Origin of the sequence: Acidocella sp. (genome assembly GCF_050253495.1) — a bacterium.
In the GTDB taxonomy this organism is placed as follows: domain Bacteria; phylum Pseudomonadota; class Alphaproteobacteria; order Acetobacterales; family Acetobacteraceae; genus Acidocella.
This window is the reverse complement of record NZ_JBFWIX010000020.1, coordinates 1-54,046: the sequence shown is the minus strand read 5'-3', so window position 1 is coordinate 54,046 and position 54,046 is coordinate 1. Positions and strand designations below refer to the sequence as shown.

General features: G+C 60.4%; 66 protein-coding genes, 1 pseudogene and 1 riboswitch (1 of these 68 cut by a window edge). Of the genes and pseudogenes, 23 read left to right on the top strand and 44 right to left on the bottom strand.

What is annotated here, in order from left to right; genetic code table 11:
• Positions 1–57, bottom strand: the beginning of a protein-coding gene (locus AB7D48_RS13820) for an FkbM family methyltransferase (protein ID WP_427980177.1). Its footprint begins 288 nt before the window's first position; only the first 57 of its 345 coding nucleotides appear in the window; the start codon lies at positions 55–57; its stop codon lies beyond the left edge, outside the window.
• Positions 58–286: 229 nt separating this feature from the next.
• On the opposite strand from AB7D48_RS13820, the gene AB7D48_RS13815 reads away from it, so the two are divergent.
• Together AB7D48_RS13815 and AB7D48_RS13810 are read left to right on the top strand one after the other, a co-directional pair.
• On the top strand, positions 287–1,213 hold the full coding sequence (locus AB7D48_RS13815; protein ID WP_427980175.1) for a PDR/VanB family oxidoreductase: 927 nt from the start codon (positions 287–289) through the stop codon (positions 1,211–1,213).
• 80 nt (positions 1,214–1,293) lie between these two features.
• A complete protein-coding gene (locus AB7D48_RS13810; protein WP_427980172.1) occupies positions 1,294–2,340 on the top strand; it encodes a Rieske 2Fe-2S domain-containing protein in 1,047 nt (348 codons plus the stop codon).
• A 30-nt stretch (positions 2,341–2,370) separates the two neighbouring features.
• Here AB7D48_RS13810 and AB7D48_RS13805 read toward each other — a convergent pair whose 3' ends face one another.
• The 4 genes from AB7D48_RS13805 to AB7D48_RS13790 all read right to left on the bottom strand — a co-directional run bounded on the left by AB7D48_RS13805 (position 2,371) and on the right by AB7D48_RS13790 (position 9,297).
• Entirely contained in the window at positions 2,371–4,080 is a 1,710-nt protein-coding gene (locus AB7D48_RS13805) for a sigma 54-interacting transcriptional regulator (RefSeq protein WP_427980170.1), read from the bottom strand.
• Between the two features lie 306 nt (positions 4,081–4,386).
• Entirely contained in the window at positions 4,387–4,629 is a 243-nt protein-coding gene (locus tag AB7D48_RS13800; protein WP_427980168.1) for a hypothetical protein, read from the bottom strand.
• Between the two features lie 1,076 nt (positions 4,630–5,705).
• Positions 5,706–7,862: an NAD(P)-binding protein gene (locus AB7D48_RS13795; RefSeq protein ID WP_427980166.1), complete on the bottom strand. Its 2,157-nt coding sequence runs from the start codon at positions 7,860–7,862 to the stop codon at positions 5,706–5,708.
• Positions 7,825–9,297 (bottom strand): amidohydrolase, encoded by a 1,473-nt coding sequence (locus AB7D48_RS13790; RefSeq protein WP_427980196.1) that lies wholly within the window; start codon positions 9,295–9,297, stop codon positions 7,825–7,827. The genes AB7D48_RS13795 and AB7D48_RS13790 overlap by 38 nt, the downstream gene beginning before the upstream one ends.
• Between AB7D48_RS13790 and AB7D48_RS13785 the strand changes: the two genes are divergently transcribed.
• From AB7D48_RS13785 to AB7D48_RS13775, 3 genes are all read left to right on the top strand, one after another.
• Positions 9,268–9,492 (top strand): hypothetical protein, encoded by a 225-nt coding sequence (locus AB7D48_RS13785; protein ID WP_427980199.1) that lies wholly within the window; start codon positions 9,268–9,270, stop codon positions 9,490–9,492. The genes AB7D48_RS13790 and AB7D48_RS13785 overlap by 30 nt on opposite strands.
• A gap of 312 nt (positions 9,493–9,804) precedes the next feature.
• Complete coding sequence (locus AB7D48_RS13780; RefSeq protein ID WP_427980164.1) at positions 9,805–10,575, top strand: helix-turn-helix transcriptional regulator; 771 nt, start codon at positions 9,805–9,807, stop codon at positions 10,573–10,575.
• A 143-nt stretch (positions 10,576–10,718) separates the two neighbouring features.
• Positions 10,719–10,900: riboswitch (cobalamin riboswitch) on the top strand.
• A 90-nt stretch (positions 10,901–10,990) separates the two neighbouring features.
• Positions 10,991–12,061 (top strand): HoxN/HupN/NixA family nickel/cobalt transporter, encoded by a 1,071-nt coding sequence (locus AB7D48_RS13775; RefSeq protein ID WP_427980162.1) that lies wholly within the window; start codon positions 10,991–10,993, stop codon positions 12,059–12,061.
• Positions 12,062–12,244: 183 nt separating this feature from the next.
• Here the strand turns inward: AB7D48_RS13775 and AB7D48_RS13770 are convergent, their stop codons facing one another.
• Entirely contained in the window at positions 12,245–13,486 is a 1,242-nt protein-coding gene (locus tag AB7D48_RS13770; protein ID WP_427980193.1) for an MFS transporter, read from the bottom strand.
• 493 nt (positions 13,487–13,979) lie between these two features.
• Here AB7D48_RS13770 and AB7D48_RS13765 point away from each other — a divergent pair, with 493 nt between their 5' ends.
• Complete coding sequence (locus AB7D48_RS13765) at positions 13,980–14,624, top strand: TetR/AcrR family transcriptional regulator (RefSeq protein ID WP_427980160.1); 645 nt, start codon at positions 13,980–13,982, stop codon at positions 14,622–14,624.
• 509 nt (positions 14,625–15,133) lie between these two features.
• Here the strand turns inward: AB7D48_RS13765 and AB7D48_RS13760 are convergent.
• The 3 genes from AB7D48_RS13760 to AB7D48_RS13750 form a co-directional block, all read right to left on the bottom strand.
• Positions 15,134–15,799 (bottom strand): 3-oxoacid CoA-transferase subunit B, encoded by a 666-nt coding sequence (locus AB7D48_RS13760; protein WP_427980158.1) that lies wholly within the window; start codon positions 15,797–15,799, stop codon positions 15,134–15,136.
• Positions 15,800–16,495: a CoA transferase subunit A gene (locus tag AB7D48_RS13755; RefSeq protein ID WP_427980156.1), complete on the bottom strand. Its 696-nt coding sequence runs from the start codon at positions 16,493–16,495 to the stop codon at positions 15,800–15,802.
• 115 nt (positions 16,496–16,610) lie between these two features.
• Positions 16,611–17,789 (bottom strand): acetyl-CoA C-acetyltransferase, encoded by a 1,179-nt coding sequence (locus AB7D48_RS13750; RefSeq protein WP_427980155.1) that lies wholly within the window; start codon positions 17,787–17,789, stop codon positions 16,611–16,613.
• Positions 17,790–18,268: 479 nt separating this feature from the next.
• On the opposite strand from AB7D48_RS13750, the gene AB7D48_RS13745 reads away from it, so the two are divergent.
• The 4 genes from AB7D48_RS13745 to AB7D48_RS13730 all read left to right on the top strand — a co-directional run bounded on the left by AB7D48_RS13745 (position 18,269) and on the right by AB7D48_RS13730 (position 22,096).
• On the top strand, positions 18,269–19,489 hold the full coding sequence (locus tag AB7D48_RS13745; RefSeq protein WP_427980153.1) for a thiolase family protein: 1,221 nt from the start codon (positions 18,269–18,271) through the stop codon (positions 19,487–19,489).
• Between the two features lies 1 nt (position 19,490).
• Entirely contained in the window at positions 19,491–19,904 is a 414-nt protein-coding gene (locus AB7D48_RS13740; protein WP_427980151.1) for a Zn-ribbon domain-containing OB-fold protein, read from the top strand.
• 26 nt (positions 19,905–19,930) lie between these two features.
• The gene (locus AB7D48_RS13735; protein ID WP_427980149.1) at positions 19,931–20,410 is read left to right on the top strand and encodes a MaoC family dehydratase; all 480 of its coding nucleotides are present in this window, start codon (positions 19,931–19,933) and stop codon (positions 20,408–20,410) included.
• Between the two features lie 339 nt (positions 20,411–20,749).
• Entirely contained in the window at positions 20,750–22,096 is a 1,347-nt protein-coding gene (locus AB7D48_RS13730) for a short-chain fatty acid transporter (protein WP_427980147.1), read from the top strand.
• Positions 22,097–22,107: 11 nt separating this feature from the next.
• Here AB7D48_RS13730 and AB7D48_RS13725 read toward each other — a convergent pair whose 3' ends face one another.
• Entirely contained in the window at positions 22,108–22,941 is an 834-nt protein-coding gene (locus AB7D48_RS13725) for a hypothetical protein (RefSeq protein WP_427980144.1), read from the bottom strand.
• 228 nt (positions 22,942–23,169) lie between these two features.
• On the opposite strand from AB7D48_RS13725, the pseudogene AB7D48_RS13720 reads away from it, so the two are divergent.
• Positions 23,170–24,331: pseudogene (locus AB7D48_RS13720) on the top strand (IS5 family transposase).
• A 115-nt stretch (positions 24,332–24,446) separates the two neighbouring features.
• On the opposite strand, the gene scpB reads toward AB7D48_RS13720, so the two are convergent.
• Positions 24,447–25,244, bottom strand: a complete 798-nt coding sequence (gene scpB, locus AB7D48_RS13715; RefSeq protein ID WP_427980142.1) for a methylmalonyl-CoA decarboxylase — start codon at positions 25,242–25,244, stop codon at positions 24,447–24,449.
• Between the two features lie 183 nt (positions 25,245–25,427).
• Positions 25,428–26,336, bottom strand: a complete 909-nt coding sequence (locus tag AB7D48_RS13710; RefSeq protein WP_427980139.1) for a LysR family transcriptional regulator — start codon at positions 26,334–26,336, stop codon at positions 25,428–25,430.
• A 108-nt stretch (positions 26,337–26,444) separates the two neighbouring features.
• On the opposite strand from AB7D48_RS13710, the gene AB7D48_RS13705 reads away from it, so the two are divergent.
• From AB7D48_RS13705 to hypE, 7 genes are all read left to right on the top strand, one after another.
• The gene (locus AB7D48_RS13705; RefSeq protein WP_427980137.1) at positions 26,445–27,143 is read left to right on the top strand and encodes a pirin family protein; all 699 of its coding nucleotides are present in this window, start codon (positions 26,445–26,447) and stop codon (positions 27,141–27,143) included.
• A 24-nt stretch (positions 27,144–27,167) separates the two neighbouring features.
• Positions 27,168–27,593 (top strand): DoxX family protein, encoded by a 426-nt coding sequence (locus tag AB7D48_RS13700; protein WP_427980134.1) that lies wholly within the window; start codon positions 27,168–27,170, stop codon positions 27,591–27,593.
• Positions 27,594–27,642: 49 nt separating this feature from the next.
• Entirely contained in the window at positions 27,643–28,821 is a 1,179-nt protein-coding gene (locus tag AB7D48_RS13695) for an acyltransferase family protein (RefSeq protein WP_427980133.1), read from the top strand.
• A 63-nt stretch (positions 28,822–28,884) separates the two neighbouring features.
• On the top strand, positions 28,885–29,139 hold the full coding sequence (locus AB7D48_RS13690; protein WP_427980131.1) for a HypC/HybG/HupF family hydrogenase formation chaperone: 255 nt from the start codon (positions 28,885–28,887) through the stop codon (positions 29,137–29,139).
• Positions 29,136–30,236 carry a hydrogenase formation protein HypD gene (gene hypD / locus AB7D48_RS13685; protein WP_427980128.1) on the top strand — a complete coding sequence of 367 codons (1,101 nt, stop codon included), beginning with the start codon at positions 29,136–29,138 and terminating at the stop codon, positions 30,234–30,236. The genes AB7D48_RS13690 and hypD overlap by 4 nt, the downstream gene beginning before the upstream one ends.
• 3 nt (positions 30,237–30,239) lie before the next feature.
• Complete coding sequence (gene hypF, locus AB7D48_RS13680) at positions 30,240–32,459, top strand: carbamoyltransferase HypF (RefSeq protein ID WP_427980126.1); 2,220 nt, start codon at positions 30,240–30,242, stop codon at positions 32,457–32,459.
• Positions 32,452–33,447, top strand: coding sequence for a hydrogenase expression/formation protein HypE (gene hypE, locus AB7D48_RS13675; RefSeq protein WP_427980124.1), 996 nt, complete (start codon positions 32,452–32,454; stop codon positions 33,445–33,447). Before hypF ends, hypE begins: the two co-directional genes overlap by 8 nt.
• 46 nt (positions 33,448–33,493) lie before the next feature.
• Here hypE and AB7D48_RS13670 read toward each other — a convergent pair whose 3' ends face one another.
• Positions 33,494–33,922 carry a MarR family winged helix-turn-helix transcriptional regulator gene (locus AB7D48_RS13670; protein ID WP_427980122.1) on the bottom strand — a complete coding sequence of 143 codons (429 nt, stop codon included), beginning with the start codon at positions 33,920–33,922 and terminating at the stop codon, positions 33,494–33,496.
• 68 nt (positions 33,923–33,990) lie between these two features.
• Here AB7D48_RS13670 and AB7D48_RS13665 point away from each other — a divergent pair, with 68 nt between their 5' ends.
• Entirely contained in the window at positions 33,991–34,353 is a 363-nt protein-coding gene (locus AB7D48_RS13665) for a VOC family protein (RefSeq protein ID WP_427980120.1), read from the top strand.
• A gap of 197 nt (positions 34,354–34,550) precedes the next feature.
• Here the strand turns inward: AB7D48_RS13665 and AB7D48_RS13660 are convergent, their stop codons facing one another.
• Positions 34,551–34,886 (bottom strand): DUF1491 family protein, encoded by a 336-nt coding sequence (locus AB7D48_RS13660; protein WP_427980118.1) that lies wholly within the window; start codon positions 34,884–34,886, stop codon positions 34,551–34,553.
• A 90-nt stretch (positions 34,887–34,976) separates the two neighbouring features.
• Here AB7D48_RS13660 and AB7D48_RS13655 point away from each other — a divergent pair, with 90 nt between their 5' ends.
• The 4 genes from AB7D48_RS13655 to AB7D48_RS13640 are packed head-to-tail and all read left to right on the top strand — an operon-like array spanning position 34,977 to position 37,748.
• The gene (locus AB7D48_RS13655; protein ID WP_427980116.1) at positions 34,977–35,972 is read left to right on the top strand and encodes an ABC transporter substrate-binding protein; all 996 of its coding nucleotides are present in this window, start codon (positions 34,977–34,979) and stop codon (positions 35,970–35,972) included.
• On the top strand, positions 35,972–36,712 hold the full coding sequence (locus AB7D48_RS13650; RefSeq protein WP_427980113.1) for an ABC transporter ATP-binding protein: 741 nt from the start codon (positions 35,972–35,974) through the stop codon (positions 36,710–36,712). The genes AB7D48_RS13655 and AB7D48_RS13650 overlap by 1 nt, the downstream gene beginning before the upstream one ends.
• On the top strand, positions 36,709–37,470 hold the full coding sequence (locus tag AB7D48_RS13645; protein ID WP_427980110.1) for an ABC transporter permease: 762 nt from the start codon (positions 36,709–36,711) through the stop codon (positions 37,468–37,470). The genes AB7D48_RS13650 and AB7D48_RS13645 overlap by 4 nt, the downstream gene beginning before the upstream one ends.
• Positions 37,471–37,529: 59 nt before the next feature.
• Entirely contained in the window at positions 37,530–37,748 is a 219-nt protein-coding gene (locus AB7D48_RS13640) for a hypothetical protein (RefSeq protein ID WP_427980107.1), read from the top strand.
• Between the two features lie 112 nt (positions 37,749–37,860).
• Here the strand turns inward: AB7D48_RS13640 and rplQ are convergent, their stop codons facing one another.
• The 30 genes from rplQ to rpsL all read right to left on the bottom strand — a co-directional run bounded on the left by rplQ (position 37,861) and on the right by rpsL (position 54,023).
• Positions 37,861–38,286, bottom strand: a complete 426-nt coding sequence (rplQ, locus tag AB7D48_RS13635) for a 50S ribosomal protein L17 (RefSeq protein ID WP_427980104.1) — start codon at positions 38,284–38,286, stop codon at positions 37,861–37,863.
• A gap of 27 nt (positions 38,287–38,313) precedes the next feature.
• Positions 38,314–39,333, bottom strand: coding sequence for a DNA-directed RNA polymerase subunit alpha (locus AB7D48_RS13630; RefSeq protein ID WP_427980191.1), 1,020 nt, complete (start codon positions 39,331–39,333; stop codon positions 38,314–38,316).
• A gap of 88 nt (positions 39,334–39,421) precedes the next feature.
• On the bottom strand, positions 39,422–39,814 hold the full coding sequence (rpsK, locus tag AB7D48_RS13625; protein WP_427980101.1) for a 30S ribosomal protein S11: 393 nt from the start codon (positions 39,812–39,814) through the stop codon (positions 39,422–39,424).
• Positions 39,815–39,844: 30 nt separating this feature from the next.
• Complete coding sequence (gene rpsM, locus AB7D48_RS13620) at positions 39,845–40,222, bottom strand: 30S ribosomal protein S13 (RefSeq protein ID WP_427980098.1); 378 nt, start codon at positions 40,220–40,222, stop codon at positions 39,845–39,847.
• 187 nt (positions 40,223–40,409) lie between these two features.
• The gene (locus AB7D48_RS13615) at positions 40,410–41,075 is read right to left on the bottom strand and encodes an adenylate kinase (protein WP_427980095.1); all 666 of its coding nucleotides are present in this window, start codon (positions 41,073–41,075) and stop codon (positions 40,410–40,412) included.
• 11 nt (positions 41,076–41,086) lie between these two features.
• Complete coding sequence (gene secY / locus AB7D48_RS13610) at positions 41,087–42,424, bottom strand: preprotein translocase subunit SecY (protein WP_427980092.1); 1,338 nt, start codon at positions 42,422–42,424, stop codon at positions 41,087–41,089.
• 111 nt (positions 42,425–42,535) lie between these two features.
• Complete coding sequence (gene rplO / locus AB7D48_RS13605) at positions 42,536–43,021, bottom strand: 50S ribosomal protein L15 (protein WP_427980089.1); 486 nt, start codon at positions 43,019–43,021, stop codon at positions 42,536–42,538.
• Positions 43,022–43,041: 20 nt separating this feature from the next.
• Complete coding sequence (gene rpmD / locus AB7D48_RS13600; protein ID WP_427980086.1) at positions 43,042–43,230, bottom strand: 50S ribosomal protein L30; 189 nt, start codon at positions 43,228–43,230, stop codon at positions 43,042–43,044.
• Complete coding sequence (rpsE, locus tag AB7D48_RS13595) at positions 43,223–43,807, bottom strand: 30S ribosomal protein S5 (RefSeq protein ID WP_427980084.1); 585 nt, start codon at positions 43,805–43,807, stop codon at positions 43,223–43,225. The genes rpmD and rpsE overlap by 8 nt, the downstream gene beginning before the upstream one ends.
• A gap of 12 nt (positions 43,808–43,819) precedes the next feature.
• Positions 43,820–44,182 (bottom strand): 50S ribosomal protein L18, encoded by a 363-nt coding sequence (gene rplR, locus AB7D48_RS13590; RefSeq protein WP_427980081.1) that lies wholly within the window; start codon positions 44,180–44,182, stop codon positions 43,820–43,822.
• Positions 44,182–44,715 carry a 50S ribosomal protein L6 gene (gene rplF / locus AB7D48_RS13585; RefSeq protein WP_427980078.1) on the bottom strand — a complete coding sequence of 178 codons (534 nt, stop codon included), beginning with the start codon at positions 44,713–44,715 and terminating at the stop codon, positions 44,182–44,184. The genes rplR and rplF overlap by 1 nt, the downstream gene beginning before the upstream one ends.
• Before the next feature lie 13 nt (positions 44,716–44,728).
• Positions 44,729–45,127 (bottom strand): 30S ribosomal protein S8, encoded by a 399-nt coding sequence (gene rpsH, locus AB7D48_RS13580; protein WP_427980075.1) that lies wholly within the window; start codon positions 45,125–45,127, stop codon positions 44,729–44,731.
• A 17-nt stretch (positions 45,128–45,144) separates the two neighbouring features.
• Positions 45,145–45,450 (bottom strand): 30S ribosomal protein S14, encoded by a 306-nt coding sequence (gene rpsN / locus AB7D48_RS13575; RefSeq protein ID WP_427980072.1) that lies wholly within the window; start codon positions 45,448–45,450, stop codon positions 45,145–45,147.
• Positions 45,451–45,519: 69 nt separating this feature from the next.
• Positions 45,520–46,080, bottom strand: coding sequence for a 50S ribosomal protein L5 (gene rplE, locus AB7D48_RS13570; protein WP_427980069.1), 561 nt, complete (start codon positions 46,078–46,080; stop codon positions 45,520–45,522).
• 11 nt (positions 46,081–46,091) lie between these two features.
• The gene (gene rplX / locus AB7D48_RS13565) at positions 46,092–46,412 is read right to left on the bottom strand and encodes a 50S ribosomal protein L24 (protein WP_427980066.1); all 321 of its coding nucleotides are present in this window, start codon (positions 46,410–46,412) and stop codon (positions 46,092–46,094) included.
• A 1-nt stretch (position 46,413) separates the two neighbouring features.
• Entirely contained in the window at positions 46,414–46,782 is a 369-nt protein-coding gene (gene rplN / locus AB7D48_RS13560; RefSeq protein ID WP_008494552.1) for a 50S ribosomal protein L14, read from the bottom strand.
• 13 nt (positions 46,783–46,795) lie between these two features.
• Positions 46,796–47,062, bottom strand: a complete 267-nt coding sequence (rpsQ, locus tag AB7D48_RS13555; RefSeq protein WP_427980063.1) for a 30S ribosomal protein S17 — start codon at positions 47,060–47,062, stop codon at positions 46,796–46,798.
• A gap of 9 nt (positions 47,063–47,071) precedes the next feature.
• Positions 47,072–47,278 (bottom strand): 50S ribosomal protein L29, encoded by a 207-nt coding sequence (gene rpmC / locus AB7D48_RS13550; protein WP_427980061.1) that lies wholly within the window; start codon positions 47,276–47,278, stop codon positions 47,072–47,074.
• A gap of 5 nt (positions 47,279–47,283) precedes the next feature.
• Positions 47,284–47,700 carry a 50S ribosomal protein L16 gene (gene rplP, locus AB7D48_RS13545; protein ID WP_427980059.1) on the bottom strand — a complete coding sequence of 139 codons (417 nt, stop codon included), beginning with the start codon at positions 47,698–47,700 and terminating at the stop codon, positions 47,284–47,286.
• Between the two features lie 12 nt (positions 47,701–47,712).
• Entirely contained in the window at positions 47,713–48,390 is a 678-nt protein-coding gene (gene rpsC, locus AB7D48_RS13540; RefSeq protein WP_427980057.1) for a 30S ribosomal protein S3, read from the bottom strand.
• Between the two features lies 1 nt (position 48,391).
• On the bottom strand, positions 48,392–48,835 hold the full coding sequence (gene rplV, locus AB7D48_RS13535) for a 50S ribosomal protein L22 (protein WP_427980055.1): 444 nt from the start codon (positions 48,833–48,835) through the stop codon (positions 48,392–48,394).
• A gap of 2 nt (positions 48,836–48,837) precedes the next feature.
• Complete coding sequence (gene rpsS, locus AB7D48_RS13530; protein WP_048878628.1) at positions 48,838–49,116, bottom strand: 30S ribosomal protein S19; 279 nt, start codon at positions 49,114–49,116, stop codon at positions 48,838–48,840.
• Positions 49,117–49,119: 3 nt separating this feature from the next.
• A complete protein-coding gene (rplB, locus tag AB7D48_RS13525) occupies positions 49,120–49,953 on the bottom strand; it encodes a 50S ribosomal protein L2 (protein WP_427980052.1) in 834 nt (277 codons plus the stop codon).
• A gap of 11 nt (positions 49,954–49,964) precedes the next feature.
• Complete coding sequence (locus AB7D48_RS13520) at positions 49,965–50,261, bottom strand: 50S ribosomal protein L23 (protein ID WP_427980188.1); 297 nt, start codon at positions 50,259–50,261, stop codon at positions 49,965–49,967.
• Between the two features lie 14 nt (positions 50,262–50,275).
• Positions 50,276–50,890 (bottom strand): 50S ribosomal protein L4, encoded by a 615-nt coding sequence (rplD, locus tag AB7D48_RS13515; protein ID WP_427980050.1) that lies wholly within the window; start codon positions 50,888–50,890, stop codon positions 50,276–50,278.
• Between the two features lie 5 nt (positions 50,891–50,895).
• Positions 50,896–51,570 (bottom strand): 50S ribosomal protein L3, encoded by a 675-nt coding sequence (gene rplC, locus AB7D48_RS13510; protein ID WP_427980048.1) that lies wholly within the window; start codon positions 51,568–51,570, stop codon positions 50,896–50,898.
• Between the two features lie 14 nt (positions 51,571–51,584).
• A complete protein-coding gene (gene rpsJ / locus AB7D48_RS13505) occupies positions 51,585–51,893 on the bottom strand; it encodes a 30S ribosomal protein S10 (protein WP_048878633.1) in 309 nt (102 codons plus the stop codon).
• 36 nt (positions 51,894–51,929) lie between these two features.
• The gene (gene tuf, locus AB7D48_RS13500) at positions 51,930–53,117 is read right to left on the bottom strand and encodes an elongation factor Tu (RefSeq protein ID WP_427980046.1); all 1,188 of its coding nucleotides are present in this window, start codon (positions 53,115–53,117) and stop codon (positions 51,930–51,932) included.
• A gap of 45 nt (positions 53,118–53,162) precedes the next feature.
• Positions 53,163–53,639 carry a 30S ribosomal protein S7 gene (gene rpsG / locus AB7D48_RS13495; protein WP_427980044.1) on the bottom strand — a complete coding sequence of 159 codons (477 nt, stop codon included), beginning with the start codon at positions 53,637–53,639 and terminating at the stop codon, positions 53,163–53,165.
• Positions 53,640–53,651: 12 nt separating this feature from the next.
• Positions 53,652–54,023, bottom strand: coding sequence for a 30S ribosomal protein S12 (gene rpsL / locus AB7D48_RS13490; protein WP_048878636.1), 372 nt, complete (start codon positions 54,021–54,023; stop codon positions 53,652–53,654).
• Positions 54,024–54,046: the final 23 nt, after the last annotated feature.

Genomic DNA, 54,046 nt, shown 5'->3' with positions numbered 1-54,046 from the left:
CGCTTCGGCCTCTTCAAGAATGCGAGCCCCTGTGTCTTGACCCGCCGCAAACCGCATTCCCGCTTATAGTCTATGTGTATGATTTGTACGCGACCAGCATAGGTGGAGTCATGATATTTTTCTTCATATCCTGACGGTTTCCCCTACTGCTTGAACTTTTTTCTGCATTTGACGAAAATTGGAGGCCGAGAAGGGACGGATTTGCCCCTTTTGATTTGGCATGAGCCTTGCTGAAGCTCTCCATAAAACCAGAATTGGGGAGAAAAAAGTGCTTACTGTTCAAGTCATGCGGCGCCGTATGGTGGCAGATAATATTGTCGCACTCGAATTGCATGCGCTCGACGGCGCGGCACTCCCCGCTTTCAGCGCGGGGGGCCATATCGATGTGAGGTTGCCCAATGGTCTGATGCGGCAATATTCGTTACTGAATGATCCGGTTGAAACGCATCGATATGAAATCGCCATTCTACGCGACCCCAACAGCCGGGGCGGTTCGCACAGTGCGCATGCGGATATACGCGAAGGGATGGCCTTGACGATCGGTACACCGCGCAACCTCTTCCCATTGGAGGACGAGGGAAGCGTATTGTTGTTTGCGGGGGGGATTGGGGTAACGCCGTTGCTTGCCATGGCACATGTGCTGCATCGGCAAGATAGGGAATTCGCCTTGCATTATTGCGCCCGGACCGAATCCGCCATCGCCTTTCGCGACGACCTCCGCACCGGCCCGCTAGGTGGTTCGGTACAGTTTCACATGGATGATGGTCCAAACAACCAGAAACTTGATGCCACAGCCGTGCTTGCCGCTGCTCCGGCCGGCACGCACGCATATGTCTGCGGCCCAAGCGGGTTCATCGCGCATATCTATGCCAGCGCGCGCGCTGCGGCGTGGGCGCAAGAGCGGCTGCATTCGGAATCCTTCGCGGCTGCGCCCGTGGCTCCGGGCGGTGCGTTCAACCTGCGTTTGGCCAAGCAGGGCATGGTTGTGCCGGTGGCGGCGGAGCAATCGGCTTTGGAGGCACTGCTCGCGGTTGGGGTTGATCTGCCCGTCTCCTGTGAGCAGGGCATTTGCGGCACCTGCGTCACCCGTGTGCTGGCGGGTGAGCCCGAACACCGCGACAGCTTCCTCACCCAGGCCGAGCGCGCCCGCAACAACTGCTTCACCCCCTGCGTCTCACGCGCCCGCACGCCAGAGTTGGTGCTCGATCTCTGAGTTTTGCGGCGGCTGAAGGCGCGGCCGCCGAGCCACCAATCCATTAAGCGCCATTGAATATAAAATGCGAGGATTCAAGAATGCTACAAAAATCCCCTGGTATCTTCCTGGAGAATGCCTGGTACGTTGCCGCGCTTTCCACCGATCTCAACGAGACCGATCTCCTTCCACGCACTCTACTGAACCGCAATGTGCTGATGTACCGCACCCAAAACGGCGAAGCCGTGGCGATAAGGGACCGCTGCCCACACCGTTTTGTGCCGCTGCATCTGGGCAAGCGCGAGGGCGATGAGGTGGTGTGCCCCTATCATGGTCTACGCTTCAATGGCTCTGGCACCTGCACACATAATCCGCATGGCAACAAGCTTATTCCCAAGGCCGCCAAGGTGCGGAGCTATCCGGTGCTGGAGCGCTACGGTTTCGTTTGGATCTGGCTGGGCGATGGCGAGGCGGATGAAAGCTTGTTGCCAGATTATTCGCCGCTGGACATCGGCCATGAGAACGCTGTGGCCTACACCTACATGCATACCGCCGCGAATTATGAACTGATCGTCGACAACGTGATGGATCTCAGCCATATCGATCATCTTCATGGTGAGATTATTTCCACTCGCGGCAAACTCTCGCCCATCACTCCCGTGCTACGTGAGACAGATACGCGTGTTTCCGCCCGCTGGGAGTGGGAACAGACCCCGGCCATGCTGATCTTCAATCAGTTTCTGCCGAAGCCTGAAGACGAGGCCCGGCATTTCTTTGACATCACCTGGGCCCCTCCCGCCAATATTCAGCTCTCGGTGGGGGCAACGCAGACCAACGGCGCGCTCGATCTGGAGAACTGCATCGCCCAGTACGACTTGCATACCGTCACACCCGAGACGGAGACGACCACTCATTACTGGTTCGCGACCAGGCGCAATCATCTTGTCGAAGACGCGAACTTCAACAAGATTAAAATCGATGCAATGCATGATGCCTTTGCCAACGAGGATCTGCCGTTGCTGGAGGCCGTGGAGAAGGAGATGGATGGCGATGAGTTTTTCTCACTCTCGCCGGTGTTGATGAGCAATGACATCGCCCCCGTGAAGGTGCGCCGTTTACTGCGTCAACTCATCGAGCAACAGAGCTGAAAATTTCTTCCACCGTGTGCTGGCCCGGCATCATTCATGGTGCCGGGTTTTTTTTAACCGATATTCCAATTGCCCACGCCGCAACTTCAGAAGCCGCGCCGCGGCTGATATGTTGCCATTGCTGTTTTTCAGTGCGTACTCAAAAAGTTGGGTTTCCAGGTTCTCCAGACCTCCAGCTTGTTCTAGGAGCGCGCCGAGGTCATCCAGTTCGGAAGGGCCAGGGGGAATGCCGGAGTCAAGATGACCATCATCAGCCAAATGCAGCATGCGTGGGGTCAAGGCCTCCTCGCCTGAGAACAAATGCCATACATCTAGCGTACCGCCTTCATCGGCCAGTATGACGGCACGCTCGATCATGTTTTCCAACTCGCGTACATTACCTGGCCAGTTATACGCCCATAGCGCCTGGGTGGCGCGTTGAGTAAGGCCGCTGATCACCTTGCCCAGACGCTCGGTCGCGTGTTTGACGAATACATTGACCAGCAGGGGAATATCCTCGCGCCTCTCGCGCAGGGGCGGGATTTCAATGGGAAACACGTTGAGCCGGAAGAATAGATCCTCGCGGAAGCGTCCCACCGTCACCTCGGTGCGCAGATCACGGTTGGCCGCCGCCACCACGCGTACATCCACCCGGCGCACGCGTGTATCGCCCACACGCTCCACTTCTCGTTCCTGCAACACGCGCAGTAGCTTGCCTTGGGCGGATAACGGCAGGCTGCTGATTTCATCGAGAAAGATGGTGCCCCCCTCGGCACGCTCGAACCGGCCGGGGCGGGCGGCGGTAGCGCCTGTGTAAGCGCCCTTCTCCACGCCGAACAGCTCGGCCTCGACCAGCTCCGCCGGGATGGCGGCGCAGTTGAGCGATATGAGCGGCCCCGCCGCGCGACGGCTGATGGTGTGCAACGTTTTGGTGAATCGCTCCTTGCCCACGCCGCTCTCCCCCAGGAACAGCACCGTGGCGTCGGTGGCCGCTACCCGCTTGATCTTGTGTACCACGGCGTTGAACGGGGCGGACGCACCGACGAGATCGGGTAGCATGTCGGCGGGTAAAGGCGGCGCCGGTGGTGTTGTGGAGCGTGTGCGCACCGGGCGCGGCGGAGAGACAAAATCCTCAATCTGCAGGAAGCGCAAATCCTCTTCAGCGTTCTCCCATTCCTCTAGCGGTCGCCCCACCACCCGGCAGCGCGCATGGCCCATGGCCACGCACTCCACCTCGCGCCACAGGATCGGCCGGCCCATGAGCGAGGTGGTGAAGCCGCAGGCATAGCCGACCATCATCCAGCAGGCAGGCTCCCCGCACACACCGAACTGCTTCAGATGCGCCTCGGCCTCCCATGAGGCTTGCCAATAATAATCGGCCCAGAACTCACCGGTACTGGTATTGAATTGCATGCGGTCGATAGCCTGGTTGCGCACGAATCCCTCGATTTCACGCAGGCGGGGGCCGAGCGCCATCACGCGGCTCAGGTCCTCTCCCTCATGCATGCGCAATTGCAAGGCGTCGGCCATACCCTGCTGGTAGCCCAGGCGGGTGAAGATTTCCCTGGCTTTTTCCTGGCCTAACCGCTCGACGATCTCGTGCCGCAATGCGGCGACAGAGAAACCATGCATCAATAGCATTCTTTGCTCGAAGAGCTGAATATAGCCGGTGTCAGGCGCGAAATGCAGATGGCTAGCCAGCGCCCGGTCGTCTGTTGACGCGGCGATGAGGGTCATGGGCCGCTTGGACGCGGATGACATTGATGGCGTTCCTCTAAATTCTTTTTATCTGAGCATATAGCACGGGAAGTATTTGTGCTACGATATTTGGCTCAGTTAAGCCGGAAGAGAGGTTTACGGCTTGGTTTCAGCCTCGCTTGTCCCCCCTTGCGTTTCGGTGCCTGGGGGCAGGCGCATAGTCGCGGGCCTCCTGGCCCTAAGCCGCCGCGCATGCCCACCCTCCAATGATATTGTCTGGTTAAACGCCGACTATTACCTTTAAGGGGAGCTGGGCACCGGCGTCATTGTGGAACCGCGATGTGCTGCGACACCCCGATTGGAGCAGCCTTAATCATGCGGGTCGAGAAACTCCAAGCCGATGGCATTACCATGTGCCCAACAGCGCCTGGCGCGGCGCGCGGGAGCGTCTCCAATTTGTATCTTGAAGAGTTCCGGCACTTGCGTCATCTCCGGCGTTTCCACACGTGCCCCATTGGCGGTAAGGTCGATGACCAAACAGTCTACAACCGTCGGGCTGAAAGCACCGAAATACAACTTGCCACCCTTGAGAATACGACGGCGCGGTTCCATGCGATGGTCTGTGGGTTTCAGAGAATCTAGCGATGGTAATGATGTCATGCTGGTCAGGGCTATGAAAGTTTAGATTAAATTATACTTTCATTGCTAGATTCGACAAGAGTTTTGATCGTGTGAAATTGTATCGGAGGTCTATGCTTAAATTTCAGCCGCATATCTCCACCTTCATCTGTTCTAGTCTGGAAAGCGGTTACATGAAGGTAATCTTGCGACGAAAGCTGGTGTAACCGGTTCGGCAAATGGTATCCGACGAATGAGGGCTGAATGGAATTCGACTGACCGCCATTTAGAATTACGGACAATTTAGATGTTTAAATGAAATAGTTTCCAATCCTTTTCAAACGAATTAGCTTTTTGCTGTTGGAACAAGGGGTTTCGATGGAGGCAAGACCCATTCTGGATACAGGCGAGAGCAGGCGCCTTGAACAACGGCTCCGGCGGGTCGACCGGGAAGCTTAAACGGCACGGGAACCTGTTCCAGGGAAAACCAAATGACCGGGCACGGCGGGTGGACGACAGCCGTTCTGGCGCCACCTCGCCGCAGCGGCGGTTATTTGCCATCAGATCGTCCCGGAGCCGGCAAAACCTCCGGCTACCGGCAGGAAAAGCCTGGCTTTAGCACGGTATTTAAATCTATTCAGCGACCTGGGAGGACGTTCCTCTGCGCCCGTCAACGGCGACGGCAACCTCATTGATAAGGTCCAGGACTTCGTGCTTGGAGAGAATACGCTCTGAACTGTCGCGGAAAACTTTGTAAACCCTCCAAATCAAATCTTCCCGGGTAATTCCAATCTGAGGGAAGGCGGAGTTGTCGATCACAGTCAGTCTCCTCATTTCTGGTTTGGACGCCAAAACACTAGCCAAACCGTGCGCAGGCGGATAGCCTGCGCACGGGCGGCCGCTGCACCGATATAATGCCGCAAACCGGCTTCGGGAAGAAAGCCGGCGAGGACAGGATGCATCTCATTCGGCGACAGACGCTTCGAATCTGTTCCTGCAAGGCCGAAGCGACCCAACGTAGGCTCCGTCTAACAAGGCGCATGCCGCCGGGCCGAAAATGCCTCGGGCGATTACAAATCCGGCGAGAGAGCCGTGATTTCACGGCGGAAACCAAGCGTATCGCCCCATTCCTCGGTCCATACGCCGGTATCCAGCTCACGCGCATAGCGATGCCCGGCGAAGACGGCCCAGGCTATGGGGCCGGGGGCTGCGGCATCGCCGATGAGCTGGACGGAGTTGAGGCCCGCATCCGCCCAATCCGTCTGACGCGCCCGTAGCTGGTGAAAGAGGCCATCATTGGCTTGGCGCGAGGCGACCATAACCAGCGCGTTCGCCTCCAGCACGTTGCGCGCATCGGTATAGACGCAATTTGTCTCCACTCCCTCGGCCCGGATTTGCGTGATGCCGGTATTCAGCAGGATCTTCACCCCCACTTCGACCAGGCGGCGATGGATGGCGGCTTGTTCCAGTGTGTTGCGCGTCCAGTCGGACACATAGGCGGAGGGGGTGACGAGCAGCACCTCGCACCCCGCCTGAGCCAGGCGTTCGGCGATGACACCGCCCATATAATAATGATCGTCGTCGAACAGCACCACGCGGCCAGTGGGCAGGCGGCCGGCCATGATATCATCCGGCGTGAAGACCGGCAGATTGCCGCGCGCCGGCATGGGCACCACATGCTGGCGCGCCACGCCATCCGCTCGCCAGGCGCTGCCGGTGGCGATACAGACATTCTGGAAGCCGAATTCCAGGACATCCTCAACACCTAGTTCCGAACCGGGATATATTTGCACGTTTGGGCGCTGGCCCAACTGGTACAGACGGTAATCCATCACCCGTCCCCAGGCGGAGAGGCCCGGCAGCAGGCGTTCACGCTCCACGCGCCCGCCCAAACGCTCCTTGGCTTCGGCCAGGGCCACATCGTACCCGCGCAGGCTTAAAGCCCTCGCCGCCTCCAGCCCCGCCGGGCCAGAGCCGATGACCAGCACGTTGTCCGAAGCCCCCTTTCCCGCGATTTTTTCCGGGTGCCAGCCCCGGCGCCATTCCTCCATGAAGGTGGGGTTCTGCGTACAGCGGCTGACGGACATCGTCATATCTCCAGTGATGCAGATATTGCAGCCGATGCATTCGCGGATGTCGTCCTCACGGCCTTCCTCGATCTTGCGCGGCAGGAACGGGTCCGCGATGGAGGGCCGGGCGCAACCGATGAAATCCAGAACCCCCTGACGGACGAGGCGAGCCATGACATCCGGCGAGGTAAAGCGCCCCACCCCCACCACGGGCTTGGAGGTAAGATCCCGGATACCTTTCACAAGAAGCTCCTGCGCGGCTTCCTCCTTGAAGCGAGAAGGGCCGGAGCAATCCTCCCAGGTGCCGTGGGCGAGATCCCAGAGGTCTGGAAGATCCTTGTTCATTTCAACAAAATCATGCACCTCGGCGTTGGAGAAACCAAGATCGCCAATCGTTTCATCCAGGCTGACGCGCAGGGTAATGGCCATTTTATCGCCCACGGCATCGCGGATGTCCGCGACAACCTCGTTGACGAAACGCGCGCGGTTTTCCAGGGCACCGCCATATTCATCCGTACGCTGATTGGTGGCGCGGGAGAGAAAATGCTGGAACACACCGAAACCGTGCGCACCGTAAAGGCAGATAAGGTCGAAGCCGGCGATTTGGCAGCGCCTGGCCGCGTTCACAAACCAGCGGCGCAGATTTTTGATGTCTCCCTTATCCATTGCGCGGGCCTGGACGGGATCGTTGGTGAAGGTCCGGATGGGCAGCGCGGAGGGGGCGAGCGGAATTTCCTTGGTGTAGAGATTCGGGCCGTTAATACCGGAATAGGCGAGCTGGATGCCCGCCAGGGCGCCGTGGGATTTCATGGCATCCGACATCCGGCGCAGGGAGGGAATATCCGCATCGTCCCAAAGGCGCAGTTCGATGAAGGGGGTGATCTCGGAGGTCTGATGCATCTCGGTCTGTTCGGTGAAGATCACCCCCCAGCCGCCTTCGGATTTGATGCCGCGCATCGCGGCGACCGCCGAAGGATCGCGATAACCACCGCCATTGCAATGCGGCACTTGGTAGAAGCGGTTCTTGGCGGTCAGCGGGCCGATGGCGAGCGGTTCGAACAGGATGTCATAGGCGGGGTTGCGCATGGAGTTGGCCTCGTTCTTTTCAAGCGATCTAAAATCAGGCGTCGTGGAGCGCGTGGCCAGGCAATGTACCATAAACGAGCTGGCCACCGACGAGTGTGGCCGTGACGCAAAGGTCCGGGATGGCTTGCGGGTCCTGCGTCAAGGGATTGCTATCCAGGATCACCAGATCGGCTAGCTTGCCAACGCTGATGCTGCCTTCGCGGTGCTCACGATGCCCGGCATAGGCCGCGCCCAAACTATAGGCTTGCAATGCCTCTTCAACCGTTACCGCCTGCGCGGGAACCCAGCCTGATTCAGGCTGGCGGTCCATGCTTTGCCGGACCACGGCTTTTCTGATGCCAAGAAGCGGGTTAAGATCGATGATCGGCCAGTCCGTCCCAAAGGCAACGGCACCGCCAGCATCGAGGATGGCGCGAATGGGAAAAGCACGAGGAAGATTCTCCCCGCCTGCCCTGACTTCCCATATGCCTTCCATGCCCAGCCATTCATCCTTGGGGTAGATCATCGAAGGTTGCAGGCTGGCGATCGCGCCAATTTTCCTGAAACGGGCAATATCCCCCGCCCGGGGAATTTCGACATGTTCGACACGTGGGCGGCATAATTTCGAGTTTTTGGCGTCGGCCTCGTAAGCGTCCAGCGCGGTTTGAATGGCTCCCTCTCCGATTGCATGGGTCCAGACCTGAAAACCGGATGCCTGCACCTTTGCGACGGCATTCCGGTAATCTTCGACCTCCCATAAAAGCACGCCCGTTTCCTCAGGCTGGTCGGCATAGCCGCGAGGCATGTAGCCAGTGTGGGATTCCAGCACGCCATCAAGAAAGAATTTTCCGATGCGGAATTGGATATAATCATCGTCATAAGCGGTGCGAAGTTCCGTCATCTCCGCAAGCTTTGCATCCACATCGGCGGATGGCTCAATGACACTTGAGAGGGTGAAACGACAGGTCAACCGCCCTTTTTGTTGCAGCTCCCGCAAAATGGAGAAAATATGATCATCGTACCCAGCGCTTTGGACGCGGGTGATGCCGCAGCTTGCGGCCAAGGCGAGTGCTTTTTCCAAGGCTGACGTCATCTGCTCCGCCGTGGCGGGCGGGATGAGGCGCTTGACGAGAAAGGCCGCATTTTCCTTCAGCCATCCGGTGGGTTGGCCATGCTCGTCGCGCACGATGATACCGCCTTCAGGGTCCGGGGTTGTGCTGTTTATACCCGCGGCGGTGAGAGCCCTTGAGTTGACCCAGGCCGCATGGGCCATGCCTGAATAGAAGAAAACCGGCCTGTCGCTCACGACTTCATCGAACATCGATTTATGAAATGCGCCACTTGCGAGATCTGGATAGCCATAGCTGAATTCATGGCCAACGAGCCATTCCTTGGCTGGGTTTGCCTTCGCGTAATCGCGGAGCTTGGTCAAAACCTCAGACATGGTGCGCGCATGACGAACGCCGATATCCTCAACATATGACGCGCCCCACGCGAAATGCAGGTGCGCGTCGATAAAGCCGGGCATGACGAAACGGCCACCGAGATCAATAATCTCACCACCGCCGACTTTGGATTCGACGTCGCCTCTATCCCCCGCCGCGACGATCTGCCCGGCTTTTACCGCGAATGCTTCAACCCATGGTTGCCGCCGGTCCATGGTAAAAATTTTTCCGTTCGTGAATATCAATGTGTCGTTCATGATCCGCTTTTCTTGCGTTAGGCCGATGCTGTGTAAGAGAGTCAGGCAATGAAATGGCGTTAAGGTTAAAATTCCGACCGCCTGTCTGATTATTGAGACACAACAGCGCGGGGCAGAATGGTGGTGACCCCCATGCGGATGGATTTACCCCGGCCCCCTCTGTGGCCGTGCTCAAGGGCCGGTTATGCCGGGTAGCGGCCCTCCCAAGATCCCGGCCGCACGGCCTGAAATGCCTCTCATCTCATCTCCTGTTGCAGGACAAGGAAAATTGCATATAAAAATCAGCAATTTCCATCCCATTTCGGGGGTAGCCGCATAGCGACATAGGGGTAGATGGTTCCCATTTCCGATCTCATTTTCCATCAGAGACTAGGCCGCGTGCTGGAGCATCTGGGCGATGAGGGCTTTTGGGCGGCTCTGGCGGGGGTCTTGCGCCATTCCACCGCTTTCGATTCCTGGGTGGCGCTGATTTTCCGCCCCGGCCGGTCTCCGCACCCGCTTGGCGTGGGCGGCGAAAAACTCTTGGATGAAGCGCTGTTCGCTGAATATGTGCAAAGCTTTTACGAGATCGACCCGTATTATTTGTTTTCCCTGGGGGAGTTTGCTCCTGGCTTGTACCGGCTGGATGATGTGGCACCGGAATATTTCCAGAAAACCGAATATTATCAACGCTATTTCGCGCTGAATGTGGTGGCGGACGAGGTTCAATTTCTGCTGCCAATGCCACCCCATGGCACGCTGTCATTCTCGCTGGGCTGCCATCACCGGTTCACGAATGAGGAAATGGGCTGGCTGTGCTTGGTCCTGCCCTGGCTTTTGCCTCTGATGAAGGCTTCTGCCGATATGCAGATCGCATCGGCGGGCATTGCGCCGGACCGGGCCGTCAGTCTGGAGGCCCGCTTGCGCCAGAAGGGCACGCCCGCGCTCACAGACCGGGAAACTCAGATCGCATTATTGCTGCTGGCCGGGCATTCATCCAAGGCCATCGCGGCACGGCTTGATATTTCGCCCGAGACGGTGAAGGTGCATCGCCGGAACCTGTATGAAAAACTGGGCGTCTCCAGCCAAGCCGAGGTCTTCGCTCTGTTCATGACACAAGGTTAGGCGCATTTTATTTTCATGCTCTTATCCGTTGCCAAATGATTTGGAGCCGCTGGGGCCTGACTTACGGGCGTATCTGTCTCACTTGGTGAATTCGTGGTGTAAGCCCCCAGCGCCGCAATACTTGCAGTGCCCTGTCGTTTCCGCTTAATTGGCGCCGATGGTTCCTCCGCGAGGAGGATGAAAAGGGAACGCGGTTCAATGCCGCGGCTGCCCCCGCAACTGTAAGCGGCGAGTCGCTCATCATGAAGCCACTGGGTCAACCCGGGAAGGCGGTGAGGGACGCGGACCCGCGAGCCAGGAGACCTGCCATCAAGAGGCGTCAACGCATTCACACCGGGCGGGGTGCACCGGTGAAGGGTCGGGTTCTGCTGCCTGCCCTCGCTTGCCGAGACAAACGCCATTTGAGGCAGACTTCATGTTCAGGACTTTAAGACACGTCTTCAATGACAATTCCCCCGATGTCCAAGGCAAGGTTATCGGGATCTATATATTCCTCATCGCCGCCAATATCGGTGCTTGGGCTTGGGCGGTTCTCGCCTTTCATGGCCATCCCGTGCTCCTGGGCACCGCGCTGCTGGCCTATGGCTTCGGTCTGCGTCACGCGGTGGATGCGGATCATATCGCCGCCATCGACAACGTGACGCGCAAGCTCATGCAGGAAGGCAAACGTCCGGTCACGGTAGGATTCTTCTTCTCGATCGGGCATTCACTTGTGCTTCTCATAGGAACCCTCTTCATCGCGGTGGCCGTGATGAAGTTGCAGAAGGGGTTCGATCAGTTCAACGATATTGCTGGCATCGTCAGTACCCTTGTTTCAGGATCCTTCCTCCTCATCATGGCGATCCTCAATCTCGCCGTCGCGCGAGGCGTATACAAGACCTACCGGCATGTGCGCCGCGGTGGACACTATGACGACGACAGCTTCAACCTTCTGCTCAACAACCGTGGCCTGATCGCCCGCGTGTTGCGACCGCTCTTTCACTTCGTCAACCAGAGTTGGCAGATGCTGCCAATTGGCTTTCTTTTCGGCTTGGGGTTCGACACCGTGACCGAGGTCAGCCTGCTGACCGTGGCCGGGACGGAAGCCAGCAAGGGTCTGCCAGTATGGTCGATTCTCGCCTTCCCGGCACTTTTCTCCGCTGGCATGTCGCTGGTCGACACGACAGATGGAATCTTAATGCTTGGCGCTTATGGCTGGGCCTTCGTCAAGCCAATTCGCAAACTCTATTACAATCTCACCATCACCATCGTGTCGGCGGCCGTGGCCATCCTCATCGGCGGGATCGAGACATTGGGGCTGATCGCGGGTGAGCTGAACCTGCAAGGCTGGTTCTGGAAGGGAATGGATGATCTAAACAATAATTTCGGCCTGCTCGGCTACGCAATCGTCGGTATTTTCGCTGTGGCCTGGATCGTCTCCTTCATCGTCTACCGCCTCAAGAGGCTGGACGAATTTGAACTCGTCAAACCCGAAAAAATTCCGTAGGTTTCAGACAAAAAGTTCTCAGAAAGTGTCTGGCAGCAGCGCTTATAGGACTTTTGGGGGGTGTTTTGGATTGGAGGTTTTTTGGCGCATCGCCATGCTGACGATCCTGAGAGGAGTGCCCCCCGCCAACCACAAAGTCGGCTTTGCCTGAAAATATGCAAAACCCGAGCGTCTTTGCTCCACTCACCTGCGCCCATGCGCTATTCTATGTGCATCTGGATGCCGGCGAAGCATAAGCATGGCAATAACGCCAACCGCAGGCCCAGGCACCAGCAGCAAGAAGCTCCACCGCCAACCGATCGCGGTTGCAAGCAATGGCGTCAGCCGGATCGAAACAATCGTGAGCGCGAAGCCTAGCCCTAGCTGTAACGCGATTGCGGTGCCAACATAACGTGAGTCGCTAACCTCGGTGGCCATAGCAGAGAACTGAGCGGAATCACCTATGACGCTAACACCCCAGACGATCGCGACGGCCATGAAAAGCCAGAGCGGCCCTGTAAAAACGAACCCGATCGTAAGCGCGCAAAGTCCGGAGACGACCATCATGATGGCGGAGGTCGCCGTCCGCCCGATTCGGTCCGCCATGAAACCACCCAGCACAGCGCCCGCTACCCCCGAAGCAACGACAACGAAGGTGATCAAAGAAGCGTCCCTCGTACTGACTAAGCCCAAACCGGGAAGCGCCGCCGATGTGAAGGCGAGGAACCACCCCCACATGGCATAAAGTTCCCACATATGCCCAAAATACCCCAAATTCGCGAGAGCTAATGGACGGTTGCGCAGAACCGCACCGATTTGCCGTGGATCGAACACAGCCCGGCTGAAAGGAAACGGCCCTTCACGAGACAATATTGCGAGCACGCCAGCGCCGATTAGCGTGGCAACGGAAGCGGCGATAACGACATCCTGCCAGACAAGACCATGGATGAGAGCGCGGACTAAATTCGGAAAGGCTGACCCCAGCGTCAGGGCGGCGATGACCGAGCCAAGCGCCAGTCCACGTCCGTGCACAAACCATGTCGAAATGAGCTTCAGCGCTGGCGGATAAATACCAGCCAAAGCAACACCCGTGATGAAGCGGGCGGCAAATAGCGCGCCAACATCCGGCACCCACAATAAGGACAAATTAGCCAGCGCAGCAAGAACACCTGCTACTCCCATCAAAAGGCGCAGCGGCACCAAGTCGGGCAAGCTAACAACACTTGAAACGAGCGCTCCCACCACGAAGCCTAATTGCACCATGTTCGTCAGCCAGGATGAACTGCCTGCCGTTAATACAAATATCCTCACAAGGTCAGGGGTAATGGCGGTTGCCGAGAACCAGGTCGTCATCGACAGCACAACACCCAGGCAGACCCCCGCCAGAACGCGCCACCGCCCATTGTGAGCGACATCGACGGGTTTAACGAAAGCTACTATTGCCATTGCCATCACGCCCAAATCGCTTGCATGAAAAAAGTCACGGCGACACCTTCAGCGTGACTCGATATGCGCCGATACTTCTTTCCGGACACGAACCAGAGAACCAAGGATCGCGTTTGCTGTCTTTCTTCCACATTGAAAAGAAAGACAGCAAACGAGGAGGCGGAAGCATCATTGTCAAATCACCCCATCTTTTTCGGACGAAGAAGGTTGTATCGTTGCTGGTCAGTTAGGCCGGAAACCACCCGCTTCGTCGTCGCTTCATGCCGGCGACACAAAACAGCACTTCGCACCGCATACCACGGACGTCAGCCAGTTACTTAAGACCGCCCATCTTTACTCGGCTTTTCTCTTGACTATATATACCAAATATACCGACCGATCTTCATATTAAATATGACAGTCTGATCGGTACAGTAGAATTGACCACCACAGCTTGTCAACGCCCCGTTCTCAGGCTCTTGTGTGGATAGTTGCGATTATGAAGGATTCGACCATGGCCGACTTGCATAAACAACCCTCCCCCCTGCCAATGCAGGAAGATACGCCACAGCGATCCCGGATTCGCGCGATCTCCGCAGCCCTGTTCGCGGAAAAAGGCTATAACGCGGTCGGAATTTCGGAGATCGGCGAAGCGGTTGGGCTGGCGCGGGGCGCGCTGTACCATCACATCGGCAGCAAAGAAGAATTACTCTATAACATAGTTATTCGCTATATTAGCGATCTGGTCGAATCAGGCCGGACGATTAGCGATGACATGCCAGACCCCGTACCACGAATCCGGCTACTGAGTCGTCACCTCATGCGAGTGATCGGCGCGCATATCAACGAGATGACCGTGTGCTTCCGGGAGGTCAATTGCTTGACCGGAGAGCGCCATGACGTGGTTTCACAACTTCATGCGGAATACCAGCAGATTTGGGCGCAAGCGATCGAAGACGGGGTGAGTAAAGGTGTCTTCCGGCCACTCCCATCTGTCGCACTCAAAGGCGTCTTGGGGATGTACTTCTATTCATTCCTCTGGCTGGACCCCAGCGGTCGTCATCGCCCCGAAGAGATCGCGGACATCTTCAGCGACCTCGTATTTCAGGGCGTTGCGGCCACGGCCAAAACGCGAAGAAACCGGAACAATTCAAGCTAGAGGCGAATTCAAGCCCAACTTTATATCCGGCCATGCCATACCATACGTGGCGCGTTTATGCACCACATCTATGCTGACCAAAGGCGCATTCCGCAAGGGGAACGCGCCTTTGACGGCTGCCTTCTATCCTGACGAGCACTCGAAGAAACGATCTTGAATACTCCCTCAGGGAAACTCTGAGCCATGCGATTTCATCTTGATTTAATAATGATCTTCACATCTCTATTGGTGACCACATACTTCTCGACTTTATAACCTTGTAGTTCTACAATATCGAGCAGAATGGCAACTGGCCAACGCGTTGACGAGCCTCCGCACAGGATCCATGCATTCCGTTTCCCCTTTACACTCCCGCGATGTGGAGACATTTACACGCTGGCTGCCCCTCAGCATGGTAACGTGATTACGGACATAGGTCTGCGGCTCCTCGGTATACGGAACACAATGTCACTGAATGGCTGACATATGTTGAGGCATCCAAGTTTCTTTCTTATTAAATCGAATGAAATTCAGGATCCGTAATCTGGTTCGTTCGTGAATTCCACCTCGTACTTAGCTTCGGTGAGAGACGCGACTTGCGCGGCATCAATGCCTGGAGCTAATTCGACTAATGTAAATGGCTGTTGCCGAGTCTCACGCTTAAATACCGCTAAATCCGTTATGATCATGTCAACAACGTTTATACCGGTTAGCGGCAGGCTGCACTGCTTGCGGAACTTGGCGCTTCCGTCCTTGGCGCTATGCTCCATCAGAACAATAACCCGCTTGACGCCGGCAACAAGATCCATGGCGCCCCCAGGCCCCTTCACAACCCGTCCTGGCACCATCCAGTTGGCCAGGTCACCATTCTCTGACACCTCCATCGCTCCGAGAATTGACAACTGGATATGCCCGCCGCGGATCATTCCAAAACTATCCGCTGAGGACACATAACTGGTGCGGTCGAGTTCAGTGATTGTCTGCTTGCCGGCATTGATAATGTCAGGATCGAGATCGGCTTCGGCTGGGAAGGGCCCCAACCCAAGTATTCCGTTCTCTGACTGGAGTGTGACATCGACCCCCGGCGGGATGAAGTTACTGACCAGAGTTGGAATACCGATGCCGAGATTTACATAAAATCCATCGCCAATCTCTCGAGTGGCACGTGCAGCCATCTCATCTCTTGTCCAAGCCATTTATGCCGCCTCCTTCCGGACCGTCTTCTTCTCGATTCGTTTCTCATTGTGTGTTGCGAGGATCATGCGATCCACAAAGATGCCTGGTGTATGAACATGATCGGGATCGATAGCCCCAGCTTCCACGAACCGTTCGACCTCTACCAGTGTTATGCGGCCGCAGGCCGCCGCCATGGGGTTGAAGTTTCTAGCAGCCTTTCGATAGACAAGGTTACCGTATGGATCCGCTTTCCAAGCCTTAACAATCGCCAGATCGGCTACGAGCCCTGTCTCAAGTAGGTATTTCTCGCCATTGAATTCGCGGACTTCCTTATTCTCCGCAAGAGGTGTTCCTACTCCGGTTTTTGTATAGAATCCCGCTATACCGGCACCACCTGCCCTCATACGTTCGGCAAGCGTTCCTTGTGGGTTGAATTCGATCTCCAATTCTCCGGAGATGTATTGGCGTTCGAACTCCTTGTTTTCACCCACATAAGAGCTGATCATTTTGGATATCTGGCGCTTGTTCATCAGCTTACCTAGACCAAATCCATCGATGCCCGCATTATTGGAAATCACGGTCAGGTCTTTCACGCCATCTTCTTCAAGTGCCGCGATCAACGTCTCCGGGATTCCACAAAGACCAAACCCACCAGCGACAATCGTCATTCCATCGAACAAGACACCACGAAGAGCATTGACAGCTGAGTCGTACATTTTTTTTGGCATATACTTCCCCCTTGGACTTTATTAGAGGCGCGACACCACGCCCGTTTATCAGCACCTCAAAACTTGAAGGATATAGGTAATACACAACATTTCGACTGTACGCTTATCTTTCCAGACAAATCGAAACCCCCATCCCACCGCCGATGCACATGGAAGCCAAGCCACGCTTGGCATCCCGCCGCGCCATTTCATGAACCAACGTCACGACAATACGGCATCCGGAAGCCGCAAGTGGATGCCCGAAAGCAATTGCGCCTCCATTCACGTTGATAGTGGTCGGATCCCAGTCCATCTCACGAATAACCGCCAGTGATTGCGCCGCAAAAGCTTCATTGAGTTCGATGAGATCCAAATCTTGCGCTTCCCAGGCAGCCTTGGAGAGGCATTTACGGGACGCAGGAACCGGGCCAAGCCCCATAATGCTGGGATCCACTCCTCCTGTTGCATAAGCCTTGATTGCGGCCAAGGGTGTCAGACCGTAAGCTTCTGCGCGACGGCGGGTCATGACCATAACGGCGGCCGCACCATCGTTCAGTCCAGATGAATTACCGGCAGTCACTGTTCCACCTTCCTTGAAAACCGGCTTGAGAGACGAAAGTTTTTCGATGGTTATATCTGGTCTTGGTGACTCGTCCTCGACAACACGAAATTTTTCTCTTTTATGCTGAACTTCCACCGGAACGATTTCAGTATCGATACGACCAGCCATTATCGCGTCTGCGGCCTTACGCTGCGACGCTAACGCAAACTCATCTTGCTCATCACGCCGGATCTGAAAATTCTGAACAAGATTCTCAGCCGTAACACCCATATGGTAGTCGTTGAAAACATCCCATAACCCATCGACCGTCATCGCCTCGCGCACTTTCATTGGCCCAACGCCATAAGGCGCTCGATCGCGCGGTAACAGATACGGAGCTTGGCTCATACTATCCTGACCACCAGCAATGACGATTTCCGCATCCCCACACCGGATTGCCTGCGCGGCAAGATGCAACGACTTTTGCCCGGCACCGCAAACCTGGTTGATCGTCATCGCGCCGACTTCGTTAGGCAACCCCGCGCCCAACGCGGCTTGACGAGCTGGGTTTTGGCCACAGCCGGCCGTCAGCACTTGCCCCATGATAACTTCGGATATCTCTCCGGCCGGCACTCCTGTTTCAGCGAGCAGCGCACGAACAACCCGTGCCCCGAGACTAGAAGCAGACTCTCGAGCCAGCGCACCGCCGAGGCGCCCGACCGGCGTTCTTTTTGCAGCAACGATTACAATGTCGTCGACCATGTTTCTTACCTTCTTGTCGTTTGTCCCACTCGAAATAAAAACCGATCTTAAGTTGTCCCTAGATACGAACTTTTAAAATTCCTTGTTCTTGACTTCAAAACCGACCGAGTATCTGTCCATTGTTCTTGCGATCCATCTTTTCGTGTTCACGCTGCCTCCCAGCGGCATCCACACAATTCATCAGGGAAGTCGCCCCCCGATCACCGGCATCACGCCTCTGCTTGGAGTATAAACGGATTTCCGAACCAACGAATGAATACGTTAACATGCGCTGTTATATCCCATAGAGACTAAACGGTATTCATATATAGACAGACCAATCGGTACAGGATATATAACACTTATGGTGCCGTTGGAAAGCCCCAGGGAAAAAATATGAGAAACGCCAAAAACACGAGAAATGCTTACGGCAGAAGAGGACGGCCAGATATATGGTTCGCTGGATCCCTTAATTGGCCAATATCCTACATTGAAAAGCCATGCCGAACCATAAGCCAAGCAAGAATAGCGTCCATATCGTGCTTAAAAACGACCAAGGTAGCCTCATGAAGCGCCCTGCGGGAGCCATCGCCGGCATAGGTGAATTGCACCCAGTGCGGCGTACGAACGGAGAAACAACGCTAGGCATGATCGCGCGCGTTTCGAAGCTTGCAATCGAGGATTCGGGACTGGAGATTGGAGCAATTGACGGATTGCTCGTTGGCCCTCAGGTCGGCGAAACACCTCAGCATGTTCCAGCAACAATCGCCGAGTATCTTGGAATGACACCACGCATGTCGAATGTCGTGGATCTTGGCGGGGCATCGGGGCCCGGCATGATCTGGCGGGCCTGCGCCGCAATCGAAGCTGGTATGGCCGATGCCGTGCTTTGTGTTCTTGCAAACACACGTGAAGCGACGCCAGCCCGTTCACCCAACCGAAATCCGATCCGGGAGTTTGACGTACCGTTTGGCGCGTCTGGAGCCAATACATCCTATGCCTTCTTCATGCAGAGGCACATGGCGGAATTCGGTTCCCGACCGGAAGATTTTGCTAATATTGCCGCCTGGGCAAGGCGCAATGCCCAAAGCAATCCAGATGCCATTTTCTACGGCAAGCCGGCAACTGTTGAGGACGTACTTACGTCACCAATGATCACGGCGCCTTTGCATCTGTTCGAAATGGTAATGCCCGTGGCTGGTGGAGCGGCGGTTGTCGTCGTCAGTGAAAAACGTGCCGCTCAGCTAAACCATCCGCCGGTGCATGTCATCGGCGCCGGTGAAATGATCACGCACCGCGCGGTTAGTCAGGCGCGCTCCCTCACATCAGGTCCTCTAAAGGCTGCCATGGCGCAAGCCTTTCGGCAGGCTGGTGTCAGTCCGCAATCGATGCATCTACTATCTCTATATGACTGCTACACTTGTGTCGTCGCAATCACGCTCGAGGATGCCGGGCTCTGTCCTCCTGGTGGCTTTGCGGAGTTACTAAAGGGGCGCGATCTCTCTTACCTCGGCGATCTTCCGATCAATACGCATGGCGGCCAGCTTGGATGCGGGCAGGCAGATCTCGCCGGTGGCATGTCTCACACAATCGAAGCGGTACGTCAGCTTCGTCATGAGGCAAACGGCCGTCAAATTCCGAAAGCCACGCTTGCTCTAGTCACTGGCAATGGCGCGACACTAAGCGAAGCAGTGGCTCTTGTTCTTGAAGGGAGGAGATAAGATGCACTTTGAGACGCTGGACGTACCGGGGCCAACTTACACGCCGGTAACAGCACACTTCTGGGAAGCGATCGCACAGGGTCGGTTTGAATTGCAACTTTGTCAGGGCTGCGGTCATCGAATTTTCTACCCCCGGGCTATATGTCCTCACTGCTGGTCGGAGGATCTGGCTTGGGAGCCCGCGCAACCAACCGGAGAACTCGAAACTTTCTCCATCGTTCATCGTCCTGGGCATCCGGCCTGGGAGGGTATAGCACCTTATGTCGTTGGCATTATCAGCCTAACTGATGGCCCGCATATGCTTAGCCATATCCTTTTCAAGTCGGTGAACGAGGCACGAGTTGGCATAGCTCTAAAGATGCAACCAACACTCATCGGCAAAACCGTTCTGCCCTGTTTTGTTCCCATTGAATGATCTAAAAACGCCTTACTTTTAGAATTATGCAGAACGTATTAAAACTGGAGAAAATTATGTCAGGTTGGAATGGTGTAATCAAAGGGATGCCTCATGTCGGTGCCACCGCGGAGCGGAGCCGCACTGTATCGGGGCGGGACATTGAGTTGTTTACCGAGATGACCGGAGACAAGAACCCCCTGCACTATAATCGAAAGCTGGCCGAAGCATCCGTTTTTGGCGGCTTGATCGTGCAGGGCGGGGTCACATCCGGAATATTGAATGCGCTCGTCGCCGAGGACTTGCCAGGACCGGGGTCCGTGTTTCTTGGCGTCGAATGGAAATTCAGCAAGGCGGTCCTGGTCGGTGACACGATTACCGGCCGCGTCAAAGTCACGAGCGTTCGCGAAGATAAACCGATATGCACAATTGAAACATTCGTGAGGAATCAGAAAGGAGAGGTCTGTCTGAGCGGCAAGGCTACAACATACACGCTTCCTCTGTCTTCAATCCACTCACCTGGATGAAATTGATCCATATGCGACGACGGTCCAATCAGGACCATGTTTTAGATCGATTTGAAAGTGCCCCTCAGGAGTATGATTGTTACCCAGATACCACAGAGAAATATGCCGACTGATCGGTTTTAAGGCTGAGCCGCTTGGCTCGCTCTTAAAACCCTAATGTCAATCTCACACAACATTTTCCAAAACAACGGAAAACGTCTTTTCTTAAGCCTCCCTAAAAACAAACAACGAACAACAACAAAGAAAAAGGCAGCCTCATTGCTTTCGCTACAACCAACATCTCTGAATTTTGCACGGGCTGCATGATATTTTTAGCGGAAACGCTTTCACTAACACGGGATGGAAACAATGTTACAGAGAGCTACGCGCGTTTGCGTCAAATATGCCGAAAGCTATGTACCGGATCCTTATCTCTATGCCGTTATATTGACATTTATTACAGCGATCGCGGCCGAGATTTTGACAAAGAGCGGGCCTATTGCCATTGTCAACTCATGGTATCATGGGCTTTTCTCAATATTGGCCTTTTCCATGCAGATGGCCCTCGTCTTATTGAGTGGAATGACCCTTGCCTCCGCACCTGCCATCAGAAAGTTGTTAGTTCAACTTGCTTCTTTTCCTGAAAGCCAATTTGGCGCGGCGGTACTTGTATTTTTGGTTTCCGCCTTATGCTCCTGGTTGAATTGGGGCTTCGGTCTTGTCATCGGTACACTCATTGCTCGTGAAATCGCCAAGCGGCTTAAGAATATCGATTTTGGTTTTCTTGTTGCATCTGCCTACATGGGATGGATGGTGTGGTCATCAGGTTTATCGAGTTCTATCGCATTGGCAACCGCGACTCCCGGAAGCGCTCTTAACATCATTCAAAAAATAACCGGAGAAGTTCCGGGTCTCAGTCAAACAATCTTTGCCGCGTATAACTTGGTCCCAACCGTGCTCTTTATCGTGATTATGCCTATCGCCTTGTACTTCATGGCGCCGAAACCCGAGCACATGAAAACGATCGATCCAGAGGTTCTTATCCGTCAAGATGAGATTGAAAAAAGCAGCGATAGCAGGATCACCTTCGCCACGATTCTAGAGAACTCGTGGTTGATCATAGTCGTACTATTCCTTATGGGGCTTGCATATGAAGCCAATCGCCTGATAACAACCGGCCTCTCACTCGACATTAATGACATCATTTTTTATGCTACATGGCTTGGGTTGATTTTACACTGGCGTCCCATCCACTATGTTCGCGCCTTTAATAAGTCCGCAACCACCGTCGGCCCAATCATCTTGCAATATCCAATCTATGGCGGAATCATGGGCATGATGGTTGGAACGGGTCTGGCCGGTGTCATCGCTCAATCTTTCGTTGCTATATCTGGGCAACATACGCTACCATTCTGGGCGTTTTTGTCTTCAAACATCATTAGCATTTTCGTACCATCCGGCGGCGGTCATTGGGCAGTACAAGGGCCGTTTATTGTCCCCGCAGCGGTCAAACTGCACGCTCAGACACCTATGACGGCTATGGCCACGGCTATGGGCGAACAAGTCGCCGATATGATCCAGCCGTTCTGGACATTGCCTGTCCTCGCCATCGCAGGCCTCGGGATTAAGGACATCATGGGATACTGCATGATAACTTTTCTGATCGGTTTCTGCGTATATGGGGGCGCGTTGTTGTTTTTTGGATAAGGTCAATACTATCATAAACGCGCTCTGCCCTGGGCTACCCCCCGAAATTCGGACACTCCGGGTTCAAAGTACCTTTGCCGTCGCTTTGCACCAGGGCGATGATCCAGGTGCGAAGAAAATCCCTGTCCTCTTCGGTTGTTCTGGAGGCCGCGGAGCGGGGCCATGCCTGACGCCTCGCCACGGCGCAGTTCGAGATAGGTGCCCTCAGCGGCCCGAACCAACAGCTCGCCACCCCGGTCCTCGATTTCGGCGAGACTATCCCCGTAAACGGTCAGGGAGAGGTGGTGAACGCCCATCACGAACTCGTTGGAGGCCAGCGCATCGGCGGCCTCGCTCAGCCCTTCGATCTGGCTTGCGGCCTTGTCCTGGTCGCTCACCATCTGGGCCGATTTGAGCGCCAGCCTGTCCTGCGCCTGGGCACGGGTGGTAAAGGCGAAGCTCTGGGCCAACACCAGGGGAAACGGGGCGGACAGGAGCGTGTTCAACATGCCGGGGCGTGTCCGGGCCGGGTATTCCCGGAACGAGAAAACGGTGCCGAATATACTCTTCTCGGGTGCCCTGATCTCAATGCCCCGCCGGCCGCAGATCACGCGGTCAGTATAGATCGAATCCCCCATATGGCCCGAGACGATTGGGACAGGGAGATAGCGCCCGGTGACGACCAACCGGAGCGTCTCGGCCACCTCCGAGAACATGATCCCGTCTCGTTCATAGACAGCATGACGGTATAGACCAAACCCCTCCATGCCATTGGCCAGGATCAACCATTGATCCTCCAACTCCCGCGCAAGGCCATCAGCAACTTCCAGGAAACCGCGTCGAAGCCGTGACCAAATCTTGCCCACGCCGGTTCCCAGTGGGCTGCGTGGGGCAACAATGAGGGCCACATAGTAATCGTTGCGGTAGGGTCGGTCTTTAAGGACTGTCTTGGAGTAGGTTTCGTCGAGTGCTGCCGCAAACCTGGAGCGGAAATCTCTCCTTCGCCCCATGGTCTCGTCGAGATGGCGGACCAGATAAGTGTGGATGGTGATGTTGTCGTCGGCTGAAAAACTCCGGCCTGGACGGAGTTGGCGATGGGCGGATCGGACGAGGTTACAGGATCACTGTTCAGCTACGTCGATCTCGAGGAGCGGATCCCGGCGGGGCATCCGTTGCGCAAGATCAGATCCGTCGTCAACGATGCGCTGCGTTCGCTGGATGCTGAGTTCGACCGGCTCTACGCCGGTGAGGGCCGTCCCTCCATCGCACCGGAACGGCTGATCAGGGCCAGCCTGCTTCAGATCCTCTATTCGATCCGCTCCGAGCGGCAGCTTATGGAACAGATGGATTACAACCTGCTGTTCCGTTGGTTCGCGGGACTGGGCACGGCGATGCGGTCTGGGTCCCGACGGTGTTCACGAAGAACCGCGATCGGTTGCTGACGACGGACATGTCCCGCAAGATCATGGCCGCCATTCTGGCGCATCGAGAGGTGGCGCCGCTGCTGTCCGACGATCACTTCTCGGTTGATGGCACGCTGGTGAAGGCTTGGGCCTCAATGAAGAGCTTCCAGCCGAAGATCAATGAGGCGCCCGCCGGTGACGACGATCCGGGTGATCCGTCAGATGAGCGTATATCGCCGACATCCTCCCCTGACCAATCCACCGCCGAGCCCGAACCGATGCCCCGCCGAAGACAACGCGGTCGCAACGGCGAAGTCGATTTCCGTGGTGAAAGGCGCTCCAACGCGACCCATGCGTCGATGACCGATCCGGCGGCCCGGCTGTTCAAGAAGTCTCCTGGCGCCGGGGCCATACTGTGCTTCATGGGTCATAGCCTGATGGAGAACCGCTCTGGCATGATCGTGCAGGCCGACCTGACGCAGGCGGATGGCCACGCCGAACGCCGTGCCGCCATCGACATGCTCCACCGCCACTCTCCCGGATCGACCCGGCGCCTGACCCTGGCTGCGGATCGCGGCTACGACAGCGCCGACTTCGTCGCCGAGCGGCGCCAGATGGTCGTCACGCCGCATGTCGCGCAGAAATCTCGGCAGACGGCAGAACCACCCCGCACATAGGCTACGCCAAATCCCAGCGGCGCCGGAAGAAGATCGAGGAGCCCTTCGGCTGGGCCAAGACCGTCGGCGGCATGGCACAGACCCTGTATCGCGGCATCGAGCGCGTGCGCGCCCGCTTCACGCTGACAATGGCGGCCTACAATCTGGCGAGGCTGCCGAAACTGCTCGCGGCCTGAAGAGGGAAGCCGCCGCCAGGACTGCCTGCCCATGATCCAACCCCACCCACCAGCCTCGTAAAGCGAAACCGTTCCTAACAGCAGCCTTTTTCAGCACCCTGTTAGACGCGCCGGGCTATTCCCCCGTGAAGCGCGCGGCCCGGCGCTGGGAGAAAGCCGCCAGCCCTTCCTCCATATCGCTGCCCGCGCAAGCGGCCCGGCGCAATTCGGCGATCTGTTCCATCGCCTCCACCGGCACGGGGCGCATATCCTCCAGAACCCGCAACTGCTCCTTCACCGCCCGCACCGCGAGCGGCGCCTTGGCGGCGATGCCCCGCGCGATGTCCAGCGCCGCCGCCTCAAGCGCCTCGCTTTCCACCAGCCGGTTGACCACGCCAAAATGCAAGGCCCGCCCGGCATCCAACGGCGCGGCGCAGAAAAACATCTCCTTGAGCACGTGGATGGGCAGATTGCCGAAAAAGCGCAGCAGCCCGCTCGTCGAATAAGGCAGGCCGATATTGGCGGGCGTCATGGTGAAACAGGCGCTCATATCCGCGACGACCAGATCGCAGCTCATCGCCAGATCCACCGCCCCGCCCCAGACCGTGCCCGACACCATCGCGATGACCACCCCCGGATAGGCGCGCACGCGGCGCAAGACCCGTTCCAGCGGCCTGCCCCAGGCGAGCGGGTCGCGTTCCTCGGAGAACTCCCCCAGATCATGGCCGGAACTCCAGACCGTCTCGCCAATGCCGCTGCCCAATATGACAACCGGCACCCGCCGCGCGGCCAGCTCAGCCAGGCGTGCCTCCAACCCTTCCAACACCGCCGCGCTGAGCGCGTGGCGGCGGGCGCGATTGCGGAAAACCACCTTGCCGATACGCTCCTCGATCAACTCGGCGGTCACGCCGACAGCCTCGGCGGCGGCGCTCACCGGTCACCCGCCATGATATTTGGCATCATTTCCTGTCTCCTCCCGGCCGTTGCAACAACACCGTGCAACCGTGCCATTTCGTATGCAATTCGCGCTAAAATCACACATCTTGTATAAAATAGCAACTCAACCACCTTCCGCCGCGAGTGCCCGGCCGCCCTTATTGCCCCCCTCATTGCCCGCCTAGCGCGACCAGGGTGGCCGCGCGAAACACCCGGCCAGATAATCCAGCAGGACCTTCACGCGCGCCGGGCGCAACACGCTGGGCGGCGTGAGCAGATTGAGCGCGATGGGAGAAATCCCCCATTCCGGCAACACCTCGACCAACCGTCCCGCCGCCAGCTCGCGCCAGACCATGAATTCCGGCTGCACCGCCATGCCCAGCCCCGCCAGCAACGCCGGCGTCAGCACCTCGGCATTATCCACCCGCAACCGGCCATGGACAGCCACGCTCTGCTCCTCCTCGCGCGGATGCGTGAAGCGCCACAGCCCCGGCGACGCCGCGTTGGTGTAAATGAGCCAATCATGGTGCTGCAATTCAGCCGGATGCGCGGGCTGGCCCAGCCGCGCCAGATAGGCCGGCGCGGCCACCAGCAGCCGGCGCACCTCGCACAGGCGTCGTCCGCGCAAGGAAGATTCCGCCAGCGCCGCGATCCGCAGTGCCATGTCGAACCCCTCCGCCACCAGATCGACCCGCGCATCGTTCAGCCGCAAATCGATCTCGACCTCGGGATAGCGTTCCAGAAAGCGCGGCAATACCGGCGCCACATGCAGCACGCCGAAAGACATCGGGGCCGCCACGCGCACCAGCCCGCGCGGCACCGCCGACCATGAGGCCGTCCGCGCCTCCGCCTCCTCGCCCGCCGTCAAAATCCGCCCAGCCTGCTCGCGCGCCAGGCGGCCGGCCTCGGTCAAGGACAACCTGCGGGAATTGCGATGGAACAGCGCCGCGCCCAGCCGCCGCTCAAGCCGGGCCACGGCCTTGGAAACAGTGGGGGTGGAAAGCTCCAGCTCCGCCGCCGCGCGGGCAAAGCCCCCCGTCTCCGCGACTTTGGCGAAAATCGCCCAGGCTTCGAAATCAGGCAGCTTCATGAAAAATCCGGAAACGATATTTTTCTATCATTTCTGTTTCGTTCAATCAACGCCCCCCTTATCTCCTGCCCATCAAACGGCCGCGACGGCCATCTCGGGAGATTTCAAATGATCGAGCTTCGCCCTTTCAACCGCCTCGGCGGCGCCAACCATGGCTGGTTGGACGCCAAGCACCATTTTTCCTTCGCCAGTTATCACGACCCCGCGCGCATGGGCTGGGGGGCGCTGCGGGTCTGGAACGACGACACCATCGCACCCGGCACCGGCTTTCCGCCGCATCCGCACCAGGACATGGAAATCATCACCTATATCCGCAAAGGCGCGATCACCCACCAGGACCATCTGGGCAATACCGGCCGCACACAAGCCGGGGATGTCCAGGTGATGTCCGCGGGCAGAGGCATCATTCACAGCGAATATAACCGCGAGGATGAAGCAACCCAGCTTTTCCAGATCTGGATTTTGCCGGACGGGCGCGGCCACACCCCAAGCTGGGGCACCAAACCCTTCCCGCGGGCCGAGCGCAGCGGGCGCTTCGTGGTGCTGGCATCCGGTTTCGGCACGGATGGCGAGGCCCTGCCCATCAACGCCAATGCCCGGCTGCTGGGGGCAACGCTGAACAAGGGCGATACGCTGGAATACCGGCTGGATACCGGGCGGTTCGGCTATCTCGTGCCCGCCAGCGGCCAGCTGGACATCTCCGGCCAGCGGGTGAACGCGCGCGACGGCGCCGCCCTCAAGGATACCGGCCTCCTGAAGATCACCGCCCTGGAGGACAGCGAAATCGTCCTCGCCGACATTTCCTGACCCACCGCGCAAGGATTCAAAACCATGTCTCCCGTCTCGACGCAAAAACATGCCGACACGCTGATCCTCGCCGCCCGGATTCTGCTGATGGCCCTGTTCCTGATCTTCGGCTGGCAGAAACTGACCCATTTCGGCTTCACCATCGGCTATATGGCGCATACGGGCGCGCCAATGCCGACCCTCGCCGCGCTGATCTCGACGGTGATGGAGCTGGGGGTCGGCCTCGCCCTGCTGAGCGGCGCCTTCACCCGCCCGCTGGCCCCGCTGATGTGCCTCTATACGCTTGGCACCGGGCTGATCGGGCATCATTACTGGACCATGAGCGGCATGGAGCGGTTTGAAAACGAGATCAATTTCTACAAAAATCTCAGCATCATGGGCGGATTGCTGCTGCTCAGCCTGACCGGCGCGGGGCGCTATTCCATCGACCGGCTGCTGCACCGGGCCTGACCGCCGGCATTTCTCAAAATTGCCATGAAGTGCGGGCATCCAGGATCCGATGAACCAGATGCCCGCCCCCTCCTCCAGCCAGGCCGCTCCGCAAGGCGCCATCCTCGACGACCGGATCACCCCCGTCGGGAAGGAAGAGATCGGCGCCTTGACGGGCGTGCGCGGCGTCGCCGCCATGCTGGTGGTCGTGTATCACATCTACCCGTTCAGCGACTTCCCCTGGGGGCTGCGCCAGATCGTCGCCCGCGGGTATCTGTCGGTGGATGTGTTCTTCGTGCTCAGCGGCTTCGTGATGGCGCTGAATTATGGGAACATGTTCAAGGCGGGGACCACCGCGACCGGCTTTCGCACGTTCCTGCTGCGCCGCCTGGCGCGGCTCTACCCGCTTTACATCGTGTTTCTGGGGCTACGCGTCGGTTATTCGCTCATCGTCCATGGCAGCCTGCATGTGAAGGATTACTGGTTCGCGGTCGATCTGGCGCATCCGCTGCGCTCACTGCTCGCCAACGCGGCCATGATCCAAAGCTGGGGGATCGCCCAGGCCATCACCAACCCCACATGGTCCATCAGCGTCGAATGGGGGGCTTATTTCGTCTTTCCCTTCATTGCCGCCAGAATTTTATATGGCCGGACCTGGCAGGCCGTGTTCGCCGCCGCCGCCGCCGCCGCGCTGGTGGCGCTGGTGCCCGTGCTGACAGCCACCGATGGCGGTGGCCATAACGGCCCGCTCGACGCATATGACGGGCGAACCCTGGTGCCGATGCTCCGCTGCCTGGGCGGGTTCACGCTGGGGCTGGCAACCTACCGGCTTTACCGCTGGGCGCCGGCGCGGCAGCTGGCGGCGTCCTGGCTTGGCTGGCTGGTTTGCGCCTACCTGCTGGCGGGAATTCTGCTGCATTGGTGCGACCTCGCCATCTATGCCGGATTTCCACCGCTGATCCTGGCCCTGGCCTGCAATCGCGGCCGGCTGGGGCGGCTGTTCGCCTGGAAACCCATCTTCCAGGCGGGGGTGCTCTCTTATGCCATCTACGTGATTCACAATCCGTGGATCGGCCTCTTCCATTGGTCCCGGCTGGTTCTTCCGGACTATATGCCGCATTGGCTGGCCGAGACAGCGATCGCCAGCGGCCTCGCCTTGTCGATTTTCGGCGCGGCCCTCATCCTGCATCATCTGGTGGAAGTGCCTGGGCGTCGCTGGGTGCGGCATCTGGCCCGGGGCGCGGCATGAAGGCGCCCACCCCGAAACAGGCGGAAAATTCCACCCATCGCCCTGCGCTCCCTTGCATCGGCCATGCCGTGCTGGTTACGTAACGCCATGTGCCTTGCCATTCCCATGCAGATCCTGTCGATCGACGGCTTCAACGCCGAATGCGAGGCCAAGGGTGTGCGCCGCGTCGTCAGCCTGTTCATGATCGGCGAGAACGAGGTGGCGGTGGGCGACCATGTGATGGTGCATGTCGGTTACGCGCTGCGGAAAATGACGCCGGAGGAAGCGCGGACGAGCTGGGACCTGTTCGACGAAATTGTCGCCGCGTCCGGGCAATGAACGAGGATCTTTCCACCGCCCGGCAATGGCTGGCGCGCATCGCGGCGTTGCCGCTGCGCGAGCCGGTCAAGGTGATGAATGTCTGCGGCGGGCATGAGCGCAGCTTGGCCATGCTGGGGCTGCGCGCCGTGCTGCCGGACATGGTCAAGCTGATCCCCGGCCCCGGCTGCCCCGTCTGCGTCTGCCCCGAGGAGGATCTGGCCGACGCCATCGGCCTCGCCTTGTCCGGCCAGGCCACGCTCGCGGCTTTTGGAGACATGCTGCGCGTGCCCATCAACGCCCCGAAAGGGGAGATCCGCTCCCTGGCCGAGGCGCGCGCCGCCGGGGCGGATATACAGCCGGTGAGTTCCCCGCAGGAGGTCCTCGCCCTGGCCAAGGCCGCCCCGGACCGGCCCGTGGTGTTTTTCGCCGCCGGGTTCGAGACCACAACCGCCCCCGTGGCCGCCATGCTGGCGCAGAGTGTGCCGGAAAATCTTTCCGTGCTGCTGGCCGCCCGACTGACCTGGCCGGCGGTGGACATGCTGCTGAACACGGATGCCACGGCGCTGGACGCGCTGATCGCCCCTGGCCATGTCGCGGCGGTGATGGGCGCTCGGGAATGGGGCTTCATCCCCGAAACATATCATCTGCCGGTGGCCGTCGCGGGGTTCTCCGGCAATTCGCTGCTGGCGGCACTCTATTCCGTGCTGCGGCAGAAGCTGGAGAACAGGCCCTTCCTCGATAATTGCTACGCCGAGCTGGTCCAGCCCGAGGGCAATCCGCGCGCCAAGGCGCTGCTGGCGGAGGTGATGCAGGTTGAGGACGCAACCTGGCGCGGCATCGGCACCATCCCCGCCTCCGGCTTCGCCCTGCGCGGGGCTTGGCGGCGCTTCGACGCGCGGGCGCGCTTCAACCTGGCCGCCCTGCCCCGCCGCCATGCCGGCGGCATGCCGCCGGGCTGCGATTGCGCCGCCGTGGTGCTGGGCCGCAAACAGCCGGATCAATGCCGCCTTTACGGCCGTGCCTGCACACCGCGCGCGCCGGTGGGTCCCTGCATGGTCTCCGACGAGGGCGCCTGCCATATCTGGTGGCAAGCGGGCTTGCGCGCCGCGGCCTGAGCCTTGCCCTGCCAACTGATCGTTCTGGGCGGTGTGGTGCAGGGGGTGGGGTTCCGCCCCTTCGTCTACCGGCTGGCGCAAGCGCGGGGGGTGCGCGGCTGGGTGCGCAACCGCACCGGCGCGGTGGAAATTTGCGCCGCGGCGAGCGGCGCGATTCTGGATCTGTTTCTGGAAGATATTTTGGCCAAGGCTCCACCCGCCGCCCGGCCGGAATTAATTTCCGTCACTCCCGCCCATTTTCAAGGCGCGGAATTCGAGATCCGGGACAGTATCGCCCAGGGCGGCACGCTGGGCCTGCCGCCAGACCTCGCCCCCTGCCCGGAGTGCCTGGCCGAGATGGCCGCCCCCACCAACCGGCGCTACCGCTACCCGTTCATCAACTGCACCCAATGCGGCCCGCGCTACAGCCTGATCGACGCCCTGCCCTATGACCGGGTCCGCACCAGCATGGCACCGTTCACGTTGTGCGCCGCCTGCGCCGCCGAGTATGCCAACACAGCGGACCGGCGCTTCCATGCCGAACCGGTGGCTTGCCCTGACTGCGGCCCGCGCCTGAGATTCGGCACGCTGGAGGGGGAAGCGGCCCTGCAAGCGGGGCTGGTCTTGTTGCGGGCGGGGGGAATTCTCGCCGCCAAGGGGGTGGGAGGGTATCATCTCTTCTGCGATGCGGCCAACGCGGCGGCCATCGCCCGGCTGCGCGCGCGCAAGCACCGGCCGGACAAGCCGCTTGCCCTGCTGCTGCCCGAAAGCGCCCTGACGGATTATGTCGCATCGCCCGACCCCGTTTTGTTCACCCCCGCGCGGCCCATCCTGCTGCTGCCGCCCCGGGCGGGTGCCAGGCTGGCGGAGGGCATAGCCCCCGGCCTGGGGGAGATTGGCGTGATGCTGCCGGACTCCCCCCTGCACCATCTGCTGGCGGAAGGATTCGGCGCGGCCCTGGTCGCCACCTCCGCCAACCGGTCCGGCGAGCCGATGATCGCGGAGGAAACCGCCGCGCTGGAGCAGCTTGGCCCCATCGCCGACGGGTTTTTGCATCACGACCGGCGCATCGCGCGGGTGGTGGATGATTCCGTGCTGCGGATCATCGACGGCGCGCCGCATATTCTGCGCGCCGGGCGCGGGCTGAGCCCCATCGAACTGCCTCTGCCCTTCACGCTGGAGGCCCCGGTCCTGGCCTGCGGCGGGCAGATGAAAAACACCATCGCGCTCGGCGTGGGCGACCGCGCCATTCTTTCCCCGCATCTGGGGGATCTGGACAATCCCGCCGCCCTGGCCGCCTTCGCCGCCATGGCGGACGATCTGCAAGCACTCTACGGGGCCCGGGCTGAATGGCTGATCGCCGATGCCCACCCCGGCCATGCCAGCACGCGCTGGGCCAAGACATTCCTGGCCAAGGCGCGGGGGCTGAAGCTGGAAACGGTCTGGCACCACCACGCCCATGCCAGCGCCCTGGCTGGGGAATATGGCGGCGCGGACATGCTCGTCTTTACCTGGGATGGCGTGGGGCTGGGACCGGATGGCGCGCTGTGGGGCGGTGAGGCGCTGTGGGGGCGCCCCGGCGCCTGGCGGGAGGTGGCGCGGCTGCGGCGGCTGAAACTGCAAGGCGGCGACGCGGTGGCGCGCGAACCCTGGCGGGCCGCCGCCGCGATGTGCTGGCAAAGCGGCGTGACGCCACCCGCCGGGCTGGTCCCCGAGCCCCTGGCCCGGACCGCCTGGGAGCATGGGCTGAATTGCCATGAAAGCTCCGCCGCCGGACGGTTGTTCGACGGGGCCGCCGCGCTGCTCGGGCTGGGGCGGCTCGCCAGCCATGAAGGCCAGGCGCCAGCCCGGCTGGAAGCCCTTGCCGGCAAGTCGGCTGGGTCCGCTCTCCACATGGACGATGCCGCGCCCCTGCCCCTGACGGCAAACGAGGAAGGCGTTTGGGAAGCCGATTGGCGCCCGCTGGTGCCAATGCTGCTGGACGAGACATGCCCGCCCCAGGAGCGCGCCGCGCGGTTCCATGCCAGCCTGGCGGCCACCGCCCTCGCCATTGCCGAGAAGCTGGCGGCGCGCCGGGCGGGACTGGCGGGCGGCGTGTTCCAGAACAGCCGCTTGTCGCGGACCTTGCTGCATGGCTTGCGGCAGCGCGGGATTGAGACGCATCTGGGACGGCGCGTGCCCTGCAACGATGCGGGGCTAAGTTTCGGGCAGATCATGGAGTTTGGAGCGCGGCGGCATGGATGAAACGATAACCCTGGCCCATGGCAATGGCGGGCGGCGCATGCGCGCGTTGATCGAGCAGGTCTTCGCCGCGCGTCTTGGTCAACCGGACACGCAGGCCGACGCGGCCCCCATCACCCTGCCCGAGGGCGAGGTTCTGGTGACCACCGATGGTTTCACCGTGCAGCCCGTGACATTTCCCGGCGGCGACATCGGCGCGCTGGCGGTACATGGCACGGTGAACGATCTTGCCGTCTCCGGCGCAACACCGCTCTATCTCACCCTCGCCGCCATGATCGAGGAAGGATTTCCCCTCGCCCTGCTGGAAGAGATCGTCGCCAGCCTGGCGGCGGCGGCGCGGGCCGCCGGCGTGCGCGTGGTGGCGGGCGACACCAAGGTGCTGCCACGCGGCCAGGGGGGCGGCATCTATTTCACGCTCACCGGCATCGGCGTGCGCCCGCGCGGATGCGCGCTGGGGATCGGCGCCATCCGGCCCGGGGACAAGCTGCTGGTCAGCGGCCCGGTGGGGGACCATGGAGTCGCCGTGATGCTGGCTCGGGAAGCGTTCGGGCTCCGCGGGGATGTCCGCTCGGACGCGGCCAGCGTGCTGCCCTTGACCGGGGCGCTGCTACCCCTGCCGGGGCTACGCTTCATGCGCGATGCCACGCGCGGCGGCCTCGCCACGGTGGCGCATGAGATCGCGCTTGGCACCGGACATGGGCTGCTGCTGGAGGAAGAGGCGATCCCCGTGCGGGAGAGCACGCGCGCCGTTTGCGCCATGCTGGGCTATGACCCGCTTTACCTCGCCTGCGAGGGGCGGGTGCTGGCGGTGCTGGCGCCCGAAACCGCCGAGGCCGCGCTGGCGGCATGGAACAGCCTGCCGGATGGCAAGGCGGCCGCGCTCATCGGCACGGTGGGGGCGGACCCCGGGCCGGTGACGATGCGCACCCCGATCGGCGGGCTGCGCATTCTGCCGGAACTGGAAGAAGATGCGCTGCCGCGAATCTGCTGAGACGATCGCGGCCGCATGCGCGGCATCTCTATTTATTTACACATAGCTATTTACACATAGCGCCGTGAAGCCGCTCCATCAGATCGACGGCCACTTGCAGGGAAACGGGCTGAACCGCCGCCTCCAGCACAAGCTCGACCCGCATCACCTCGGCATTGGCGGCCTCGGCCTTCGCGTGGCCTGCAACCGTCAAACGCGCAAGCTGACGGCGACCGTGATGAGCATCACGCTGACGCTCCACCAGCCTTGCTTCCTCCAGCTTCGTTAGAACACCCTGCATCGATTGCGGTGTGATGAAGGCCCGCTCGGCCAGATCCGCATTCGTCTGGTCCGGCCGCACATTGAGTTCAGCTAGCACCGCATATTGGGCGGGGTTGAGCCCAAGCGACTTCAACGCCTCCTCCATGCGCCGATGCAAGGCGTGCTGCGCCAGCTTCAGCCGGTATCCCAGCAGCGGGATCATATCCTTGGTCATTGCAATATCAGTCGCCTTATATTATGTCAGGTTCCTGATACTATTCCCACCCCAACACGGAGACAACCATGCCCCGACTGACCGGCCCCGATTTCATCGGTATCCAGGCGCACGATCTTCAGGCCGCCAAGGCCTTCTATCACGACAAATTAGGCCTGCCTGTTTTGCAGGAAACCCCCGAGGCGGTCGTCTTCGACAGCAAGCCCATCCCCTTCGCGGTCAGAAAACCTCTGATCGATCTGGACGCGGCTCAGGGGAAGCTGGGTTGGGGCATCGCCTTGTGGTTTGCCTGCGATGATGCCGATGCGCTGCATGAGACCTTGACGGCATCGGGAACAGCCATTGCCTTCCCGCCAAAGGATGGGCCGTTCGGCCGTTATTTCGCGTTCCACGATCCGTTTGGCTACACGATCACGGCGCACACGGCATGACGCCGCGCCACTGAATCGACATTACGGCAATGATCGTCCCATGTCGGCGGAATCCGCAGGATTTCCGCCGACATGGTCCGGGGCGTTGCGTATGAAATTATATGCGCCGGCGCCGCCCGGTGGCGCCGTCTCACCGAGACAAACCGTCCCGCCTCAAGTGCGGACCAGCCAGCCTGGCCCGAAGGCCGCAGCTTTCTTCAAACCATTTTCCCCTCGAATGGCGGCAGATAATCCGCCGCGTCGAATTCCAGCACCCAGAGGTCGGGGTCGAAGCGGGTTTGCCGGGCGATATAATCATCCGCCGCCTGTTCAGCCACCGGCTCGGGCCCCGTGGCGCGCATCCAGGCCAGCTCGCCTTCCATGTCCCGGAACTGGCTGAGCACCATGCACCCCGCGCGGCCATGAAGTTTCACCAATATGCCGCCGGCATCCGCGTCGCCCTTGCGGACCACCACGCCGGGCTTGTTGTCCAGCATGCCCAGCCGCAACGCGGCCGAAACCCAAATTCCCGCCTTGATCCTGGCTTCGCCCATGGTAAGTCCTTTCCTTCATGCCCCCGCACCGGCCTGTTCCGCTGGGTTCGCAGGTCTTGACGTCAATCTCAAGAGTTTGGAGTTGCTTGCATGTTCCGCCCGCTCCGCATTGCTTTTCTGGCCGCCATGGCGCTGGTCATTTTTTCCCCCGCCGCCCGCGCGGCCACCAAGATCACCTTCGGCCTGGATTGGGTCGCCGAACCCGAATATGGCGGCTATTACGAGGCGCTGGCCGAGGGGCTCTATCAGAAAGCCGGGCTGGACGTGACGATCTACCAGGGCGGACCGCAGGTGAATACCGCGCAATTGCTCATCTCCGGCAAGCTGGATTTCGACATCACCTCCAACGCGTTCCTGGCGCTGAATTTCGCGCAAGAGCATATTCCCTATGAGGTGGTGGCGGCCGGATTCCAGAAGGATCCGGATTGCCTGATCGCGCATCCAGGCCAGGGGAATGACAGTTTCGCGGATCTGAAGGGCAAGCCGATCGCGGTTTCCACCGATACGCGGGCGAGCTGGTGGCTGTTCCTAAAGGCGAAATATGGATATTCCGACTCGCAATTGCGGCCTTACGGGTTCTCGCTGACACCGTTTTTAACCAACAAGAAGGATATTCAGGAGGCATACGTGACCTCCGAACCTTATCTCGTGCATCAGGCCACCGGAGAGTGGCCGGTGGTGCTGGCGTTGCCAGATGCGGGATTCGATGGCTATGCCAGCTTGGTGGCGACATCCGACAAGATGGTGAAGGAGCATCCGGATGTGGTGAAACGCTTCATCGAGGCCTCGGCCCAGGGCTGGTATGACTTTCTCTACAAGAACCCGCAACCCGCCTTCGCCGCCATCAAGAAAGCCAACCCGGACATGACGGACGGGCTGATGCGATATGGCTATGAACAGTTGAAGAAACGCGGAATCGTCGATTCCGGGGATACGAAGACGCTCGGCATCTATGCCATGACCAATGCGCGCTGGAGCGGGTTCTTCAACCAGATGGCGGCGGCGGGCATGTACGACAAGAGCATGGATTACAAAGCCGCTTATACGCTGCAATTTGTCGATCACGGCCATCCGAAGAGCAATTGATGCTCACACTGCGCCAAGTTGCCAAGCGGTTCGGCAACGGGACGAAGGCACTGGACGGGATCGACACCGAGATCGCGCCGGGCAGTTTCGTGGCACTGCTGGGGCCCTCAGGCTGTGGGAAATCCACGCTGCTGCGGCTGCTCTCGGGGCTGGAAGCCCCCAGCAGCGGAGAGATTTCCTGGGGGCATGCGGGCAAGCCCGCCCCCGGAGAGATTGGCTATGTCTTCCAGGACCCCACGCTGCTGCCTTGGGCCAATGCGGTGGAGAATGTGTTTCTGCCGCTGCGACTGCGCGGGGTGAGCCGCGCGGCGGCCATGCCACGGGTCATGGCCGCCCTGGCGCAGGTGGGGCTGGAAGGATTCGAGCACGCCAAGCCAAAGGCGCTATCCGGCGGGATGAGGATGCGTGTCTCCATCGCCCGGGCGCTGGTTTCGGAACCGGCCTTGCTGCTGATGGACGAGCCTTTCGCGGCGCTGGATGAATTTACCCGTCACAAGCTCCAGGACGACCTGCTAGCGCTATGGCGGCGGACGGGAAAGAGCGTGATCTTCGTGACGCATTCGATTTACGAGGCCGCTTATCTCGCCAACCGGATCTTGATCATGACACCACGCCCCGGGCGTATTGCCACGATTTTGACCCCCGCCCTGCCCGACGGGCCGGAACGGCGGGGAAGCGCCGCCTATAACGCGCTCGTCTCGGAGATCACCGCCAGCTTTCAACGGATCATGCCCGCATGAACAGGACCATGGAACGGGTCGCGCCTTTTGTCCTCGGGCTAGGCGCGTTGGCGCTCTGGCAGGGAGGGGTATGGGCGACGCATACGCCAAGCTATGTCTTGCCGGGACCGCTGGAAATTCTACAGGCCATGTTCAAGGCCCGGGCCTCACTGGGGGCCGGACTGCTTTCCACCCTGGCGGTGACGTTGGCGGCCTTGCTGGTTTCCACCATTCTCGGTGTTTTCCTGGCCGTGGCCATGGCGGCGAGCCCGCTTTTCCGCTCGGCCGTTCAACCCTGGGCGGTGGCCTTGCAGGTGACCCCCGTGGTGGCTATCGCGCCGCTGATCATCATCTGGGTGGGGCAGCCTTTTCTGGCGCTGGTGGCGTGCGCGGTCATCGTCTCGTTCTTTGCCATTCTCTCCAACACCGCCGCTGGTCTGGCCGCCACGCCGCCGGAACTGCTGGATCTGTTCCGGTTGAATGGCGCGACGCGCTGGCAGATGCTCTGCTGGCTTGCCCTGCCTTACGCCTTGCCGTTTTTTCTGAGCGGACTGCGGCTGGCGGGCACCCTCGCGCTGGTGGGCGCGGTGGTGGCGGAGTTCGTGGCGGGCTCTGGCGGGTTCGCCTCCGGCCTGGCCTGGGAGATTATCGAAGCCAGCTACCGGCTGCAGATTCCACGCATGTTCGCGGCCCTTCTGCTGCTGGGCGGGACCGGCATCGCCATCTATGCCGCGCTGGGCTTGCTGGAGAGGGTGATTCTGGCGCGGCGGGAAAGCTGACGAAACCGGTTGAAATTTCCGAAAGCCAAGCTAGGCTCCGCGCAGATTTGGAGAACCCCATGAGCACGACGACGGACAAGAAACTCAGCAAGGGCCAGCTTGCCTATGAGCAGGAACGCGCGAGGAAGGCAGGCAAGAGCCTCGATGAATGGATGAAGCACAAGGCCAGACTGGCGGCGGAAGAGGCGCAGAAAGCCGCCACCGCCAGCAAGCCCCAGGGCGAGAAGAAGAAGGGGCTGATCTCCCGCTTGCTGGACAAGGCGCACAAGCCGATCTGACAGATCCAGGCGCACCGACTCCAAGGGCGATCATCGTAAAACGGGCGATCATCGTAAAAAAGGCAGGCCGAACGGCCTGCCTTTTATTTTCGTTCCCAGGAAGGGGAGGATATTATTCCTCGCCCTCATCCTCCGCCGCCACTTCCGGCTTCGGGCCGGAATCCAGACCCTTGGCGGAGACGTCACGGTCGACCAGTTCGATCACCGCCATGTCAGCGGCGTCGCCATAACGCATGCCGGCCTTCAGCACGCGGGTATAACCGCCGGCGCGGGCTTGGTAGCGGGTAGCCAGCGTGTCGAACAGCTTGGCGACGATCGTCTCATCCCGCAGCTGGTCGTAAGCCTGACGGCGCGCATGCAGCCCGCCACGCTTGCCCAGCGTGATGAGCTTCTCGGCCACAGGCCGCAGCTCCTTGGCTTTCGGCAGGGTGGTGGTGATCTGCTCGTGCTTGATCAGCGCGACGGCCATGTTGCGGAACATGGCCTGGCGGTGGGAGGAGGTGACGCCGAGTTTCCGGCCGGCAATTCCGTGACGCATGGTGAGGTGTTCCTGGTTAGACGATAATTAGAAGGGTTGATCGGAGCGCTTGGCCAGCTCTTCGATATTCTCGGGCGGCCAGTCGGGCACGGTCATGCCCAGGGAGAGCCCCATCGCCGTCAACACTTCCTTGATTTCGTTCAAGGATTTGCGCCCGAAATTCGGGGTGCGCAGCATCTCCTGCTCGGATTTCTGCACCAAGTCCCCAATATACACGATATTGTCGTTCTTGAGGCAGTTGGCGGAGCGCACGGACAGTTCCAACTCGTCCACCTTGCGCAGCAGGTTGGGGTTGAAGGGCAGTTCGATCCGCGGTTCCTCGGGGCGCGCGCGCTGCGGCTCCTCGAAATTCACGAACATGGAAAGCTGGTCCTGCAGGATGCGGGCGGCCAGCGCCACGGAATCCTCCGGCGTCACGGCGCCGTTGGTCTCGACCTCAAGGATCAGCTTGTCATAATCGGTCACCTGGCCAACGCGGGTCTTCTCCACCTTGTAGGAGACGCGCTTGACCGGGGAATAGATGGCATCGACGGGGATCAGCCCGATCGGCGCATCTTCCGGACGGTTATTGGCGGCGGGCTCGTAGCCACGGCCGAGATTCACCGTCAGCTCCATGCCAAGCTGCGCGCCCTCGTCCAGCGTGCAGATCACCAAATCAGGATTCATGATCTCGATGTCATGACCGGCCTGGATCTGCCCGGCCTTGACCTCGCCAGGACCGGTGGCCGTCAGCACCATGCGCTTGGGGCCCTCGCCATGCATCTTCACGGCGAGTTGCTTGATGTTCAGCACGATGTCGGTGACATCCTCGCGTACACCCGGCAAGGTGGAGAATTCATGCAGGACGCCATCGATCCGCACGGCGGTCACGGCGGCACCTTGCAACGAGGACAGCAGGATCCGCCGCAGCGAATTGCCCAGCGTCATGCCAAAGCCACGCTCCAGCGGCTCGGCGATGATAACCGCCACGCGCGCGGCATCGGACCCGAACTCGACATCGAGCTGTTCCGGCTTGATCAGCGTCTGCCAATTGCGCTGCAGAGACAAATTCGACTCTTTCAACATCTACCCCTCCGGCCGGCGGCGATGAGGAGAGCATCGCCGTTTGGCCTTACGAAAATATGATTCCGGCGAATTAGACGCGGCGGCGCTTGCGCGGCCGACAGCCATTATGCGGAATCGGGGTCAGGTCACGGATCGCGGAGATCTGGAAGCCAACAGCCTGCAAGGCACGCAGCGCGCTTTCACGTCCCGAGCCGGGGCCGCTCACCTCGATCTCCAGCATCTCCATGCCATGCTCGCGGGCCTTGCGGCCAGCATCCTCGGCGGCGACCTGGGCGGCATAAGGGGTGGATTTGCGGCTACCCTTGAAACCCTGGGCACCGGCCGACGACCAGGCGATGGTGTTGCCCTGCGCGTCGGTGATGTTGACCATGGTGTTGTTGAAGCTGGCGAGCACGTGGGCGACACCGGAGATGATGTTCTTGCGCTCTTTCTTGCGGGGACGGCTGGAGGCGGGCTTCGCCATATCTGTCTAATCCTGTCTCTAGGGAGGTGTTTAGCGAGTGGCTTTCTTCTTGCCGGCGATCGCCACGGCCTTGCCCTTGCGGGTGCGGGCGTTGGTATGGGTGCGCTGGCCGCGAACCGGCAGCCCCTTGCGGTGACGCAGGCCACGATAGCAGCCGAGATCCATCAGGCGCTTGATGTTCATCGCCGTTTCACGGCGCAGGTCGCCCTCGACGCGGTATTCCTTGTCGATGGTCTCGCGCAGACGCAGGATCTCGTCGTCGGAGAGCTGATTGACACGGCGTTCATCGGGAATGCCGAGCTGGGTGCAGATCTGCTGCGCCTTGGTCGGGCCAATGCCATAGATGTAACGAAGGCTGATCACGACACGCTTGTTCGTGGGAATGTTTACGCCGGCAATACGTGCCACCTGGTCTCTCCTGAACTCAAGGACCTCTCCGGAGGTCATAACAAGTAGCGGCGCCCCACCCGGAAGCGCCGCGAAAGCGGGTTATAGCGGCCGCCAATCGAGAGTCAACGACCTTCGATCAAATTTTCGTGATCGAGCCATTGACGGCGCGCGGGGGTGGCCTGCAAGGCCGCGAGCCAGGCGGAATTCAAGCCGCGGAGACCCCGGCTTGGCGCAGAACCGCCTCGATCTGCGCCTCGACTTCGGACATTTCAGCCATCCCGTCAACGGTATAAAGCCGCCCCTTCGCCTTGTAATAAGGGAGAATCGGAGCCGTCTGGGCGTTATAGGCCTCAAGCCGCGCCTTCACCGTCTCGGCGTTATCGTCCGGGCGGCGGGTAAACTCGGTGCTTGCGCACGCATCGCACACGCCAGCCTGTTTCGGCTGCTTGAATTTGTCGTGATAGCCTTCGCCGCATTTGGCACAGGTGAAGCGGCCGGAAATGCGGTCGACGAGAATCGCCTCGTCCACCTTCAGCTCGACCACCGCGTCCAGCTCGATACCGCGCTCGGCCAGCATCTTGTCCAGCGCCTCGGCTTGCGGAACCGTGCGGGGAAAACCATCCAGGATGAAGCCCTTGGCACAATCGGGCTTGCTGATTCGCTCACCGATCATACGGACGAGAATATCGTCGGAAACCAGCTTACCGGCATCCATGATGCTCTTGGCCTCAAGCCCGATCGGCGTGCCGGCCTTGACCTCCGCCCGGAGCATGTCGCCGGTGGAGATCTGCGCCACGCCGTAGCGTGTCTCCAGCAACTTGGACTGTGTGCCCTTCCCGGCACCCGGAGGCCCCAGCAAAATCAACTCCACGCTCTCTCTCCTTACTTACGGGCCTTGCCGCGCCCCTTGCGGAGCAGCCCTTGATATTGGTGCGCCAGCAGATGCGACTGGATCTGCGTCATCGTATCCATCGTAACAGAGACGATGATCAGAAGGGAGGTGCCACCGAAATAAAATGGCAAGGCATAATGGCTCATCGCGAAATCCGGCAGCAGGCAGACCACGACCAGATAGGCGGCGCCGATGGCGGTGAGCCGGGAGAGCACGTTGTCGAAATATTTCGCCGTATTGGAGCCGGGGCGGATACCGGGAATGAAGGCCCCGTTTTTCTTCAGATTCTCCGCCGTTTCCTCCGGGTTGAAGGCGATGGCCGCCCAAACAAAGGAAAAAGCGATGATCAGACCTGCGAAAAGCAGAAGATAGAGTGGCTGCCCACGGGAGAGCAGATGCGCGATGGTCTCGATCCAGCCTGGCGCGCCGGCGGAAAACCCGACCAGCGTGGCGGGGATCACGAGCAGTGAGGAGGCGAAGATGGGCGGCATCACGCCTGAGGCATTCACCTTCAGCGGCATGTAATTGGCCTCGCCGCCAAACACTTTCTGACCCATCTGGCGCTTGGGATGCTGTACCAAAATGCGACGCTGTGCGCGTTCCATGAACACAACAAAGCCAATGATCAGCAAGGCCGCGACGAAAATCAGGATGATGAAGAAGGTCGACAACGCGCCGGTCGAGCCAAGTTCCAGGATATTGGCGACGGCGACGGGCATATTGGCGACGATGCCGGCGAAAATAATCAGGCTGGAGCCGTTGCCGATGCCGCGCGAGGTGATCTGCTCGCCCAGCCACATCACGAAGACCGTGCCGCCGACCAGCGTGACCACCGCCGTGAAGATGAAGAAGGGTCCGGGATCGATGACAGCGGCCCCCATGCTGCTATGCACACGCTCCAGGCTGACCGCGATGCCGTAAGCCTGCGCCGTGGCGATCAGCACCGTGAGGTAGCGCGTATATTGCGTCATGCGCTGGCGGCCCGAGTCGCCCTCCTTCTTCATGGCCTCCAACGCCGGGATGGTGGAGCTCAGCAACTGGATGATGATCGAGGCGCTGATGTAAGGCAGGATGTTGAGCGCGAAGATGGTCATGCGCCCCAGCGCGCCGCCGGTGAACATGTTGAACATGCCCAAAAGCCCTTGACCGTTCTGGGTCATCAATTGCGCCATCACCGCCCCGTCGACGCCCGGCACCGGAATATAGGTGCCCAGACGGAAAATGATCAGCGCGCCCAGGGTAAACCAGATTCGCTTTTTGAGATCCGTGGCCTTGCCGAACGCACTCAGGTTCATGCTTGCGGCCATCTGTTCTGCGGCGGATGCCATATCCTGTCCTTTACTCAACGAAAAACGGCGCTTGCCGGTGCTTTACACAACAGGCAAGCGCCGTCTTATCAGCGCCAATTTGCCGGTTTTACCGGCAGAGGCAACCCCATCTCAGGCAGCGGGCTCTTCCGCCTTGCCGCCCAGGGTCGTCACCTTGCCGCCAGCCTGCTCAACCGCCGCGACAGCCGCGGCGGATGCGCCGGAGACCTCAAGGGTCACGGCCTTGGAGAGCGAGCCGCGCGCCAGCAGGCGCACGCCATCGGCCTTGTTCAACCGGACCACGCCGGCCTCGGCCAGCTTGGCTTCGGTGATGGGCTCCGCCGCGTTCAGCTTGCCGGCCTCGATCGCCGCGTTCAGCGCGTCCAGATTGAGAGGCGCGAAGACCTTGCGGTTGATGTTGGTGAAGCCGCGCTTGGGCAGACGGCGATAGATCGGGAGCTGACCGCCTTCGAACCCGTTGAGGGAGACACCCTCACGCGCCTTCTGGCCCTTCACACCCTTGCCGGAGGTCTTGCCCTTGCCGGAACCGATACCACGGCCCAGACGCTTGGACTTGAGACGGGCGCCGGGATTGTCCCGGATTTCGTTCAGTTTCATCGTTGCAATTCCTTACCGGCTCAGCCCAGCTCTTCGATCTTGAGCAGGTGCTTCACCTTGTTCACCATGCCCAGCACTTCCGGGGTGGCGTCACGCTCAACGACCTTGCCGATCTTATTGAGACCAAGACCGACCAGAGTGGCCTGCTGGCCGGGCTTGCGCCCAAAGCCGGAGCCCAGCTGAGTGATGCGGATCTTCTTCTCAGACATCGGCGCTCTCCACATGCTTCTCCGGCGCGCCGAACAGCTCGGCCACCTTCTTGCCGCGGCGGTTGGCCACCTGGCGGGGGCTCGTGGCACCCTGCAAGGCCGCGAAAGTCGCCTTCACCATGTTATGCGGATTGCGCGAGCCCAGAGACTTGGCCACCACGTCGGCGATGCCCAGCGTCTCAAACACGGCGCGCAGAGGGCCGCCCGCGATGATGCCGGTACCGGCCGGAGCGGTCCGCAGCACAACCTCACCCGCGCCGAAGATACCATGCGCGTCGTGATGCAGGGTGCGGCCTTCCTTCATCGGCACGCGGATCATGGATTTCTTGGCGCGCTCGGTCGCCTTGCGGATCGCCTCGGGAACCTCACGCGCCTTGCCGGCGCCATAGCCGACACGGCCTTTCTGGTCACCGACCACCACCAGGGCGGCGAAAGCGAAACGACGGCCGCCCTTCACCACCTTGGCGACACGGTTGATGGTCACCAGCTTGTCAATGAACTCATCACCAGCCTCGCGTTCACGGTCATTCCGATCCCGGTCCCGGCGCTGGCCACCTTCACGTGCTTCACGTGCCATGTGCAAACCCTCTTAGAAGTCGAGGCCGCCCTCGCGGGCCGCCTCTGCCAGGGCTTTGACCCGGCCATGATAGAGATAGGAGCCGCGATCGAACACGACCTGGGTGACACCCGCTTCCTTGGAACGCTCGGCGATCAGCTTGCCGACGGCGGCGGCGGCATCCTTGTCCGCGCCGGTCTTCAGGCCGGTCTTGAGCGTCTTGTCCAGGCTCGAAGCGGCGGCCAGGGTCCGGCCCTGCGCATCGTCGATGATCTGGGCATAGATATGCTTGCCGGAGCGGAAGACCGACAGGCGCGGGCGCCCACCGGACTTCTGCCGGAGCTGATAGCGAAGGCGCGCCCGGCGGCGGGCCTGCAGATCCAGATTGCTCGACATTATTTCTTCTTACCCTCTTTGCGGCGGATGGCCTCGCCCTCGAACTTGACGCCCTTGCCCTTATACGGCTCGGGCGGACGGTAGGCGCGCAGCTCGGCGCAAACCTGGCCAACCTGGCGCTTATCCACACCCTCGACCTTGATCGAGGTCGGCTTCTCGCAGGTTACCTTGATCCCTTCGGGGATCGGATAGGTGACATCGTGCGAGAAGCCCAGATTGACCACAAGGGTCTTGCCCTGCACGGCCGCGCGGTAACCGGTGCCGGTAATTTCCAGGGTCTTGGAATAACCCTGGGAAACCCCCTTCACCATGTTCGCGATATTGGCGCGGGTGGTGCCCCACATCATGCGGGCCTGGCTCTCCTTGCCTTTCGGAGAGACGGAAACATGATTGCCCTCGACCTTGACATCGACCAGATCGGTCAAGGACAGTTTCTGCTCACCCAGCTTGCCCTTGGCGGTGACGACATTGCCGGCAATGGCAACGGTGACGCCGGCCGGGATCTCAACGGGATATTTACCAACACGAGACATCTTGGCGCTCCCCTTAGAACACGCGGCAGAGCACTTCGCCGCCAACATTGGCAGCGCGGGCTTCCACATCGCTCATCACGCCACGCGGCGTGGACAGGATAGAGACACCGAGGCCGTTATAGACACGCGGCAGCTCCTTGATCTTGGAATAAACGCGCCGCCCCGGGCGGGACACGCGGGAGATTTCCTTAATCACTGGCTGACCATCGTTATATTTCAGCTCGATGCGCAACTGGGCCACACCGGGGCGCACATCCTCACGGCTGAAACCGCGAATGAACCCCTCGCGCTTGAGAACCTCAAGCACATTGGCGCGCAGGTTAGAGGCCGGGGCCACGCAGGAGGTCATCCGCGAATGCTGGGCGTTACGGATGCGGGTGAGCATATCACCCAAAGGATCGGACATAGACATATTGAGGTGCCCTTTCCTTACCAGCTGGCCTTGACGACACCGGGGATCTGCCCGGTGCTCGCCAGATCGCGGAACGCGACACGGCAAAGCTTGAACTTACGGTAATTACCACGGGCGCGGCCGGTGAGCTCGCAGCGCAGGCGAACCCGCACCTTGGCACCATTGCGCGGAAGCTGCGCGAGCTTGAGGCTCGCCTCGAAACGGTCTTCAACGGGAAGCGAGCGATCCATGATCGCTGCCTTCAGCGCGGCGCGCTTGCCCGCATCACGGGCCGCCATGCGCTCGCGCTTGGCATTCCTGTTGACCTGCGATGTCTTAGCCATTCTCTAAAACCCCTCCGGAACCTGCTGGAACACCCAGCCGTTTTCCAAAACTTTTTGCCAGCCCCGCCGTTACTTCTGGAACGGCAGGTTGAAACCCTTGAGCAGCGCCTTCGCTTCCGCGTCGGTCTTCGCGCTGGTCACGAAACAGATATCCATGCCACGGATGTCGTCCACCTTGTCATAGACGATTTCCGGGAAAATAATCTGTTCCTTGATGCCCATCGTGAAGTTGCCACGCCCATCGAAGCCCTTATTCGCGGGAATCCCGCGAAAATCGCGCACACGCGGCAGGGCGATGGTGACCAGACGGTCAAGAAACTCGTACATGCGGTCGCGGCGCAGCGTGACCTTGGCGCCGATCGGCAGGCCCGCGCGGATCTTGAAGCCGGCGATCGCCTTCTTCGCCACCGTCTTCACCGGCCGCTGGCCTGCAATCAGGGTCAGCTCGGCCACGGCCGAATCCAGCTTCTTCTGGTCGCCGGCGGCCTCGCCGACACCCATGTTGATCACGATCTTCTCAAGCGTCGGGATCTGCATCTCGTTCGCGTAGCTGAACTCTTTCTTGAGTTCAGCCCGCACGACCTCGCGGTAATGTTTCTGCAGGCGCGTCAGGATCTTTTCTTCGCTCATTGCGGCCTCCTTCAGCCGTCAATCGCGTTGCCGCCCTTGCGGGCGACACGCACTTTGCGGCCATCGTCCAGCACCCGGAAACCGACCTTGGTCGGCTTGTCGGTGGCGGGATCGATCAACGCCAGATTCGACACATGCACGGCGGCCTCGCGGGCGACAATGCCCCCCTGCTCGCCCATGCGGTTCGGCTTGGTGTGGTGCTTGGCAACGGCCACACCCTGCACCACCGCCCGGTCCTCGGACGGCAGCACACGCAGCACTTCACCACGGGCGCCCTTGGAGGCACCGGCGATCACCAGCACCTTGTCACCCTTTTTGATACGCGCGGCCATATTACAGCACCTCCGGCGCCAGGCTGATGATCTTCATGAACTTCTTGGCGCGCAGCTCACGAACCACCGGCCCAAAGATACGGGTGCCGATCGGCTCCTGCTGCTTGTTGAGCAGCACGGCCGCATTGCGGTCGAAGCGGATCACGCTGCCATCCGCGCGGCGCACGGGAAAGGCGGTGCGAACGACGACAGCCTGGTGCACATCGCCCTTCTTCACCTTGCCGCGAGGAATGGCGTCCTTCACGGACACCACGATCACATCGCCCACCGACGCGGTCTTGCGCTTGGAGCCGCCGAGCACCTTGATGCACTGCACGCGCTTGGCGCCGGAATTGTCGGCGACATCGAGATTGGATTCAACGATAATCATCTCTCAAACCCTCTCAGCCAGCCGGCATTTCGGCGGCCAACGCAGCGCCATTGCGCTCCGTCACCACCCAGGTCTTGCGGCGGCTGATCGGCGCGCATTCCTCGATGCGCACCACGTCACCTTCCACGCAGACATTGTTCTCGTCATGCGCCGCATATTTCTTGGAACGGCGAATGAACTTCTTGTACAGCGGATGCATGACGCGGCGCTCGACAAGCACGGTGATCGTCTTGTCCATCTTGTCGCTCACGACCCGCCCGGTCAGAACACGTTTCGGCATGGTACCCTCTTAACCCTTCTCGGCGGTGCGGGCGCGTTCCGCGAGAACCGTCTTCACGCGCGCAATGTCGCGGCGCACGACGCGCACGCGGCTGGTATTCTCCTGCTGGCCGGTGGCGCGCTGGAACCGCAGATTGAACTGCTCCTTGCGCAGATCCACCAGCAGCGCCTTCAACTCGTCCGGGGACTTGGCCCGAATGTCAGATGCAGTGGTCATAATTCTCACGCCTCGCCGATACGGGTGACGAACTTGGTGCGGATCGGCAGTTTGGCGGCCCCCAGGGACAGCGCCTCGCGGGCCAGCGTCTCGGGCACGCCGTCGATCTCGAACACGATGCGGCCGGGCTGCACGCGCGCGACCCAGTATTCCGGGCTGCCCTTGCCGGAGCCCATACGCACTTCGGCCGGCTTGGTGGAGACCGGCAGATCCGGGAAGATGCGGATCCACACGCGGCCGGCACGCTTCATGGAGCGGGTGATGGCGCGACGGGCGGCTTCGATCTGCCGGGCGGTGATGCGCTCGGGCTCCAGCGCCTTCAGGCCAAACGCGCCGAAATTCAGCTGCGTGTTGCCCTTGGCGTTGCCGTGGATACGGCCTTTGTGCGCCTTGCGGAACTTGGTACGCTTAGGAGACATCATGGCATTAATTCCTTAGCGCTGCGGAGCCTGTTCGGCCGCGCGCTTATCCTGCGCGAACGGATCCTGAACCAGGATCTCGCCCTTGAAGATCCAGACCTTCACGCCGCAGGTGCCGTAGGTGGTCATGGCGGTGGCGGTGCCGTAATCGAGATCGGCGCGCAGCGTATGCAGCGGCACGCGGCCCTCACGGTACCATTCCACACGGGCGATTTCCGCCCCGCCCAGACGGCCGGAGCAGGTGATCTTGATGCCTTGGGCACCCAGGCGCATGGCGGACTGCACGGCGCGCTTCATGGCGCGGCGGAAGGCCACGCGGCGTTCCAGCTGCTGGGCGATGTTCTCGGCCACCAGCGTCGCGTCGATCTCCGGCTTGCGGATTTCCATGATGTTCAGCGCGACATCGGCCTTGGCCATGCCGGACAGCTCCTTGCGGAGCGTGTCGATGTCCTGGCCCTTCTTACCGATGACCACACCCGGACGGGCGGCATAGATGGTCACGCGCGGCTTCTTGGCCGGACGCTCGATGACAACCTTGGACACGCCCGCCTGGCTCAGCTTGCCACGCAGATGGGTGCGCAGCTTGATGTCGTCATGCAGCAGCTTGGCGTAGTCCTTGTCGGCATACCAGCGGCTGTCCCAGGTGCGGGTGATGCCAAGACGCAGGCCAATCGGATTAATCTTGTGACCCATGTTACGCGGCCTCCCCGGCTTTCTCGGACTTCTTGCCAAAGCCCGGACGCGCGTCGCGGCTCGGCTTGGCCGCCGCTTCACGCTCCTCAACAACGATCTTCAGATGGCTGAACCATTTCTCGACCATCGCCGAGCGGCCACGGCCACGGGCATGGAAGCGGCGCATCACGATTCCACGGCCAACCTCGGCGGTGGAGACGAACAGCTTGTCCACATCCAGCTGATGGTTATTCTCGGCATTGGCGATGGCGCTCTCAAGCAGCTTCTTCACCGCCTTGGCGATGCGACGCTTGGAGAAGGTGAGATCGGCCAGGGCGCGCTGAGCCGGCAGGTTGCGGATGGAGGCCGCAACCAGATTCAGCTTGCGGGGGCTGACGCGAATATTACGGGCGATCGCCTCGGCCTGATGGTCGGCCAGCGCGCGCGCGGTTTTCGGCTTGCTCATGATTAGCCCCGCTTCGCTTTCTTGTCCGCCGCGTGACCGGGAAAGGTACGGGTCGGGGAGAATTCACCGAATTTGTGGCCGACCATGTTTTCGGAGACCTGCACGGGCAAGAATTTCCGCCCGTTATAGACACCGAAGGTCAGGCCGACGAACTGCGGCAGAATGGTGGAACGGCGCGACCAGATCTTGATGATCTCGTTGCGGCCGGAAGCGCGGGACGCCTCGGCCTTGCCAAGGAGGTATCCGTCAACGAACGGACCTTTCCAAACAGAACGTGACATCTTTTAGCCCTTCCCGCCCTTCGCACGGCGGATGATGAGATTGTCGGTGCGCTTGTTGGAGCGCGTCTTGTAGCCCTTGGTCGGTTTGCCCCACGGGGTGACCGGATGACGGCCGCCGGAGGTACGGCCTTCACCACCGCCATGCGGGTGATCGACCGGGTTCATGACCACGCCGCGGTTATGCGGACGCCGGCCCAACCAGCGGGAGCGGCCAGCCTTGCCCATCTGCTGGTTCTGATGATCGGCGTTGGAGACGGCGCCAACGGTCGCCATGCACTCGCCACGAACAACGCGAAGCTCACCCGAGCCGAGCTTGATCTGGGCATAGCCCTGATCCTTGCCGACCAGTTGCGCGAAGGTGCCGGCGGAGCGCACCAGCTTGCCGCCGGCGCCAACCTTCACTTCGATATTATGGATGATCGTGCCAACCGGCATGGCCGACAGCGGCATCGCATTGCCCGGCTTGATGTCGGCGCGCGCGCCCGACACCACCAAGTCGCCGACCTTCAGGCGCTGCGGCGCCAGAATATAGGCCAGCTCGCCATCCTCGTACTTGATCAGCGCGATGAAGGCCGTGCGGTTCGGGTCGTATTCCAAGCGCTCGACCGTCGCGGGGACGTCGAATTTGCGGCGCTTGAAATCAACGACGCGGTAAGACTGCTTGTGTCCGCCGCCACGAAAGCGCGTGGTGATGCGACCATGATTATTGCGCCCGCCGCTGGAATGCTGACCTTCGGTCAGCCCCTTCACGGGCTTGCCCTTCCACAGCTCGCTGCGGTCGATCAGCACCGTGCCGCGAAGGCTCGCCGTGACCGGATTAAAGTGCTTCAATGCCATTTTTCAAAACCTCAGGCGAGACCGGTGGTGAAATCGATGCTCTCACCCTCGGCGAGAGTCACGAACGCCTTCTTCACGTCGGAGCGCTGGCCAGGGCGGCCACGGAAGCGCTTGGCCTTGCCCTTGGTGATCAGCGTGTTGACGTCGGTCACCTTCACCTTGAACAAGGCTTCAACCGCCGCCTTGATCTCAGGCTTGGTCGCATCGGCCGCCACCTTGAAGACGAACTGGTTCTTCTCGGAGAGCAGCGTCGCCTTTTCGGTGATGTGCGGCGCGCGCACGACTTCGTACATGCGTTCGTCGGAAATTTTCACGGTGCCGGTCATGCCAGGCGCTCCTTCAGACCTTCGACGGCGGCCTTGGTGACCACCAGAACGTCGTGCTGCATGATGTCATAGACATTCGCGCCCACGACCGGCAGCACATCCAGCCCCTTCACGTTGCGGGAAGCGCGGCCGAACTTCTCCTCGACCGCCGCGTCCACGATCAACGCGGAAGCCCAACCGAAATTCTTCACCTTGGCGGCGACATCCTTGGTTTTGTCCAGGGCGGCGACATCATCCAGCACCACCAGCTTGCCTTCAGCGGCCTTGGCGGAAAGAGCGGAGATGAGGCCCAGGCGGCGAACCTTCTTGTTCAGCGAGTAGCCATGCTCGCGCACGACCGGGCCATGCACGGCGCCACCGGTGCGGAACTGCGGCGCGCGCAGCGAACCCTGACGGGCATTACCCGTGCCCTTCTGCTTGTAGGGCTTCTTGGTGGTGCCGGACACTTCGCCCATGCCCTTCACCTTGTGGGTGCCGGCACGGCGCTTGGCGAGCTGCCAGTGAATGACGCGGGCAATGATGTCCACGCGCGGTTCGGCGGCGAAGAGTTCGTCCGGCAGCTCGGCGCTGCCGACGGACTTCGCATCAAAATCAACAATATCCAGCTTCATCGGGTTCAGCCCTTCAGACCGGCGGGATAGGCAGCCTCAGCCGGGCGCGCCTTCTTCACCGCATCGCGCACAAGCACGTAGCCGCCCTTGGAACCAGGCACCGCGCCATGCAGCATCACGAGGTTACGCTCCACGTCCACACTCTCGACCTTGAGGTTGAGGGTCGTGACACGCTCCTGGCCGAGGTGACCGGCCATCTTCTTGTTCTTGAAGGTCTTGCCGGGATCCTGGCGGTTACCGGTGGAGCCGTGGGAACGGTGGCTGATCGAAACGCCGTGAGACGCCTCAAGACCGCGGAAGTTCCAGCGCTTCATCGGGCCGGCAAAGCCCTTACCCTTGGTGACGCCGGCAACGTCGACGAACTGGCCAACGGTGAAATGCGCCGCGGAGAGCACGGCGCCGGGCTCCAGCGCGGCATCATCGGCCACGCGGAATTCCACCAGCTTCTGGGCCGGCTCGACCTTGGCCTTGGCGAAATGGCCCTTCTGCGCCTTGGTCACATTCTTGGCCTTGGCCTTGCCAATGCCGAGCTGAACCGCGCTGTAGCCGTCATTCTCAACGTTACGCGCCGCCACAACCCGCACCTCGTCGAGATGCAGAACCGTGACCGGCACATGCGTGCCGTCTTCCTTGAACAGCCGGGTCATCCCCAGCTTCTTTGCGATCACACCGGTACGCATAATACCACCTAAGCTCAGATCTTAATTTCGACTTCGACGCCGGCGGCCAGGTCGAGCTTCATCAGCGCGTCCACGGTCTGCGGGGTCGGGTCAACGATATCCAGCAAGCGGCGATGGGTCCGAATCTCGAACTGCTCGCGGCTCTTCTTGTCGATGTGGGGGGAACGGTTCACGGTGAACCGCTCGATATGGGTCGGCAAAGGAATCGGCCCCCGCACCTGCGCGCCCGTGCGCTTCGCCGTGTTCACGATGTCCTTGGTGCTGTTGTCCAGCACGCGATGGTCATACGCCTTCAGGCGGATACGGATGTTTTGGTTGTCCATCTTAACTCGAACTCTTCAGATACAGGGGCCGATAGATTACTTGGTGATCTGGGCGACGACGCCCGAACCGACGGTGCGGCCACCCTCGCGGATGGCGAAACGCAGACCCTCGTCCATGGCGATCGGGGCGATCAGCTCAACGGCGATCGTCACGTTGTCGCCCGGCATCACCATCTCCGTGCCTTCCGGCAGGGTCACCACGCCGGTCACGTCCGTCGTGCGGAAGTAGAACTGCGGGCGATAGTTGGTGAAGAACGGGGTGTGACGGCCACCCTCTTCCTTGGTCAGGATATAAGCCTGGCCGGAGAACTTGGTATGCGGGGTGATGGAGCCCGGCGCCGCCAGAACCTGACCGCGCTCGATATCCTCACGCTTGGTGCCACGCAGCAGCGCGCCGATGTTATCGCCAGCCTCGCCCTGATCGAGCAGCTTGCGGAACATCTCAACACCGGTGACGGTGGTCTTGGTGGTCGGACGCAGACCGACGATCTCGACTTCCTCACCCACCTTGATCACGCCACGCTCCACACGGCCGGTGGCGACGGTGCCGCGACCGGAGATGGAGAACACGTCTTCGACAGGCATCAGGAAGGGCTTGTCGACAGCGCGCTCAGGCTGCGGAATGTAGGCGTCGACCGCCTCCATCAGCTTCAGCACGGCTTCCTTGCCAATCTCCGGCTGCTTGTCTTCCAGAGCGCAGACAGCGGACCCCTTGATGATGGGGATATCGTCGCCGGGGAAGCCATAGTTGGAGAGCAGCTCGCGCACTTCCATCTCGACCAGCTCGACCAGATCGGGGTCGGCCAGATCCATCTTGTTCAGGAACACGACCAGAGCCGGCACACCGACCTGACGGGCCAGCAGGATATGCTCGCGGGTCTGGGGCATCGGACCATCGGCGGCGGACACGACCAGGATCGCGCCATCCATCTGGGCGGCACCGGTGATCATGTTCTTCACATAGTCGGCGTGGCCAGGGCAGTCCACGTGGGCATAGTGACGGTTGGCGGTCTCATACTCCACATGGGCGGTGGAGATGGTGATGCCGCGCGCACGCTCTTCCGGCGCCTTGTCGATCTGGTCGTAGGCGGTGAAGGTCGCGCCGCCAGCCTCGGCCAACACCTTGGTGATGGCGGCGGTCAGCGAGGTCTTGCCATGGTCAACGTGGCCGATGGTGCCAATGTTCACATGCGGCTTGTTGCGCTCAAATTTAGCTTTGGCCATTTAACTGCTCCGTGTGCAGGCTAAAAACTTGGAATGGTCAGAAGATTACCAGCGATAATGGCTGAAAGCCTTGTTGGCTTCGGCCATGCGATGAGTGTCTTCACGCTTCTTGACCGCAGAGCCGCGATTATTCACCGCATCCTGCAGCTCGTTCGACAACCGCTCTTCCATCGTATGCTCACCGCGCTTGCGGGCGGAATCGATGATCCAGCGGATCGCCAGCGCCTGACGGCGCTCGGCGCGAACCTCGACGGGAACCTGGTAGGTCGCACCGCCAACGCGGCGGGAACGCACCTCGATCGCCGGCTTCACATTGTCCAGCGCCTCATGGAACAGGCGCACGGGATCGGCATTGGGGCCGCCGCGCTTCTTCAGCACGTCGAGCGCACCATAGACGATCCCCTCGGCGACGGATTTCTTGCCGTCATACATCAGCACGTTCATGAAACGGCTGATCACGATATCACCGAACTTCGCGTCCGGCAGAACTTCGCGCTTGATGGCGCGGCGGCGGCGGCTCATCTCAACCTCTCCTTACTTCGGACGCTTCGCGCCATAGAGCGAGCGGCGCTTACGGCGCTTCGGCAGGCCCTGCGTATCCAGAACGCCACGCAGAATGTGATAGCGCACGCCCGGAAGGTCTTTCACGCGGCCACCGCGGATCAGCACCACAGAGTGCTCCTGCAGGTTATGGCCCTCACCAGGGATGTAGCTCACCACTTCGAAACCGTTGGTCAGACGCACCTTGGCGACCTTACGAAGCGCGGAGTTCGGCTTCTTCGGGGTCGTCGTATAGACGCGGGTGCAAACGCCACGCTTCTGGGGGCAGCCCTCCAGGGCCGGCACCTTGTTGCGCTTGGACGCCGGCTCGCGGCCCTTGGCGATCAACTGGTTAATGGTCGGCATATCTCATCCTGCTACGTGTTCAA

Excerpts from the sequence above, each read along its gene's own strand:
- rpsN (WP_427980072.1), bottom strand. The coding sequence starts at position 45,450 with ATGGCTAAGACATCGCAGGTCAACAGGAATGCCAAGCGCGAGCGCATG.
- AB7D48_RS13790 (WP_427980196.1), bottom strand. The coding sequence starts at position 9,297 with ATGCCCGGCTTTATCGACGCGCACCTGCATTTCGCGTGGGGCGCGTCA.
- rpsL (WP_048878636.1), bottom strand. The coding sequence starts at position 54,023 with ATGCCGACCATTAACCAGTTGATCGCCAAGGGCCGCGAGCCGGCGTCC.
- rpsJ (WP_048878633.1), bottom strand. The coding sequence starts at position 51,893 with ATGGACAACCAAAACATCCGTATCCGCCTGAAGGCGTATGACCATCGC.
- AB7D48_RS13745 (WP_427980153.1), top strand. The coding sequence starts at position 18,269 with ATGCCGAACCATAAGCCAAGCAAGAATAGCGTCCATATCGTGCTTAAA.
- rpmD (WP_427980086.1), bottom strand. The coding sequence starts at position 43,230 with ATGTCTGAGAAGAAGATCCGCATCACTCAGCTGGGCTCCGGCTTTGGG.
- AB7D48_RS13755 (WP_427980156.1), bottom strand. The coding sequence starts at position 16,495 with ATGTACGACTCAGCTGTCAATGCTCTTCGTGGTGTCTTGTTCGATGGA.
- rpmC (WP_427980061.1), bottom strand. The coding sequence starts at position 47,278 with ATGACCACTGCATCTGACATTCGGGCCAAGTCCCCGGACGAGTTGAAG.
- AB7D48_RS13800 (WP_427980168.1), bottom strand. The coding sequence starts at position 4,629 with ATGGAACCGCGCCGTCGTATTCTCAAGGGTGGCAAGTTGTATTTCGGT.
- AB7D48_RS13690 (WP_427980131.1), top strand. The coding sequence starts at position 28,885 with ATGCCGTGCTGGTTACGTAACGCCATGTGCCTTGCCATTCCCATGCAG.
- rplQ (WP_427980104.1), bottom strand. The coding sequence starts at position 38,286 with ATGCGTCACGGAATTGCCGGCCGGAAACTCGGCGTCACCTCCTCCCAC.
- AB7D48_RS13810 (WP_427980172.1), top strand. The coding sequence starts at position 1,294 with ATGCTACAAAAATCCCCTGGTATCTTCCTGGAGAATGCCTGGTACGTT.
- AB7D48_RS13640 (WP_427980107.1), top strand. The coding sequence starts at position 37,530 with ATGAGCACGACGACGGACAAGAAACTCAGCAAGGGCCAGCTTGCCTAT.
- AB7D48_RS13785 (WP_427980199.1), top strand. The coding sequence starts at position 9,268 with ATGCAGGTGCGCGTCGATAAAGCCGGGCATGACGAAACGGCCACCGAG.
- rpsC (WP_427980057.1), bottom strand. The coding sequence starts at position 48,390 with ATGGGTCACAAGATTAATCCGATTGGCCTGCGTCTTGGCATCACCCGC.
- AB7D48_RS13645 (WP_427980110.1), top strand. The coding sequence starts at position 36,709 with ATGAACAGGACCATGGAACGGGTCGCGCCTTTTGTCCTCGGGCTAGGC.
- rplB (WP_427980052.1), bottom strand. The coding sequence starts at position 49,953 with ATGGCATTGAAGCACTTTAATCCGGTCACGGCGAGCCTTCGCGGCACG.
- AB7D48_RS13735 (WP_427980149.1), top strand. The coding sequence starts at position 19,931 with ATGCAGAACGTATTAAAACTGGAGAAAATTATGTCAGGTTGGAATGGT.
- AB7D48_RS13770 (WP_427980193.1), bottom strand. The coding sequence starts at position 13,486 with ATGGCAATAGTAGCTTTCGTTAAACCCGTCGATGTCGCTCACAATGGG.
- rplO (WP_427980089.1), bottom strand. The coding sequence starts at position 43,021 with ATGAAACTGAACGAAATCCGGGACAATCCCGGCGCCCGTCTCAAGTCC.
- AB7D48_RS13775 (WP_427980162.1), top strand. The coding sequence starts at position 10,991 with ATGTTCAGGACTTTAAGACACGTCTTCAATGACAATTCCCCCGATGTC.
- rpsE (WP_427980084.1), bottom strand. The coding sequence starts at position 43,807 with ATGGCACGTGAAGCACGTGAAGGTGGCCAGCGCCGGGACCGGGATCGG.
- AB7D48_RS13760 (WP_427980158.1), bottom strand. The coding sequence starts at position 15,799 with ATGGCTTGGACAAGAGATGAGATGGCTGCACGTGCCACTCGAGAGATT.
- AB7D48_RS13780 (WP_427980164.1), top strand. The coding sequence starts at position 9,805 with ATGGTTCCCATTTCCGATCTCATTTTCCATCAGAGACTAGGCCGCGTG.
- rplD (WP_427980050.1), bottom strand. The coding sequence starts at position 50,890 with ATGAAGCTGGATATTGTTGATTTTGATGCGAAGTCCGTCGGCAGCGCC.
- rpsQ (WP_427980063.1), bottom strand. The coding sequence starts at position 47,062 with ATGCCGAAACGTGTTCTGACCGGGCGGGTCGTGAGCGACAAGATGGAC.
- AB7D48_RS13705 (WP_427980137.1), top strand. The coding sequence starts at position 26,445 with ATGATCGAGCTTCGCCCTTTCAACCGCCTCGGCGGCGCCAACCATGGC.
- rpsG (WP_427980044.1), bottom strand. The coding sequence starts at position 53,639 with ATGAGCCGCCGCCGCCGCGCCATCAAGCGCGAAGTTCTGCCGGACGCG.
- AB7D48_RS13670 (WP_427980122.1), bottom strand. The coding sequence starts at position 33,922 with ATGACCAAGGATATGATCCCGCTGCTGGGATACCGGCTGAAGCTGGCG.
- rpsS (WP_048878628.1), bottom strand. The coding sequence starts at position 49,116 with ATGTCACGTTCTGTTTGGAAAGGTCCGTTCGTTGACGGATACCTCCTT.
- AB7D48_RS13660 (WP_427980118.1), bottom strand. The coding sequence starts at position 34,886 with ATGGGCGAAGCCAGGATCAAGGCGGGAATTTGGGTTTCGGCCGCGTTG.
- rpsH (WP_427980075.1), bottom strand. The coding sequence starts at position 45,127 with ATGTCTATGTCCGATCCTTTGGGTGATATGCTCACCCGCATCCGTAAC.
- AB7D48_RS13650 (WP_427980113.1), top strand. The coding sequence starts at position 35,972 with ATGCTCACACTGCGCCAAGTTGCCAAGCGGTTCGGCAACGGGACGAAG.
- hypD (WP_427980128.1), top strand. The coding sequence starts at position 29,136 with ATGAACGAGGATCTTTCCACCGCCCGGCAATGGCTGGCGCGCATCGCG.
- rplX (WP_427980066.1), bottom strand. The coding sequence starts at position 46,412 with ATGGCCGCGCGTATCAAAAAGGGTGACAAGGTGCTGGTGATCGCCGGT.
- AB7D48_RS13700 (WP_427980134.1), top strand. The coding sequence starts at position 27,168 with ATGTCTCCCGTCTCGACGCAAAAACATGCCGACACGCTGATCCTCGCC.
- secY (WP_427980092.1), bottom strand. The coding sequence starts at position 42,424 with ATGGCATCCGCCGCAGAACAGATGGCCGCAAGCATGAACCTGAGTGCG.
- rplP (WP_427980059.1), bottom strand. The coding sequence starts at position 47,700 with ATGATGTCTCCTAAGCGTACCAAGTTCCGCAAGGCGCACAAAGGCCGT.
- AB7D48_RS13730 (WP_427980147.1), top strand. The coding sequence starts at position 20,750 with ATGGAAACAATGTTACAGAGAGCTACGCGCGTTTGCGTCAAATATGCC.
- rplV (WP_427980055.1), bottom strand. The coding sequence starts at position 48,835 with ATGAGCAAGCCGAAAACCGCGCGCGCGCTGGCCGACCATCAGGCCGAG.
- rplE (WP_427980069.1), bottom strand. The coding sequence starts at position 46,080 with ATGAGCGAAGAAAAGATCCTGACGCGCCTGCAGAAACATTACCGCGAG.
- tuf (WP_427980046.1), bottom strand. The coding sequence starts at position 53,117 with ATGGCCAAAGCTAAATTTGAGCGCAACAAGCCGCATGTGAACATTGGC.
- AB7D48_RS13695 (WP_427980133.1), top strand. The coding sequence starts at position 27,643 with ATGAACCAGATGCCCGCCCCCTCCTCCAGCCAGGCCGCTCCGCAAGGC.
- rpsK (WP_427980101.1), bottom strand. The coding sequence starts at position 39,814 with ATGGCGAAGCCCGCCTCCAGCCGTCCCCGCAAGAAAGAGCGCAAGAAC.
- AB7D48_RS13665 (WP_427980120.1), top strand. The coding sequence starts at position 33,991 with ATGCCCCGACTGACCGGCCCCGATTTCATCGGTATCCAGGCGCACGAT.
- rplN (WP_008494552.1), bottom strand. The coding sequence starts at position 46,782 with ATGATTATCGTTGAATCCAATCTCGATGTCGCCGACAATTCCGGCGCC.
- hypE (WP_427980124.1), top strand. The coding sequence starts at position 32,452 with ATGGATGAAACGATAACCCTGGCCCATGGCAATGGCGGGCGGCGCATG.
- rplC (WP_427980048.1), bottom strand. The coding sequence starts at position 51,570 with ATGCGTACCGGTGTGATCGCAAAGAAGCTGGGGATGACCCGGCTGTTC.
- AB7D48_RS13750 (WP_427980155.1), bottom strand. The coding sequence starts at position 17,789 with ATGGTCGACGACATTGTAATCGTTGCTGCAAAAAGAACGCCGGTCGGG.
- AB7D48_RS13805 (WP_427980170.1), bottom strand. The coding sequence starts at position 4,080 with ATGTCATCCGCGTCCAAGCGGCCCATGACCCTCATCGCCGCGTCAACA.
- rplF (WP_427980078.1), bottom strand. The coding sequence starts at position 44,715 with ATGTCTCGTGTTGGTAAATATCCCGTTGAGATCCCGGCCGGCGTCACC.
- AB7D48_RS13655 (WP_427980116.1), top strand. The coding sequence starts at position 34,977 with ATGTTCCGCCCGCTCCGCATTGCTTTTCTGGCCGCCATGGCGCTGGTC.
- AB7D48_RS13815 (WP_427980175.1), top strand. The coding sequence starts at position 287 with ATGCGGCGCCGTATGGTGGCAGATAATATTGTCGCACTCGAATTGCAT.
- AB7D48_RS13795 (WP_427980166.1), bottom strand. The coding sequence starts at position 7,862 with ATGGTACATTGCCTGGCCACGCGCTCCACGACGCCTGATTTTAGATCG.
- AB7D48_RS13740 (WP_427980151.1), top strand. The coding sequence starts at position 19,491 with ATGCACTTTGAGACGCTGGACGTACCGGGGCCAACTTACACGCCGGTA.
- rplR (WP_427980081.1), bottom strand. The coding sequence starts at position 44,182 with ATGTCGAGCAATCTGGATCTGCAGGCCCGCCGCCGGGCGCGCCTTCGC.
- AB7D48_RS13765 (WP_427980160.1), top strand. The coding sequence starts at position 13,980 with ATGGCCGACTTGCATAAACAACCCTCCCCCCTGCCAATGCAGGAAGAT.
- AB7D48_RS13710 (WP_427980139.1), bottom strand. The coding sequence starts at position 26,336 with ATGAAGCTGCCTGATTTCGAAGCCTGGGCGATTTTCGCCAAAGTCGCG.